Annotated in this window: 52 protein-coding genes, 6 tRNA genes and 1 riboswitch (2 of these 59 cut by a window edge); of the genes, 12 read left to right on the top strand and 46 right to left on the bottom strand. The window is 52.3% G+C overall.

All coding sequences use genetic code 11. The features are described from left to right. Nucleotides 1-486: the 5' portion of an aspartate/glutamate racemase family protein gene (locus O1Q74_RS14185; RefSeq protein ID WP_271873988.1), read on the bottom strand. 225 nt of this gene lie to the left of the window's left edge; the window shows 486 of its 711 coding nt (coding positions 1-486); it begins with the start codon at nt 484-486; the stop codon falls past the left edge of the window. A 218-nt stretch (nt 487-704) separates the two neighbouring features. Between O1Q74_RS14185 and cspE the strand changes: the two genes are divergently transcribed. Continuing rightward, nucleotides 705-914 (top strand): transcription antiterminator/RNA stability regulator CspE, encoded by a 210-nt coding sequence (gene cspE, locus O1Q74_RS14180; protein ID WP_271873985.1) that lies wholly within the window; start codon nt 705-707, stop codon nt 912-914. Nucleotides 915-1,012: 98 nt separating this feature from the next. Here cspE and crcB read toward each other — a convergent pair whose 3' ends face one another. Beyond that, the gene (gene crcB, locus O1Q74_RS14175; RefSeq protein WP_271873984.1) at nt 1,013-1,396 is read right to left on the bottom strand and encodes a fluoride efflux transporter CrcB; all 384 of its coding nucleotides are present in this window, start codon (nt 1,394-1,396) and stop codon (nt 1,013-1,015) included. A 100-nt stretch (nt 1,397-1,496) separates the two neighbouring features. Then, a riboswitch (Fluoride riboswitch) is annotated at nt 1,497-1,599 on the bottom strand. A gap of 258 nt (nt 1,600-1,857) precedes the next feature. Between crcB and tatA the strand changes: the two genes are divergently transcribed. Then, nucleotides 1,858-2,055: a Sec-independent protein translocase subunit TatA gene (tatA, locus tag O1Q74_RS14170; RefSeq protein WP_015839460.1), complete on the top strand. Its 198-nt coding sequence runs from the start codon at nt 1,858-1,860 to the stop codon at nt 2,053-2,055. Nucleotides 2,056-2,137: 82 nt separating this feature from the next. Here tatA and lipA read toward each other — a convergent pair whose 3' ends face one another. The 13 genes from lipA to leuS form a co-directional block, all read right to left on the bottom strand. Further along, nucleotides 2,138-3,103 carry a lipoyl synthase gene (lipA, locus tag O1Q74_RS14165; RefSeq protein ID WP_225087311.1) on the bottom strand — a complete coding sequence of 322 codons (966 nt, stop codon included), beginning with the start codon at nt 3,101-3,103 and terminating at the stop codon, nt 2,138-2,140. A gap of 227 nt (nt 3,104-3,330) precedes the next feature. Then, nucleotides 3,331-4,014: a lipoyl(octanoyl) transferase LipB gene (gene lipB, locus O1Q74_RS14160; protein ID WP_271873982.1), complete on the bottom strand. Its 684-nt coding sequence runs from the start codon at nt 4,012-4,014 to the stop codon at nt 3,331-3,333. Nucleotides 4,015-4,135: 121 nt separating this feature from the next. After that, nucleotides 4,136-4,399, bottom strand: a complete 264-nt coding sequence (ybeD, locus tag O1Q74_RS14155) for a DUF493 family protein YbeD (protein WP_005976281.1) — start codon at nt 4,397-4,399, stop codon at nt 4,136-4,138. A 150-nt stretch (nt 4,400-4,549) separates the two neighbouring features. Then, nucleotides 4,550-5,761 carry a D-alanyl-D-alanine carboxypeptidase DacA gene (dacA, locus tag O1Q74_RS14150; RefSeq protein ID WP_225087313.1) on the bottom strand — a complete coding sequence of 404 codons (1,212 nt, stop codon included), beginning with the start codon at nt 5,759-5,761 and terminating at the stop codon, nt 4,550-4,552. Between the two features lie 166 nt (nt 5,762-5,927). Then, nucleotides 5,928-7,046, bottom strand: a complete 1,119-nt coding sequence (rlpA, locus tag O1Q74_RS14145; protein ID WP_271873976.1) for an endolytic peptidoglycan transglycosylase RlpA — start codon at nt 7,044-7,046, stop codon at nt 5,928-5,930. Between the two features lie 13 nt (nt 7,047-7,059). After that, nucleotides 7,060-8,172: a peptidoglycan glycosyltransferase MrdB gene (gene mrdB, locus O1Q74_RS14140; protein ID WP_271873974.1), complete on the bottom strand. Its 1,113-nt coding sequence runs from the start codon at nt 8,170-8,172 to the stop codon at nt 7,060-7,062. Nucleotides 8,173-8,181: 9 nt separating this feature from the next. Continuing rightward, nucleotides 8,182-10,086 carry a peptidoglycan DD-transpeptidase MrdA gene (mrdA, locus tag O1Q74_RS14135; RefSeq protein WP_271873971.1) on the bottom strand — a complete coding sequence of 635 codons (1,905 nt, stop codon included), beginning with the start codon at nt 10,084-10,086 and terminating at the stop codon, nt 8,182-8,184. A gap of 33 nt (nt 10,087-10,119) precedes the next feature. Beyond that, nucleotides 10,120-10,590 (bottom strand): 23S rRNA (pseudouridine(1915)-N(3))-methyltransferase RlmH, encoded by a 471-nt coding sequence (rlmH, locus tag O1Q74_RS14130; RefSeq protein ID WP_015730925.1) that lies wholly within the window; start codon nt 10,588-10,590, stop codon nt 10,120-10,122. Nucleotide 10,591: 1 nt separating this feature from the next. Next, nucleotides 10,592-10,909: a ribosome silencing factor gene (gene rsfS / locus O1Q74_RS14125; protein WP_010284049.1), complete on the bottom strand. Its 318-nt coding sequence runs from the start codon at nt 10,907-10,909 to the stop codon at nt 10,592-10,594. A 194-nt stretch (nt 10,910-11,103) separates the two neighbouring features. Beyond that, on the bottom strand, nt 11,104-11,793 hold the full coding sequence (gene nadD, locus O1Q74_RS14120) for a nicotinate-nucleotide adenylyltransferase (RefSeq protein ID WP_271873963.1): 690 nt from the start codon (nt 11,791-11,793) through the stop codon (nt 11,104-11,106). Then, nucleotides 11,760-12,785: a DNA polymerase III subunit delta gene (gene holA / locus O1Q74_RS14115; protein ID WP_271873961.1), complete on the bottom strand. Its 1,026-nt coding sequence runs from the start codon at nt 12,783-12,785 to the stop codon at nt 11,760-11,762. The genes nadD and holA overlap by 34 nt, the downstream gene beginning before the upstream one ends. After that, nucleotides 12,782-13,336, bottom strand: coding sequence for an LPS assembly lipoprotein LptE (gene lptE, locus O1Q74_RS14110; RefSeq protein WP_271873959.1), 555 nt, complete (start codon nt 13,334-13,336; stop codon nt 12,782-12,784). Before lptE ends, holA begins: the two co-directional genes overlap by 4 nt. Nucleotides 13,337-13,350: 14 nt before the next feature. Further along, nucleotides 13,351-15,933: a leucine--tRNA ligase gene (gene leuS, locus O1Q74_RS14105; protein WP_271873958.1), complete on the bottom strand. Its 2,583-nt coding sequence runs from the start codon at nt 15,931-15,933 to the stop codon at nt 13,351-13,353. Nucleotides 15,934-16,245: 312 nt separating this feature from the next. Between leuS and O1Q74_RS14100 the strand changes: the two genes are divergently transcribed. Further along, nucleotides 16,246-16,728, top strand: a complete 483-nt coding sequence (locus tag O1Q74_RS14100) for a zinc ribbon-containing protein (RefSeq protein ID WP_014914629.1) — start codon at nt 16,246-16,248, stop codon at nt 16,726-16,728. Between the two features lie 48 nt (nt 16,729-16,776). Here O1Q74_RS14100 and O1Q74_RS14095 read toward each other — a convergent pair whose 3' ends face one another. The 9 genes from O1Q74_RS14095 to miaB form a co-directional block, all read right to left on the bottom strand. After that, complete coding sequence (locus O1Q74_RS14095; protein WP_225087321.1) at nt 16,777-17,502, bottom strand: amino acid ABC transporter ATP-binding protein; 726 nt, start codon at nt 17,500-17,502, stop codon at nt 16,777-16,779. Then, on the bottom strand, nt 17,502-18,176 hold the full coding sequence (gene gltK, locus O1Q74_RS14090) for a glutamate/aspartate ABC transporter permease GltK (RefSeq protein ID WP_180778357.1): 675 nt from the start codon (nt 18,174-18,176) through the stop codon (nt 17,502-17,504). Before gltK ends, O1Q74_RS14095 begins: the two co-directional genes overlap by 1 nt. Nucleotides 18,177-18,179: 3 nt before the next feature. After that, on the bottom strand, nt 18,180-18,920 hold the full coding sequence (locus O1Q74_RS14085) for an amino acid ABC transporter permease (protein WP_271873950.1): 741 nt from the start codon (nt 18,918-18,920) through the stop codon (nt 18,180-18,182). A 219-nt stretch (nt 18,921-19,139) separates the two neighbouring features. Next, the gene (locus O1Q74_RS14080) at nt 19,140-20,036 is read right to left on the bottom strand and encodes an amino acid ABC transporter substrate-binding protein (protein ID WP_271873948.1); all 897 of its coding nucleotides are present in this window, start codon (nt 20,034-20,036) and stop codon (nt 19,140-19,142) included. Between the two features lie 440 nt (nt 20,037-20,476). Further along, the gene (lnt, locus tag O1Q74_RS14075; protein ID WP_334311366.1) at nt 20,477-22,012 is read right to left on the bottom strand and encodes an apolipoprotein N-acyltransferase; all 1,536 of its coding nucleotides are present in this window, start codon (nt 22,010-22,012) and stop codon (nt 20,477-20,479) included. Nucleotide 22,013: 1 nt separating this feature from the next. Continuing rightward, a complete protein-coding gene (gene corC, locus O1Q74_RS14070; protein WP_015839475.1) occupies nt 22,014-22,892 on the bottom strand; it encodes a CNNM family magnesium/cobalt transport protein CorC in 879 nt (292 codons plus the stop codon). Between the two features lie 129 nt (nt 22,893-23,021). Beyond that, complete coding sequence (gene ybeY, locus O1Q74_RS14065; RefSeq protein WP_271873942.1) at nt 23,022-23,501, bottom strand: rRNA maturation RNase YbeY; 480 nt, start codon at nt 23,499-23,501, stop codon at nt 23,022-23,024. Then, a complete protein-coding gene (locus tag O1Q74_RS14060) occupies nt 23,498-24,556 on the bottom strand; it encodes a PhoH family protein (RefSeq protein ID WP_271873939.1) in 1,059 nt (352 codons plus the stop codon). Before O1Q74_RS14060 ends, ybeY begins: the two co-directional genes overlap by 4 nt. Nucleotides 24,557-24,879: 323 nt before the next feature. Beyond that, nucleotides 24,880-26,304, bottom strand: a complete 1,425-nt coding sequence (gene miaB, locus O1Q74_RS14055) for a tRNA (N6-isopentenyl adenosine(37)-C2)-methylthiotransferase MiaB (RefSeq protein WP_271873938.1) — start codon at nt 26,302-26,304, stop codon at nt 24,880-24,882. 349 nt (nt 26,305-26,653) lie between these two features. On the opposite strand from miaB, the gene ubiF reads away from it, so the two are divergent. Further along, nucleotides 26,654-27,820 carry a 3-demethoxyubiquinol 3-hydroxylase gene (gene ubiF, locus O1Q74_RS14050; protein ID WP_271873937.1) on the top strand — a complete coding sequence of 389 codons (1,167 nt, stop codon included), beginning with the start codon at nt 26,654-26,656 and terminating at the stop codon, nt 27,818-27,820. 22 nt (nt 27,821-27,842) lie between these two features. Here the strand turns inward: ubiF and O1Q74_RS14045 are convergent, their stop codons facing one another. The 11 genes from O1Q74_RS14045 to nagB form a co-directional block, all read right to left on the bottom strand. Next, nucleotides 27,843-28,475, bottom strand: coding sequence for a hypothetical protein (locus O1Q74_RS14045; protein WP_271873934.1), 633 nt, complete (start codon nt 28,473-28,475; stop codon nt 27,843-27,845). A 167-nt stretch (nt 28,476-28,642) separates the two neighbouring features. Next, a tRNA-Gln gene (locus tag O1Q74_RS14040) sits at nt 28,643-28,717 on the bottom strand. 6 nt (nt 28,718-28,723) lie between these two features. Beyond that, nucleotides 28,724-28,800, bottom strand: a tRNA-Met gene (locus O1Q74_RS14035). A gap of 53 nt (nt 28,801-28,853) precedes the next feature. Next, nucleotides 28,854-28,928 (bottom strand) — tRNA-Gln (locus tag O1Q74_RS14030). Between the two features lie 36 nt (nt 28,929-28,964). Next, nucleotides 28,965-29,039: transfer RNA gene (locus tag O1Q74_RS14025), tRNA-Gln, on the bottom strand. Between the two features lie 54 nt (nt 29,040-29,093). Further along, nucleotides 29,094-29,178: transfer RNA gene (locus O1Q74_RS14020), tRNA-Leu, on the bottom strand. Between the two features lie 7 nt (nt 29,179-29,185). Next, nucleotides 29,186-29,262 (bottom strand) — tRNA-Met (locus O1Q74_RS14015). A 219-nt stretch (nt 29,263-29,481) separates the two neighbouring features. Further along, nucleotides 29,482-31,146, bottom strand: a complete 1,665-nt coding sequence (gene asnB / locus O1Q74_RS14010) for an asparagine synthase B (RefSeq protein WP_271873932.1) — start codon at nt 31,144-31,146, stop codon at nt 29,482-29,484. Nucleotides 31,147-31,349: 203 nt separating this feature from the next. Further along, the gene (gene nagC / locus O1Q74_RS14005) at nt 31,350-32,573 is read right to left on the bottom strand and encodes a DNA-binding transcriptional regulator NagC (RefSeq protein WP_271873930.1); all 1,224 of its coding nucleotides are present in this window, start codon (nt 32,571-32,573) and stop codon (nt 31,350-31,352) included. Nucleotides 32,574-32,696: 123 nt separating this feature from the next. Beyond that, nucleotides 32,697-33,842, bottom strand: coding sequence for an N-acetylglucosamine-6-phosphate deacetylase (gene nagA / locus O1Q74_RS14000; protein WP_271873928.1), 1,146 nt, complete (start codon nt 33,840-33,842; stop codon nt 32,697-32,699). 19 nt (nt 33,843-33,861) lie between these two features. After that, entirely contained in the window at nt 33,862-34,662 is an 801-nt protein-coding gene (nagB, locus tag O1Q74_RS13995) for a glucosamine-6-phosphate deaminase (protein WP_271873927.1), read from the bottom strand. 375 nt (nt 34,663-35,037) lie between these two features. Between nagB and nagE the strand changes: the two genes are divergently transcribed. Together nagE and glnS are read left to right on the top strand one after the other, a co-directional pair. After that, on the top strand, nt 35,038-36,534 hold the full coding sequence (nagE, locus tag O1Q74_RS13990; protein WP_271873926.1) for an N-acetylglucosamine-specific PTS transporter subunit IIBC: 1,497 nt from the start codon (nt 35,038-35,040) through the stop codon (nt 36,532-36,534). Nucleotides 36,535-36,690: 156 nt separating this feature from the next. Beyond that, nucleotides 36,691-38,349, top strand: a complete 1,659-nt coding sequence (gene glnS, locus O1Q74_RS13985) for a glutamine--tRNA ligase (RefSeq protein ID WP_271873925.1) — start codon at nt 36,691-36,693, stop codon at nt 38,347-38,349. 63 nt (nt 38,350-38,412) lie between these two features. Here glnS and fur read toward each other — a convergent pair whose 3' ends face one another. Both fur and fldA read right to left on the bottom strand, forming a co-directional pair. Continuing rightward, nucleotides 38,413-38,862, bottom strand: a complete 450-nt coding sequence (gene fur / locus O1Q74_RS13980) for a ferric iron uptake transcriptional regulator (protein ID WP_225087336.1) — start codon at nt 38,860-38,862, stop codon at nt 38,413-38,415. Between the two features lie 329 nt (nt 38,863-39,191). Beyond that, nucleotides 39,192-39,719, bottom strand: a complete 528-nt coding sequence (gene fldA, locus O1Q74_RS13975; RefSeq protein WP_271873924.1) for a flavodoxin FldA — start codon at nt 39,717-39,719, stop codon at nt 39,192-39,194. Nucleotides 39,720-40,606: 887 nt separating this feature from the next. On the opposite strand from fldA, the gene O1Q74_RS13970 reads away from it, so the two are divergent. Beyond that, nucleotides 40,607-42,277, top strand: coding sequence for a methyl-accepting chemotaxis protein (locus O1Q74_RS13970; protein WP_271873923.1), 1,671 nt, complete (start codon nt 40,607-40,609; stop codon nt 42,275-42,277). A 99-nt stretch (nt 42,278-42,376) separates the two neighbouring features. On the opposite strand, the gene ybfE is transcribed toward O1Q74_RS13970, so the two are convergent. Next, nucleotides 42,377-42,658 (bottom strand): LexA regulated protein, encoded by a 282-nt coding sequence (gene ybfE / locus O1Q74_RS13965; RefSeq protein WP_225087339.1) that lies wholly within the window; start codon nt 42,656-42,658, stop codon nt 42,377-42,379. Nucleotides 42,659-42,949: 291 nt separating this feature from the next. Next, complete coding sequence (gene ybfF / locus O1Q74_RS13960; protein WP_271873921.1) at nt 42,950-43,717, bottom strand: esterase; 768 nt, start codon at nt 43,715-43,717, stop codon at nt 42,950-42,952. 290 nt (nt 43,718-44,007) lie between these two features. Here ybfF and seqA point away from each other — a divergent pair, with 290 nt between their 5' ends. Then, nucleotides 44,008-44,547, top strand: a complete 540-nt coding sequence (gene seqA, locus O1Q74_RS13955; protein WP_271873919.1) for a replication initiation negative regulator SeqA — start codon at nt 44,008-44,010, stop codon at nt 44,545-44,547. A gap of 58 nt (nt 44,548-44,605) precedes the next feature. Then, nucleotides 44,606-46,249 carry a phosphoglucomutase (alpha-D-glucose-1,6-bisphosphate-dependent) gene (pgm, locus tag O1Q74_RS13950; protein ID WP_181844524.1) on the top strand — a complete coding sequence of 548 codons (1,644 nt, stop codon included), beginning with the start codon at nt 44,606-44,608 and terminating at the stop codon, nt 46,247-46,249. 203 nt (nt 46,250-46,452) lie between these two features. Here the strand turns inward: pgm and O1Q74_RS13945 are convergent, their stop codons facing one another. From O1Q74_RS13945 to kdpF, 7 genes are all read right to left on the bottom strand, one after another. Continuing rightward, nucleotides 46,453-46,881, bottom strand: coding sequence for an EamA family transporter (locus O1Q74_RS13945; protein WP_271873910.1), 429 nt, complete (start codon nt 46,879-46,881; stop codon nt 46,453-46,455). 82 nt (nt 46,882-46,963) lie between these two features. After that, on the bottom strand, nt 46,964-47,644 hold the full coding sequence (gene kdpE / locus O1Q74_RS13940; RefSeq protein ID WP_271873907.1) for a two-component system response regulator KdpE: 681 nt from the start codon (nt 47,642-47,644) through the stop codon (nt 46,964-46,966). A gap of 5 nt (nt 47,645-47,649) precedes the next feature. Further along, nucleotides 47,650-50,412 carry a two-component system sensor histidine kinase KdpD gene (gene kdpD / locus O1Q74_RS13935; RefSeq protein WP_271873904.1) on the bottom strand — a complete coding sequence of 921 codons (2,763 nt, stop codon included), beginning with the start codon at nt 50,410-50,412 and terminating at the stop codon, nt 47,650-47,652. A gap of 102 nt (nt 50,413-50,514) precedes the next feature. Next, nucleotides 50,515-51,090 (bottom strand): potassium-transporting ATPase subunit KdpC, encoded by a 576-nt coding sequence (gene kdpC, locus O1Q74_RS13930; RefSeq protein WP_271873903.1) that lies wholly within the window; start codon nt 51,088-51,090, stop codon nt 50,515-50,517. A gap of 19 nt (nt 51,091-51,109) precedes the next feature. Then, nucleotides 51,110-53,254, bottom strand: a complete 2,145-nt coding sequence (gene kdpB / locus O1Q74_RS13925; RefSeq protein WP_271873902.1) for a potassium-transporting ATPase subunit KdpB — start codon at nt 53,252-53,254, stop codon at nt 51,110-51,112. Nucleotides 53,255-53,269: 15 nt separating this feature from the next. Further along, on the bottom strand, nt 53,270-54,958 hold the full coding sequence (gene kdpA, locus O1Q74_RS13920) for a potassium-transporting ATPase subunit KdpA (protein WP_271873900.1): 1,689 nt from the start codon (nt 54,956-54,958) through the stop codon (nt 53,270-53,272). Beyond that, nucleotides 54,958-55,047 (bottom strand): K(+)-transporting ATPase subunit F, encoded by a 90-nt coding sequence (kdpF, locus tag O1Q74_RS13915; RefSeq protein ID WP_039290783.1) that lies wholly within the window; start codon nt 55,045-55,047, stop codon nt 54,958-54,960. Before kdpF ends, kdpA begins: the two co-directional genes overlap by 1 nt. A 423-nt stretch (nt 55,048-55,470) precedes the next feature. On the opposite strand from kdpF, the gene O1Q74_RS13910 reads away from it, so the two are divergent. The 3 genes from O1Q74_RS13910 to phrB all read left to right on the top strand — a co-directional run. Then, the gene (locus O1Q74_RS13910; RefSeq protein ID WP_010299142.1) at nt 55,471-55,677 is read left to right on the top strand and encodes a YbfA family protein; all 207 of its coding nucleotides are present in this window, start codon (nt 55,471-55,473) and stop codon (nt 55,675-55,677) included. Between the two features lie 266 nt (nt 55,678-55,943). After that, the gene (locus tag O1Q74_RS13905; protein WP_271873891.1) at nt 55,944-56,903 is read left to right on the top strand and encodes a YbgA family protein; all 960 of its coding nucleotides are present in this window, start codon (nt 55,944-55,946) and stop codon (nt 56,901-56,903) included. Between the two features lie 21 nt (nt 56,904-56,924). Further along, a protein-coding gene (gene phrB / locus O1Q74_RS13900) for a deoxyribodipyrimidine photo-lyase (RefSeq protein ID WP_271873889.1) crosses the window boundary here: on the top strand, nt 56,925-57,671 show its start. 747 nt of this gene lie beyond the right edge of the window; the window shows 747 of its 1,494 coding nt (coding positions 1-747); it begins with the start codon at nt 56,925-56,927; its stop codon lies off the right edge, out of view.

Genomic DNA, 57,671 nt, shown 5'->3' with positions numbered 1-57,671 from the left:
AATGCGATTAACTTGCTCTCTTGCCGCTGAGTCAGGAACGATAATGTCTATGCCAAATCGATCTTGAATGCGCTGACGATAGAAATCCTGCTCCATGGTGTAGCGGGTTCCCAGTAAACCAACTTTCTTCAATCCGTGCTGTTTCAGGCTGGCACCGGTGGCATCGGCAATATGCAAAAGAGGAAGCTGGCAGGCACGTTCAACGTCATCGGCCACTTTATGCATGGTGTTGGTGCAGATGACGATAGCATCCGCTCCCGCCTGGCGTAATCCCACCGCGATATTGCCGAGCACGGCGGCTGACTGCTCCCAATCACCCTGTGCCTGCAATCGTTCGATCTCATGGAAATCGACGCTGTGCAGGATGATTTTGGCGGAGTGCAGGCCACCAAGTTGGCCTTTTATATACTCGTTGATCATGCGGTAATACGGGATGGTGGATTCCCAACTCATTCCCCCGATCAGACCCAGCGTTTTGCTTACCATGGTGCTTTCCTTCGATATCATAAAAAGTGATGAATCGGCCAGAACCGAGCGCTCTGCGTTCTGCATCGGGTTAAAATAGGGCAGCGAGGTCGTCCGGTATATCTTTTTAGCGATTTTTATCACTTTTTATCCAACTTCAACTGGACAAAAGGCCAATCTATTGTTGTACTGTACCTGACACAGATTTTGTGTCTTTCATTCATGTAAAGGTAAGTTTGATGTCTAAGATTAAAGGTAGTGTTAAGTGGTTTAATGAGTCCAAAGGCTTCGGTTTCATTACTCCTGAAGATGGTACCAAAGATGTGTTCGTACACTTCTCTGCCATCCAGAGCAATGGTTTCAAAACTCTGGCTGAAGGTCAGCGTGTAGAGTTCGAAATCACTGACGGTGCCAAAGGTCCTTCTGCTGCTAACGTTAACGCTATTTAATTATACCGATTTCGTGAAAAACCCGCCGTAGGCGGGTTTTTTTTGCCTCATTTTCCACATGCTATCAATTTTCACGTGCCATCAATTATCAAAAAATATCAGTGCGTTGTCACCCACGTGACCAGAGCAAACGCCAGCGCGGTCATCAGTAGCGATCCTGCCAGATTCAACAGCACATGTAACCCCGCCGCTGCCAGCTGTCCGCTTTGCAGAAACATGACAACCTCTGCGGAAAAGGTAGAAAACGTCGTTAAGCCGCCGCATAGCCCGGTGGTAATCAACATTTTCCAGTCCTGATCGAGATGAGGATGGCGCATGAAGAAAGCGAGTGCGCCGCCAATAACAAAGGCACCAATCAGGTTGGCAAGCAGGGTGCCCAACGGCAGCGTTGGATACAGATTATTAAACTTCACGCCGAGCTGCCAGCGCGCGACGCTACCCACTCCGCCGCCAATAAATACCGCGAGTAATGTACTAAACATAGAAACCTTTCCTGGCCTGTTTTATTTGGATGCTTTTTACATCGCTTGTTTTTCACGATCTCGGAGAGTATTGGGCAGGACGCTACGCCCTCTCTGCGAGGTGGACGTAGACATCATTAGCCGGGTGGCGGTTGTACCCTGTCTTGCGGCGGTCAGCGTTTTGGCTGCCCAGGGTAGGGAGGAATGTCATCTCCGCATAGTATGGAAGTTTACGCCTCTAGACGGTTTTTTTGTAGTGAGGCTGAGAGGGAAAGTTGTAAAGCAATCTGAATGCGTGCGAAAACGTTCGTATTGCGTCTTACTTTGTTACAGATGGTGATTGTGTCGTGCAGCGTAAGGTTTTACATAGAGGACATAGGATAAAAGAATTTTTCGACAACGATTCTTCGACAATCCTTGTTCGAAAAGTACGTGTTCTCGCTCGCTGGCGTCTCCAGCATCTGTAAATCAGGTAGGTCTGTATGGAAGGTATTAGTATTGCCAAGCTGTTGGTGATTGGCGCATTAATCATTCTGCTGTTCGGTACGAATAAACTTCGTAGCTTAGGCGGTGATTTAGGCGCGGCGATTAAAGGTTTCAAGAAGGCGATGAATGACGATCAGCCGGCAAAGACGGATGATACCGCAGCGCTGAATGATTCGTCGCGCAAAGAATCCTGAGCACGCCTCACACAGCAAAACGGACGGCAATAGCCGTCCGTTTTTTATTCCACACAAAAAATGTGTAAAAAACTATGAGCGCTTATTTTACTTCGATGCCTTTTGCCTGTAGGTCGGCATGGTAGGACGAGCGAACAAATGGACCGCAGGCTGCATGAGTAAAGCCCATCGCCATCGCTTCGGCTTTCATTTCATCGAACTCATCCGGACTGACGTAACGCTGTACCGGCAGGTGATGGCGGCTCGGCTGTAAATATTGTCCCAGCGTCAGCATTGTCACCCCGTGGCGGCGCAGGTCGCGCATGACTTCCACGATTTCCGCATTGGTTTCTCCCAATCCAACCATCAGGCCAGATTTGGTCGGGATATCCGGGTGCGCGTTTTTGAAGTTCTCCAGCAGCTTCAGTGACCACTCATAATTCGCGCCAGGGCGAACCTGACGATAAACGCGTGGTACGTTTTCCAGATTGTGGTTGAACACATCTGGCGGCGTGGCGGTCAGGATCTCTAACGCGCGATCCATACGACCACGGAAGTCTGGTACCAGCGTTTCGATGCGGATATTCGGGTTTTTACGGCGAATGGCGCTAATGCAGTCTGCAAAGTGCTGTGCTCCGCCATCGCGCAGGTCATCACGGTCAACCGAAGTGATCACCACATAGCGTAAGCCCATGTCATGGATGGTCTGTGCCAGTTTCTCAGGCTCATTGGCATCCGGCGTAAGCGGGCGGCCGTGGGCAACGTCACAGAATGGGCAGCGACGCGTACAGATGGCACCCAGAATCATGAAAGTCGCGGTGCCGTGGTTAAAACACTCTGCCAGATTAGGACAAGACGCTTCTTCACAAACTGAGTGCAACCCGTTTTTGCGCATGGCTGCTTTGATGCCCTGAATACGGCTCGAATCTGCCGGAAGTTTAATCTTCATCCATTCAGGTTTGCGCAGAATCTCTTGGCGTTCGGTAACGACGGTACGTACCGGGATTAGCGCCATCTTATCGGCATCGCGGTATTTGACGCCGCGTTCGATCTGAATCGGTTTACTCATGTTTGCGTAAGTTCCAGTTCTGAATCGTTTCTTTAAATTTGTTATCCAAATTCAAAGGATTATGTTTTTGGTTAAACTTTTTTTTAAAAAACTCTAAAAATTATATCATCTTGCCTAACCACAATCAGCCTTTGCGCGATCAAAATGAATAAATTATGTGAATAAAATGTAATTTATCAAGATGCGATCGCCTAACTGGTTAATTTTCATCGACAGGATGAAACCTGTTAACCAGGAAGCGGCTCACTCTGAGCCTCCATATTCCACGGAATAAACTCGGGTGCGGAATAGCCAACTAATTGCAAAAAGGTGTTCACCAGCACGGGGGCGGTGTCATCCAACGTGACGCCCGCCACCAGATCGCTGATTTGCGTCATCTCCATTCCGGCATAACCACACGGGTTGATGCGCAGGAAAGGGGAGAGATCCATGGCGATATTGAGCGCCAGCCCGTGGAACGAGCAGCCTTTGCGAATGCGCAGTCCTAACGAACAGATTTTACGCTCCCCCACGTAGACGCCGGGCGCATCAGGGCGCGCATGGGCTTCGATCTTGAAGTGTGCCAGTGTGCCAATTACGGTATCTTCTATCGCGGTGACGAGCTGGCGCACGCCGAGCTTGCGGCGCTTCAGGTCAATCAACACGTACATAACCTGCTGACCGGGGCCGTGGTAGGTCACCTGACCGCCTCTGTCGCTCTGAATCACGGGAATGTCGCCGGGCATGAGGACATGTTCGGCTTTGCCCGCCTGACCTTGCGTGAATACGCGAGGATGTTGAACCAGCCAGAGTTCGTCTGGGGTATTCTCATCACGTCGATCGGTGAAATTATGCATCGCCAGAGAGACGGGTTCATACGGTTGTACGTTAAATTGACGTACGATGATCTTATCCTGTAGCAAGTGTGTCATCTTCAGGTTAAGGAAAGGTGGGGGAATTATAACGGCGGGAAGCCTCAGCGAACAGCACGTTGCAAAATTATGTCACGCTCTACCGATTTTCCCGCTCGTTTTTCTTTCAGGACGCTATGCCTTACAGAACCATGCGTACGATATCGATGTTGCCCAGTTCTTCGTACAACGTTTCCACCTGCTCAATGTGTGTCGCTGTGATGGTGATGGAAACGGAGTGATAATTCCCTTTGCTGCTAGGTTTGATCTGCGGCGTGTAGTCGCCTGGCGCATGACGCTGTACCACTTCAACGACCAGATCGACTAACTCTGGTTTTGCCTCACCCATGACCTTGTAGGTAAAAACACAGGGGAATTCAAGCAGTTCGTTTAATTTGGTTTTCATTTGCGCTCCAGAAAAGGGAATACATCGGCGTAATGCCGACTGTATTAGCCACGATATAACGACATTATACTAAAAAATAACACTCCCGCGTTGTGCGGGAGTGATGGATGCTATCTATATGGGGACGTTTTAGCCCCAGACAAGGGGGGATTAGCCGAACCAGTGGTGGAACATCAATTTGATGTAGTCGATCATGCGGCCAAAGATCCCGCCTTCTTTCACTTCGTTCATGACTACCAGCGGGCGCTGGTCGATCGTTTTGCCATCCAGTTGGAAGTTGATGGAACCCACAACCTGATTTTTCGCTAACGGCGCGTGCAGTTCCGTGTTGTCCAGAACGTAGCTGGCTTTCAGATCTTTCATACGGCCACGCGGAATGGTCAGGTACGCATCTTTCTCAACGCCCAGCGCCACGCGGTCACTGTCGCCAAACCAGACCGGTTCGGATGCGAATTCTTTGCCTGCTTTCAGCGGCGCAACGGTTTCAAAGAAGCGGAAGCCCCAGGTCAGCAGCTTTTTACTTTCTGATTCGCGTCCTTTGGCATTACGACCACCGAGTACCGCTGAAATCAGGCGCATCTGACCTTCTGTTGCCGAGGCGACCAGATTAAAGCCAGCTGATGACGTATGACCCGTTTTGATGCCGTCAACATTCAGGCTGGAATCCCACAGCAAACCGTTACGGTTAGGCTGGCGAATGTTGTTGAACGTGAACTCTTTCTCTTTGTAGGTCGCGTACTCTTCTGGCACATCGCGGATCAGCGCCTGGCCGATCAAAGCCATATCGCGCGCTGAACTGAACTGGCCGGGAGCATCCAGACCGTGCACGGTTTCAAAGTTGGTATTTTGCAGACCCAGTGCCTTCACGTAACCGTTCATCAGATTGACGAAAGCGTCCTGGCTGCCGGCAACGTAGTCAGCCATCGCGACGCAGGCATCGTTACCGGATTGCAGGATAATACCGCGGTTTAATTGGGAGACGGGAACACGGTCGCCCGGCTTCAGGAACATCAGGGAAGAGCCCTGGAAGGTTGGGTTGCCGGTTGCCCAGGCATCTTTACCGACGGTAACGATGTCGTTTGGGGTGATTTTTCCTGATTTAATGGCCTGACCAATAACGTAGCTGGTCATCATTTTCGTTAAGCTGGCCGGATCGCGGCGCGTGTCGGCATTCATTTCCGCCAACACTTTCCCAGAGTTGTAATCAATCAGGATGTAGGATTCAGCATCGATTTGCGGAACGCCGGGGATCATCGTTTTGAGATTGATATCTTCGGCATAGGCAAAGGAAGTGGCACTAATGGCGAGCAGTGCGCCAAGCGCAGTACGCTTAGTAAAACGAGACGTGTTTACAGTATTCATGATTGGAACAACAACATCCGTGGGTATGAGTTAAAAAACGAGCCACACTATAGCAGATGGGAAATAGGCCGGCATCAGACATTACGTTACGTGATTTTGCGAAAGGGCGGTATGTTCAATGCCATAGCCGCCGTTTTCGCTGCGCAAGTCTGCCGGTTATTCGCTACTAGAGCGTGCTGGGTGCGGCGGTAATAAACGACTGCTGCTGAGCTTCGACTGACAAACGTTGTTGAAGTTCAGCGGCTTGCTGACGATTCTGGAATGGCCCCAGTTGGATACGATACAGCCCGCCGCTTGCCGTGACTTTACCGGCTACGCGGAAGCGTTCGCTCAGGCTGCGCTGCCAGGTTTGCGCACGCTGCTGATCGCTCAACGCACCGACCTGAACCACGTAGCGACCCGTCGCAGACGGTACCGTTGCGGCGGGCGCGGCAACGCTAGCCGCTGGCGCGACGTTTAGAGGCGCTGCGGATGAGGGCAGTGTTGCCGCTGGCGTCACGCTGGACTCAACCACGCCAGCACGCAGCGCGGAAGGCGCTCCCAAAAAACCACCGCTGTGCGATGGTGCGCTGCTTTGTGGCTGTGTGCTTTCTGCTGGCACACTCAGGTTGCTATTGCTGATTGAGCGAACGGCGTTGTTCGGCGTTGGCGATGTCGCTTCCATCATTGGCGTACCTAGCCCGCTGGCACCGAAGCTTGGGCGTTCCGGCAGGGCGAAGCTTTGCTTAGCGACGGTGGTGCCCACGGTTCCGGGGCCGGAGAGCGTGCCGTCTGGCGCGACGTTGATGAAATCCACTTTTACTTTGGTATTGTTCGAGATGTTCAGCCGATCGCCTGCGGCTTTCGACAGATCGATAATTCTGCCCGGCGTATACGGCCCGCGATCGTTCACACGCACAACCAGACGGCGGCCGTTGCTCAGGTTAGTGACGCGGACATAGCTAGGCAGCGGCAGCGTCGGGTGTGCGGCGGTGATCGCGTTAGGATCAAACGTTTCGCCGATTGACGTACGGTTACCGCTGGCTTCTTCGCCGTACCACGCCGCTAAGCCGGTCTCGCTAAAGTTTTGCGGCTCTTTGACAATTTTATAGGTCTTGCCTTTTATGCTGTAGTCTTGCAACGTCCCCTGATTGTAAGGTTCGTAACGCGGTTCCGCGCCGCCGATCTCTTCGACAGGGCCGCTATAAACCTGAGTCACAGGTGGTGCTGGTTGCCGTTTTTCCGTTGTGGTACAGGCAGTAAGCGCCAGAGTTGCTACGCCGATCCAAAGCCAATCCTTACGCATTGCTCACCTCATGTTATAAATTCTTGGATAGCAGTTTGCGGTGAGTATGTATCGACATGACGATACCGAACCCCGCCATTAAGACGACCAGCGCCGATCCACCGTAGCTGATGAGCGGCAGCGGCACGCCAACAACGGGAAGTATACCGCTTACCATCCCGATATTGACGAAAACATAGAAAAACAGAATCAGCATCAGTCCGCCGACCATCACTCGGCCGAACGAGGTTTGTGCATTCGCTGCAATGACCAGTCCGCGCATGATCATGAACAGATACATCGTGAGCAGAATCAAAACGCCGATTAAGCCAAGCTCTTCTGACAACACGGCAAAAATAAAGTCGGTGTGGCGCTCCGGCAGAAACTCTAACTGAGACTGTGTGCCGTGTAGCCAACCTTTTCCTGATAAACCACCAGAACCTATCGCAATTTTCGACTGAATAATATGGTATCCGGCACCAAGTGGATCGCTTTCTGGATCGAGCAACATCATGACCCTGGCCCGCTGATAATCATGCATCAGGAAAAACCAGAGTATAGGTATAAAAGCGGCGAGTAGCAGGACGGCAATACCAATCAAGCGCCAGCTCATACCAGCGAGGAAAAGCACAAACAGCCCTGATAATGCAATTAGTATCGAGGTGCCCAAATCCGGCTGAGCGGCAACCAGCAGTGTAGGGACAAAAATCAGCACCAGTGCAATTGCTGTATTTTTTAGCGATGGTGGACACATATCACGGTTGATAAAACGGGCAACCATCAGCGGTACGGCGATCTTGGCGATCTCCGATGGCTGAAAGCGGATAAAACCCAGATCCAACCAGCGCTGTGCTCCTTTACTGATTTGTCCAAAAATATCCACGATGAGCAGCAAAATCACGCAAAATACATAGAGGTAGGGAGCCCAGCCCTCATATACGCGGGGCGGGATCTGCGCCATCACGATCATCACCGTAAACCCCAGCATGATTTGAACGACTTTTCGCTCCATCATGCCGACGTCTTGACCGCTGGCGCTCCATAAGACAAATAGGCTATAGCCCAGCAGTGCCAGGATGCAGAGAAGAAACGGAAGATCGATGTGGATTTTCGCCCAGAACGATCCCTTTTGTTGGCTATCGGTCATGACTGTCTGTTACTCACTTTCGCTACCCGGTGGCGCAGGAGGCGCACTGGGTAAATCGGTATTGTTGTCGCCCAGCAGGATGTGATCGAGGATCTGGCGTGTGATGGTGCCAACCGTGGGTCCGACCCCACCGTTTTCCAGAATAATCGACATCGCTACTTTAGGGTCCTTATACGGAGCAAACGCAACCATTAATTTATGGTCACGCAGATGTTCTGCGATCTTATGTGCATTATAGGTTTCGTTTTCTTTCAGGCCGAAGACCTGCGCCGTACCGGATTTTGCCGCAATTTTATAGGGTGCATCTTCGAAGCTTTTGTGTGCCGTGCCGTTAGCACGGTTAGCCACGCCATACATGCCGTCTTTCGCCACTTCCCAATAGCCAGAGTGGATGTTGCCAATTTGCTGATTCTCAGTCTGCCGGAAAGGCACAAGCATGCCATTTTCCCGCGAGCTATAAAGCAGATGCGGCGTTTTGACCTGGCCGTCGTTGATCAGGGTAACCAGCGCCTTATTCATTTGGATAGGCGTTGCCGTCCAGTAGCCCTGGCCAATCCCGACCGGTATGGTATCCCCCTGATACCAGGGTTTTTTGAACCGTCCTAATTTCCACTCGCGTGTTGGCATATTGCCTTTGCTTTCTTCTGAAATATCGATGCCAGTTCTCTCGCCGTAACCAAATTTGGTCATCCATTCAGACAGGCGATCGATGCCCATGTCATAAGCGACCTGATAGAAGAAGGTATCCGCGGATTCTTCCAGCGACTTGGTGAGGTTAAGGCGACCATGTCCCCATTTTTTCCAGTCGCGGAAGCGTTTTTCGGAGCCGGGCAATTGCCACCAGCCAGGATCGAACAGGCTGGTATTGGTCGTGATAACGCCAGCAGTCAGGGCGGAAACCGCGATATAAGGTTTAACGGTGGAGGCCGGAGGATAAATCCCCTGTGTTGCACGGTTGATCAAGGGGCGATCAGGATCACTTTGTAGTTTGTTATAATTTTTGGTGGAAATACCGTCGACAAACAGATTGGGATCGTAACTGGGCGTGGATACCATTGCCAGAATACCGCCATCACGCGGGTCGGTGACGATCACGGCAGAACGACTGCCCTCTAGCAGTTTTTCGATGTAGATTTGCAGGCTCAGATCCAGCGTCAGATAAATATCACGCCCTGCCTGCGGCGGCTGTTCGTGGAGTTGGCGGATTACGCGGCCACGGTTGTTAACTTCAACTTCCTCATAGCCCGGCTTACCGTGGAGCAGATCTTCGTAATGGCGTTCAATACCCAGCTTACCTATGTCACGTGTGGCGGCATAATCGGCAATTTTTTCTTCTTTGGTCAGTCGTTCCACGTCTTTATCAGTGATTTTGGAAACATAGCCGATGACGTGTGTTAGAGCAGAACCATAAGGATAATAACGACGTTGATAGCCTTTAATTTCAACGCCGGGGAAGCGATATTGGTTGACGGCAAAACGGGCGACCTGAATCTCATCGAGCCCGGTTTTTACCGGAATAGAGGTAAAGCGGCGTGAGCGCTTGCGTTCTTTTTCAAAGTTTTCCAGATCGCTATCGGTCAGATCAACGACGGGGCGCAAGGCTTCCAGCGTATCTTTAAGGTTATCGACTTTGTCTGGTACCAGTTCTAACTGATAGATGGTGCGGTTCAGCGCCAGCGGGATGCCGTTACGATCGTAGATAATACCGCGACTGGGCGCGATCGGAACCAGCTTAATACGGTTTTCATTAGAACGCGTGCGGTAATCATCAACACGCACAATTTGCAGATGGTAAAGATTAGCGACTAATACACCGGAAAGCAGCAAGATGCCCAGAAAGGCGACCAAAGCGCGGCGCACGAACAAGGCAGACTCAGCCGTATAATCACGAAAGGGTTTACGTTCTACTTTCATCCAGCGTTATTTCACAGATTTCATCGTATCGCCTTACTCCCGATGGTAAGGGTGATTAGTCGTAATGCTCCATGCACGATACAGGCTCTCCGCCACCAGTACACGAACGAGCGGGTGCGGCAGTGTTAACGGCGAGAGTGACCAACTTTGCTCCGCTGCGGCTTTGCATTCTGGCGCAAGGCCTTCAGGCCCACCAATCAGCAGGCTGACGTCGCGTCCGTCCTGCTTCCAGCGCTCCAGTTGTTGTGCCAACTGCGGCGTTTCCCAGCGAGTACCGGGAATATCCAGCGTCACAATGCGGTTGCCTTTACCTACTGCAGCCAGCATTTGTTCGCCTTCGCGCTCCAGAATGCGTTTGATGTCTGCGTTTTTACCCCGTTTTCCGGCCGGAATTTCGAGTAGTTCGAAAGGCATATCTTTCGGGAAGCGCCGCAGATAATCGGTGAAACCAGTCTGCACCCAGTCGGGCATTTTGGTGCCAACGGCGACCAGTTGCAGTTTCATGCTAGCCCCACAGTTTTTCCAATTCGTACAGCTGGCGACTTTCTTCTTGCATGACGTGAACCATCACATCACCCAAATCGACAACAACCCAATCAGCGGCACTTTCGCCTTCGACACCGAGTGGGATCAAACCTGCGGCACGTGAGGATTGCACGACGTGATCGGCAATAGACGCGACGTGGCGCGTAGAGGTTCCCGTACAGATAACCATGTAATCAGTAATGCTAGATTTACCCTGCACATTGAGTGCAACGATATCCTGGGCTTTTAAGTCATCGACTTTATCAATAACGAAATCTTGGAGTGCTTGGCCTTGCAAAGGTTCCCCCTCAATGGCGTTCTGTCTGTAACTGACAGACGCGTGTGGCGCTGAATTGTTTAGGAAAAACGTGAATCACCGAGCAACTGCCGAGAATTTTCGCTTTTCCCGGTGATTGAAACCAGCCGCGGAGTATATCACGCACTTTTACCGAGTGGTATAAAGCCCGTGGTGGATGGGTAGGAAAAGCGATGTTATTGGTACAGGCCGTTTTCGTTGATATAACGGAGCACGGCGGACGGTAATAAATCGTGGCAGTCGAGACCTTGCAGCCTACGTTGGCGAATGTCCGTGGCGGAAATGGTAACCAGCGGCGTCTTTGCCAAAAAGATCCGCCCATACGGTTGCTGATGAAGGTCGTCTGGCGTGTGTGTCAGATGATCGCCCAGCCACTGTTGTAATTCGGGCGTTTCCAGCGTCGAGCGATAGCCGGGGCGCGCGCACACCAGCAAATGGCAGACGCCGAGTAGATCCTGCCAGCGGTGCCAATGGTGTAGCGTCAGCAGAGAATCCTGCCCGATGATAAAGCCCAGCGGCGCATCACGGCCTTTTTCAGCCCGCAGCGCTTCCAGCGTATCAATGGTATAGGAGGGGGTTTGCCGTTGCAGTTCACGATCGTCCACGGTAAATAGCGGGTTGCCTTCAACGGCCAACTCAGCCATATGAAAACGCTGTCGGGAAGTGGCTTCGGGCTGTTGCCGATGCGGCGGAACATTATTGGGCATCAGGACAACCTCAGTTAGCCCCACGAGATTCGCCAGTGCTGTCACCGGCTGAAGATGACCGTAATGAATCGGATCGAACGTGCCGCCAAAAAATGCGGTCAGCGATGGCGTAGCGGGGGACCTATTCAGATGAATGCCTCCGGTAATGCTTTGCCGCATAGCAGCATGGCAAGGGATTCAAGCTCAGACCAAACGGGCTGACCATAGTCTTGTTTTAGCGTTATCTCCACCTGTGCCAGCAATTGCACAGCCTGCTGTAGTTGTTGAAGAGAAAGCCGCTGTAATGCCTGCGTGAGCAGGTCACGTCGATTTTGCCACACCTTTTGCTGATCGAATAAGGTACGCAGCGGTGTGTCTGACATACGCCGCTTCAGCGTTAACAGCTGTAGCAGCTCACGCTGTAGCGTGCGCAGCAAAATGACCGGTTCGCAATCTTCCTGTTTTAGCTGCTGCAAAATGTGCCAGGCGCGTTTGCCTTTGCCCGCCAGCAGCGCATCAAGCCAATGGAACGGTGTGAAGTGGGCGGCGTCATTGACGGCGCTTTCCACGCGCGGCAGGGTCAGCTTACCATCGGGGTAAAGCAGCGCTAGCCGTTCTAATGCCTGAGACAGCGCGAGAAGGTTACCTTCATAGCAATAGCAAATGAGCTGCGTAGCCTGTTCATCCAGCGTCAATTTCATGGCTTTGGCACGCTGGGCCACCCAGCGGGGAAGCTGTGCCTGTTCCGGCGTGAGACAGTTGATATAGACGCTGTCTTGCGCAAGCGCTTTGAACCAGGCGCTGTTTTCCTGCGCTTTGGTCAGCTTATGGCCGCGCAGAATCAGCAAAATATCGGGGTGCAATAGCCCGGAAAGCTTGACCAGGTTTTCGCTTATTGCGGCATTTGGGCCGTTTTCCGGCATAACCAGTAAGAGCGATTGGCGCGAGGCAAACAGGCTGAGCGCCTGACAGGTGCTGAAAATCGCATCCCAATCGGTATGGGTATCCAGAATGAAGCTGAAATGCTCGCTGAATTCGTGCTGTTGGGCGACTCGCTTAATGCTGTCGAGGCTTTCCTGTAGCAGGAGCGGGTCTGCACCAAAGACCAAATAACAACCGCGCAGCCCCTCATGGAGCTGCGCGGTGAGTTGTTCGGGGTAAAGCCGAATCATGAACGCTTGGCGGCAGTAGTGGAATCGGTGGACTGCAACCGATTTTTGACTTCCTGGCTACCGTTAATGGTCAGCAATTTACGCACCAGTTGCTGGGCAGCCTGCTCACGCATTTCCTGACGAACGATGTCCTGTTCGGCATCTTTCGCCAGTGCAGCCAGCGGGTTATCAAAGAACGTGCGGAACACCGTCACGCTGAGCGGATAAATGTCTTCACCCGGCATCAGCACTTGTGCCTGCAATGTCAGCACCATCTGGTACTCCGCTGTTTTACCGTCCTGAAAAATAGAAACGGTATCGCGCGTTTCGCTTGAGCCCAGTACCCGCAGAGACGGGATATCCTGGCGCGTCGCATCATCAACGATTTTCACATCGCTGAGGCGGAGCTGCTCGCGTACTGCACGCGTGAGCGGGCCATAAGGGTCACTGCTGTCGAGCACCAGCGTTTGTAACTGCGCAGGCACTTGTGTTGTGCCACGCAGATGAAAACCGCAGCCAGCGGTGATTAACACCGCCAGCCCCAGCAACAACGTGAATAGACGATGTCGCACAGTTCCTCCTTGCCTTAACCCACAACCAGGTTAAGCAGTTTGCCAGGGACATAAATCACTTTACGAACCGTGACGCCGTCCAGATATTTCGCGACCAGGGGTTCCTGAGCAGCGCGTTCGCGAACCTGTTCTTCGCTCGCGTCAGCGGCAACGGTAATTTTACCACGAACTTTACCGTTAACCTGCACAACGACCAGCTTGGAATCTTCAACCATTGCGCTCTCATCTGCAACCGGCCACGGCGCGGTATCGATGTCGCCTTCGCCTTGCAGCGCCTGCCACAGTGTGAAGCAGACGTGCGGCGTGAACGGATAGAGCATACGAACAACGGCCAGCAGCGTTTCCTGCGTCAGCGCGCGATCCTGATCGCTGTCCTGCGGCGCTTTCGCCAGTTTGTTCATCAGTTCCATGATGGCGGCGATCGCGGTGTTGAAGGTCTGACGGCGGCCAATATCATCGGTCACTTTCGCGATCGTTTTATGCAGATCGCGGCGCAGTGATTTCTGATCTTCATTCAGTGTCGCGACATCCAGCGCCGTTACCGCACCTTTCTCGGTGTGCTCAAAGGCTTGTCTCCAGACGCGTTTCAGGAAGCGATTCGCACCTTCTACACCGGATTCCTGCCATTCCAGCGTCATTTCCGCCGGAGACGCAAACATCATGAACAGACGCACGGTATCTGCACCGTATTTCTCTACCATGACCTGTGGGTCGATGCCGTTATTTTTAGACTTCGACATTTTACTCATGCCCGCGTAGATCACGTCGCGGCCTTCGTTATCTACGGCTTTGACGATACGCCCTTTGTCATCACGCTCAACGGTGACGTCGATAGGTGAAACCCAGACGCGCTCGCCGTTATTGCCCAGATAATAGAAGGCATCGGCCAGCACCATGCCCTGACACAGCAGGCGCTTGGCGGGTTCGTCAGACGTTACCAGACCCGCGTCGCGCATCAGCTTGTGGAAGAAGCGGAAATACATCAGGTGCATGATGGCGTGTTCGATACCGCCAACATATTGGTCAACGGGCAGCCAGTAGTTGGCGGCGGCCGGATCCAGCATTCCCAGATCGTACTGCGGGCAGGTGTAGCGTGCGTAGTACCAGGACGATTCCATAAAGGTGTCGAACGTATCGGTTTCACGCAGCGCAGGCTGACCGTTAACGGTCGTCTTCGCCCATTCCGGGTTGGATTTCAGTGGGCTGGTGATACCATCCATCATGACATCTTCCGGCAGGATCACCGGCAGCTGATCTTCTGGCGTCGGGATGACGGTACCGTCTTCCAGCGTCACCATTGGAATTGGCGCGCCCCAGTAACGCTGACGGGAGACACCCCAGTCGCGTAGGCGATAGTTGACTTTGCGCTCGCCAATGCCTTTTGCTACCAGTTTGTCGGCAATGGCATTGAAAGCGGCGTCGAAATCCAGACCATCAAATTCACCAGAGTTGAACAGACGGCCTTTTTCCGTCATCGCTTCGGCGGACAGATCGGGCTCGCTGCCATCGGCGTTCAGAATCACCGGCTTGATGGACAGATCGTATTTGGTGGCAAATTCCCAGTCGCGTTGGTCGTGACCCGGAACGGCCATCACCGCACCTGTGCCGTATTCCATCAGGACGAAGTTGGCGACCCAGATAGCGACTTTCTCGCCGTTCAGCGGGTGAATAGCATACAGGCCGGTCGCCATGCCTTTTTTCTCCATCGTCGCCATATCGGCTTCGGCGACTTTGGTATTACGGCATTCTGCAATGAAATCGGTCAGCGCCGGGTTCGTAGCAGCTGCTTGTGCGGCAAGAGGGTGACCCGCGGCAACAGCGACGTAGGTCACGCCCATGAACGTATCCGGGCGCGTGGTGTAAACGGTCAACTTCTCGTTGCTGTCCGCCACGTCAAAGGTGATTTCCACCCCTTCAGAACGGCCAATCCAGTTACGCTGCATGGTTTTGACCTGCTCAGGCCAGCTTTCCAGCGTATCCAGATCGTTCAGCAATTGGTCTGCGTAAGCGGTGATTTTGATAAACCACTGTGGAATCTCTTTGCGCTCAACCTTGGTGTCGCAGCGCCAGCAGCAGCCATCGATAACCTGCTCGTTCGCCAGTACAGTCTGGTCGTTCGGGCACCAGTTAACGGCGGAGGTTTTTTTATAAACCAGACCTTTCTCGTACAGCTTGGTGAAGAACCATTGTTCCCAGCGGTAGTAGTCTGGTTTACAGGTCGCGACTTCGCGATCCCAGTCATAGCCAAAGCCCAGCAGTTTGAGCTGGTTTTTCATGTAGTCGATGTTGGCGTAAGTCCAGGGCGCTGGCGCGGTGTTGTTTTTGACCGCAGCCCCTTCTGCTGGCAGACCAAAGGCATCCCAACCGATCGGTTGCAGAACGTTTTTACCCAGCATGCGCTGATAACGGGAGATCACGTCGCCGATGGTGTAGTTACGGACGTGGCCCATATGTAGTCGGCCAGAAGGGTAAGGCAGCATGGAAAGGCAATAGTATTTTTCCTTGCCGGGCTGTTCGGTGACTTTAAATGTCTGCTTCTCTTGCCAGTGAAGCTGGACGTCCGCTTCTATCTCTTCTGGGCGGTATTGCTCTTGCATGGCTGCCAGGGGTCCTGTTTAGTGAAGAATCGCTACGTGTGAGTAGCCTGTTCTGATTCATAACAAAAGATCCGCATAGCATAGCCGTAAGCGGCGCGTGCAACAACACCCAGCGCCCGACTGAGGAATATTTATGATTTGTGAGCGACAGACTGCGAGGAATTGCGCAAATTGGTAACAATTTCCTCAGGTGAGCGGAAAAAATAATCTAAAATAGAGAGAGATAGGCAACGTATCGGTTTTTGGCCTAGTGTGCCAGACGGCGAATAGTCGTGCTTTATCGCCCTTCAACCCGCTTATTCAGGAGGAAGCATGAATAAACTAGCCCGCTACTACCGCGAGTTAATGGCTTCAGTGACAGCCCGGCTGAACAACGGTGAGCGCGATCTCGATAGTCTGGTGCAGAGCGCTCGCAAAACCTTGCAGGAAGGTTCGGAGCTGACGCAGAAAGAAATAGAACAGGTGATTCAGGCTGTTCAGCGCGATCTCGAAGAGTTTGCCCGCAGCTATAACGAAAGTCAGGATGAGTTTACCGACAGCGTTTTTATGCGAGTCATCAAGGAAAGCCTGTGGCAGGAACTCGCGGATATTACGGATAAAACCCAGTTGGAGTGGCGTGAGATTTTTAAAGATGTGAATCATCACGGGGTGTACCACAGCGGTGAAGTGGTGGGGTTAGGCAATTTGGTGTGTGAGAACTGCCATCACCATATTGCATTCTACACACCGGAGGTTTTGCCACTCTGTCCGAAATGCTCGCATGACTTGTTCCATCGCCAGCCGTTTCAACCGTAGGGCTTTCTAGAGAGACAAAGCGTGCCTTGCGGCACGCTTCGACTAGTATTAATGCAGGATTTTCGCCAGGAAGTCTTTAGCGCGTTCGGACTGTGGGTTATTGAAGAAATCATCCTTGCGGGTGTCTTCAACGATTTTTCCCTCATCCATAAAGATCACGCGGTGCGCCACTTTACGGGCAAAGCCCATTTCATGGGTGACGACCATCATGGTCATGCCTTCCTGCGCCAATTCAACCATAACGTCCAAGACTTCGTTGATCATCTCTGGGTCAAGCGCGGATGTCGGCTCATCAAATAGCATCGCGATAGGATCCATGCACAGCGCGCGGGCGATGGCGACACGCTGCTGCTGACCACCGGAAAGTTGCCCCGGATATTTGTTAGCGTGTGCCGCCAGCCCAACGCGTTCCAACAGCTTCTGCGCTTTGGCTTTAGCATCTTCACGCTTACGTTTCAGCACTTTTACCTGCGCGAGCGTTAGGTTCTCGATAATCGACAGATGCGGGAACAGTTCAAAGTGCTGGAACACCATCCCGACTTTGGAACGTAGCTGAGCCAGATTGGTTTTTTTATCGTTAACGGCAGTCCCGTTGACGGTAATTTCACCTTGTTGGATCGGTTCCAGGCCATTTACGGTTTTGATCAGGGTTGATTTGCCGGAGCCTGAAGGCCCACAGACGACCACGACTTCGCCTTTTTTTACTTCTGTGGAGCAGTCGGCTAGCACCTGAAATTGGCCGTACCATTTAGAAACATTTTTCAGGGAAATCATCAAACCGTCCTTTTTTTCAGGTAACTGACCAGCATTGAGGCTGAAATGCTGAAGATAAAATAAATGAACCCGGCAAACAGGATCATTTCAACTTGTGTTCCATCACGCTCACCGATCGTTGAGGCGGTACGGAAGAAATCTGCGAGGCTGAGCACGTACACCAACGACGTATCCTGAAACAGGACAATCCCTTGTGTCAGCAGCAATGGCACCATGGCGCGGAATGCCTGTGGCAGAATAACCAGCTTCATGGATTGCCACTGCGTCATGCCTAAGGCGAGCGCTGCGGAGGATTGGCCGCGCGATATGCTGAGGATGCCTGCTCGAATAATTTCAGAATAATAGGCTGCCTCGAACAGCGAGAAGGCTACCATAGCTGAAATCAGTCGAATATCGGTTTTCGGCGATAGCCCAAGCACATTTTGTAATAAGCTAGGAACCACCAGATAGAACCATAGCAGCACCATAACAAGTGGGACGGAGCGGAACAGGTTCACATACAGTTTGGCGAACCAACTGATGGGCTTGATCGGCGACAGACGCATGACCGCCAGAATCGTGCCCCACACAATCCCGAATACCACCGCCGTCAGCGTAATTTTGAGTGTAACGACCATTCCCTGGATCAGGTACGGCATGCTTGGCCCAATTGAGCTCCAGTCAAATTCATACATGATTTATTTGCTCCCCATATTGCCCGGCAAACGGGTTTTTCGCTCAACGACCTGCATAATCAACATAATGATGGCATTGATGCCAACGTACGCCAGCGTGATGGCTGTGAAGGATTCATACGCGTGGGCGGAATAGTCCAATAGTTTCCCCGCCTGTGCGGCCATATCCACCAGACCAATCGTAGAAGCGATGGCTGAGTTTTTGACCAGGTTCAGCATTTCCGACGTCAACGGTGGAACAATCACGCGGTATGCATTCGGCAGTAATACATAGCGATAAGTTTGTGGCAGCGTCAGGCCCATTGCCAGCCCAGCGGCTTTTTGCCCGCGCGGTAGCGATTGAATCCCCGCACGCACCTGCTCACAAACGCGCGCTGCGGTGAAGAGCCCCAGACAAATCATTGATGACAGGAAGAACTGAATATTTGGGTCTAGCTCGGCTTTAAACCACATGCCGATGCTGGCAGGAAGCAGTTCGGGAACGACCAGATACCAGGTAAAGAACTGGACAATCAGCGGAACGTTACGAAATAGCTCGACGTAGCAGGTACCAATGCCCGCAATAAAACGGTTCGGGACGGTACGTAAGATGCCAAATAAAGAGCCAACGATAAAGGCGATAATCCAGGCGCAGATAGACAATGTGACGGTGACTTGCAGACCGGACAAAATCCACCCGAGGTAGGTTGTGTTGCCGAAAGGGGCGGCTTGTAGAAATATGCCCCAGTTCCAATCTATAGACATAACGAACTCCGGTAAAAAAAGGGTAGCGAAGCTACCCTGAAGATTGATGAGCGGCCATATCCCCGTTCTGTTTCAAACTACAGGCGTATTGTTTGTTTTCCTGTTTATCGAAATTTCTTGGGGCAACATGTGATGGGGAACGACCATCACATGCCTGTCTGTCCTGCCACGAATCAGCAATCAGAGGGCAGGTGACTCTGCCCTTATTCTCATTATTAATTAGTTTAGCGCTTTGTCATTTGGCGCTTTGAACAAGGCCTTCATTTCATCTGACAGTTCAAAGTTCAGGTTAAGATCTTTTGGTGGAATAGGCTGTTTAAACCAGCGATCGAACCATTTTTCAGCTTCACCTGAGGTCTGAACTTCAGCGATGGTGTCATCAACCAGTTTCTTGAATTGCGGGTCGTCTTTACGCAGCATACAGCCGTAGGCTTCTTCCGACTGCGCTTTGCCGACGATGTCCCACTGATCGGCACTTTTCGCTTTCGCACGTTCGCCAGCCAGCAGAGCATCATCCATCATAAAGGCCACAGCACGGCCGCTTTCCAGCGTACGGAAGGAGTCACCGTGGTCTTTCGCGCTGATGATGCGCATTTTCATCTGTTTTTCTTCATTCAGCTTATTCAGCAGAACTTCAGAGGTGGTACCGGAGGTGACGACAACCGTTTTACCCGCCAGATCCGGGAAGTCTTTTATGCCGGAGTCTTTTTTGGTTAACAGGCGCGTACCGACCACGAAAATGGTGTTGGAGAATGCGGCTTGTTTCTGGCGTTCCAGGTTATTGGTCGTTGAACCACATTCAAAATCGAATGTACCGTTCTGCAACAGAGGGATACGGTTCTGAGAAGTGATAGGGAGTAGCTTGACCTGCAGGTTAGGCGCATCCAGTTTTTTCTTAACCGCTTCGACAATTTTGTCAGAGTAGGCCTGAGAGTAACCGACCACTTTTTGCGTGTTGTCATAGTAAGAAAAAGGCACGGACGACTCACGGTGTCCAATGACGATCACGCCATTATCTTTGACCTTCTTCAGGGTACCGGTCAGGTCTTCAGCCTGAGCTACGCTGGCGGCAGTGCCAAGCAGAAGCAGTGATAATGCCAGTTTACGCATTTGCATGTTCTAACTCCTTTGCTGTCGTTGCAGTGCAATAGTTATAGCGCTGTCATGAATAACCGTATGGTTAATGTGCAAGTTATCTTCGTCTTCACGTTAAACAGCGTATCGCTGCATCACTCATAACGCTTTGCGACTTCTCTGTGATAACGCTGCACCGTTAAAGCGCGAAGTTACTGTCTCTACAGTTAAAAAGTAGCTGATTGTAAATAGATTGAAATGGAAATGTTTGTTTTTTGCGATATCCGCCGCACCAAATAGCTGCAATGTCAGTGTGTGGCACCAATTTGGTGCGTCACTTGCTCCAATAGAGGGCCTGAAGCCGACGCAATATCCAAAAAAATACAGAAACAACCTTTTACAGGGTAATAGCAGGCAAATACCGTGCCATAAATAAAAAAGGCATGCAAAAGCATGCCCTTAGGGAAGCGAGAAGGGAGTGGTTATCGGCGACGCAAACCGGAGAAAACGATAACGAGGCCGCCAAGAAGCGTAATGATCCAGAGTGGCCAGGAACCGAAGCGTGCATAAGGCGTGAGTCCGGTTGCTGGCACAACCTGTGTATCCAGTACCGCACGGGTAAACTGTGGCAGACTGGCGCTGACATTGCCATCTGGCGCGATCACCGCGGTGACACCGTTGTTGGTACTACGAACCAGAGGACGCCCTAATTCCAGCGCACGCATGCGTGCCATCTGAAAATGCTGCCACGGCCCGATCGAATGACCAAACCAGGCATCGTTCGAGATAGTCAGCAACATATCGGTGTCTGGCAGGAAGTTATCCCGCAGCTGTTGGCCTAAAATTATCTCATAACAAATGGCGGCATTAAATTTAAAGCCATGAACTGAAAGCTGAGGCTGAACGTAGTCTCCCCGACTGAACGACGACATCGGGAGATCGAAGAACGGTGCCAGCGGGCGTAACAGCGTTTCCAGCGGGACAAACTCGCCAAAAGGCACCAGATGGTTTTTGTTGTAACGGTTCGTTGTCGGGTAGTGATACGGTTCTTTATCGCCCAAAACGATAACGGAGTTGTAAAAATCGGTTTTGTTACCCTCACGTCGGATATCGACAATACCCGTAATCAGGCTGCTATTGCGGCTGCGCAGAATATCGTCAATCTGCTTCAGATAAGCCCCCTGACGGCTTTCAATATCAGGAATAGCGGTTTCCGGCCAGATCACGATAGGCGCTTTTTCCATGTAGGGCAGGCTGTTATCCAGATAGAGCCGCAGCGTGTTCAGCAGCTCATCCTGTTCCCATTTCACGGCCTGAGGGATATTACCCTGTACCAGTGCGACATTGACGGCGCGTTCAGGTTGAGAGGTGTACCACTGCACGTTGCGCAGCGGCCAGGATAAAACGAAAACACCGATAGCAATGGCTGCCGGGGCGACGTTACGTTGATTGATGGCATAAACGAGCAGCCCGCTGAGGCTCATCAACAGGAAGGTAATGGTGTCGATGCCCAAAATGGGGGCAATACCTTTTAGCGGTCCGTCAATTTGGCTGTAGCCGAATTGCAGCCACGGAAAGCCCGTCAGCACCCAGCCGCGTAAAAATTCGGTTAATTGCCAAAGCACGGGGGCGGCCAGTGCCAGACGCCACAGCGTTGTCTTCGGACTGAGGCGTGAGAGCAGGGCAGCAAACAGTAGCGGATAGAGCGATAAATAGGCCGCGAGCAGGATGACCAGTGCAATGTTTACAGGGCCCGGCATCCCACCAAATTGCGCGATACTGACGTAAACCCAGTTAATACCGTTGCCAAATAGGCCGAACCCCCAGCAAAAGCCTATCCAGGCTGACTGGCGGCTAGTACGGTTTAGTGTCAGCGCCTGTAGGCCCATCAGCGAGATAATCGCCGCGGGCCAGAAATCAAAGGGAGAAAATGCCAGTGTGCCACAGGCACCAAATAAGAGCGCCAGCAGGGCTTTGACCTGCTGGCGTTGTAGAAAAGAAGCGACAACCGTTGCCAAATTATTCTTCCAATTTTGGTTGAGGGGCATCGTCAGGGATTCTGACATGAACCTGAATAATACGGCGGCTGTCCGCCATCGCAACCTTAAACAGGTAACCTTCTATGTCGATGGTTTCGCCTCGGGCAGGGAGGTGCCCAAAAGACTGCATAACCAAGCCGCCAATGGTGTCGACTTCGTCATCGCTGAACCGTGTACCGAAAGCCTCATTGAAATCTTCGATATCGGTTAACGCACGCACGGTGTAGGTCTGGCGATTAAGCTGACGAATATCTCTGTCTTCTTCATCATCGTATTCGTCTTCAATTTCACCGACAATCAGCTCAAGAATATCTTCAATCGTGACCAGGCCGGAGACGCCACCAAATTCATCGATGACAATCGCCATGTGATAGCGCAGCGAGCGGAATTCGTTCAGCATTCTATCAACGCGTTTACTTTCCGGCACCACAACAGCGGAACGCAGAACTTTATCCATACTGAAAGGCTCGGAATCACTGCGCATAAACGGCAGCAAATCCTTGGCCATCAGGATGCCTTCAATGTGGTCTTTATCTTCGCTAATAACGGGGAAACGGGAATGGGCGGATTCGATAATCACGTCCAGACACTCTTCCAGCGTTTGATCGCGCTTGAGCGTAATCATCTGCGAGCGAGGGATCATGATGTCGCGTACACGCTGGTCGGCGATATCCATGACGCCTTCGAGCATATCGCGTGTTTCAGGATCGATCAGATCATTCTGTTCGGAATCACGAATCAGAGTGAGTAAACCGTTACGATCTTTTGGCTCGCCGTGAAAAAGCTGATTAAGAATAAGAGAAAAGAAGCCCTTTTTGGGACTGGGTGCATCGCTGTTTTGAGAATGGTCGTCGCTCATGCGTTTTAATTAACATCACTCGTGTTAAAGGATTATTGCCAGCAACTGGAAGCGGCACAGTCGCTGATGTGTGAAGATATAAATGCCCGACATCTTCCCGATACCGGGCTGGATAAAATGTATTTCTATTTATTCGGTGAGACCATCTTTTTCTGCAAGGTAAGGATCGGCATAGCCCATACTTTGCATAATCTCGGTTTCCAGCGCTTCCATTTCTTCGGCTTCGCTGTCTTCGATATGGTCATACCCTAGCAGATGCAGGCTACCATGGACAACCATATGCGCCCAGTGCTCTTCTACGGTTTTTTCCTGCTCTACGGCTTCTTGCTCGACAACCTGACGGCAGATGATTAAATCGCCAAGCAGAGGAAGTTCGACCTCAGGCGGAGCCTCAAAAGGGAACGACAGCACGTTGGTCGGCTTGTCTTTCCCGCGATAGGTGTTATTCAGGTCGCGGCTTTCAGCCTCATCCACGATACGGATGGTGACTTCAGAGACTTCCTGAAACTGTGGCAGAACGCCTTCCAGCCAACGCTGAAAGTCTTTCTCTTCCGGTAGCCCCTGTGCTTGCTCGCTGGCGATTTGTAAATCGAGAATCACCTGACTCATTTTTGCTCCTGATCTGATGCCGCAGCCTGCGCTTCGCGCTTACGCTGCTCTGCTAAGGCGTCTTTACGTTTCTGCTCGGCATTTTCCCACGCTTCATAGGCATTCACAATCCGCGCGACCACAGGATGGCGCACCACGTCTTCGCTGTGGAAAAAGTTAAAGCTGATCTCTTCCACATCGGCCAGCACTTCAATGGCGTGGCGTAAGCCGGATTTCAAATTCTTCGGCAGATCGATCTGCGTGACGTCACCGGTGATGACGGCTTTTGAGTTGAACCCGATACGCGTCAGGAACATTTTCATCTGTTCGATGGTGGTGTTCTGGCTTTCATCGAGGATGATAAAAGCATCGTTCAGCGTTCGGCCACGCATGTAAGCCAGTGGCGCGACTTCAATGACGTTACGTTCGATGAGCTTCTCGACACGCTCAAAGCCCAGCATTTCAAACAGGGCATCATAAAGTGGACGCAGGTAGGGATCGACTTTCTGGCTTAGATCGCCAGGCAAGAAGCCCAGTTTCTCACCGGCTTCGACCGCGGGGCGCGTTAGCAGGATACGGCGAATATCCTGACGTTCCAATGCATCCACGGCGGCAGCGACGGCTAAGTAGGTTTTCCCCGTGCCTGCCGGACCAACGCCGAATGTGATGTCGTGATCGAGGATATTGGCGACATACTGCGCCTGATTTGGCGTACGAGGCTTGATTACGCCGCGCTTGGTGCGGATATTGACCACTTTGCCATGGTCAGGAACGTGTTCCGCAGACTGCTCCAGCACGCGGGATTCTTTAATCGCAAGGTGAATTTGCTCAGGATCGATATCACCAATGACGCCACGTACCGGGGCGGTATCGACATACAGACGTTGCAGAATATCAGAGGCAGCTTGCGTCAGCAGGTGTTTGCCGACCAGTTTAAACTGATTATCCCGTCGATTGATCTCGATGCCTAAACGACGCTCTAACTGCTTAATATTGTCATCAAATGGACCGCAAAGGCTGAGCAGGCGTTGGTTATCTACGGGTTCAAGGGCAATCTCTTTTGTCGTTACGTTCAAATTATTCCTCTTGAGCGTTGCTGTGCTGGCGCTATTCTTCCCGCACAAAATGAACAGTTGTTAGGTGGCCTGATGTGTCCGCCCTATGAATGAATTATTCATCGTGAATGCCTGATGGTGCAAGTCACAATAATGATATTGGGATGCCGCCTCGCAAAAGCAAATGTAAGCGCCATGAAATTGAAACAGATGATGAAGAGGATCTGTCGCAAGAAAACGCCGGCGCGTTTTTAACGCTGTAAAGCTTGTCCGCAAGGATGTCGGTCATAAAAAATGGGTGGCAAAGCCACCCATCATCATGCTAAGACGTTGATGACCGTCGATTACGGTTGGTAGAACCCGACGCCGATCTCATTCTCTTTGCGGGTACGTGCAATCACGGAAGACGGTGATTCATGTACGCGCAGATCCATTTGATCTTCGGTACGTACTACGATGCCGCGCAGCGAGTTGGTATAAACATCAATGATTTCCACATCGACGAATTTACCGATCATATCCGGCGTGCCTTCGAAGTTAACGACGCGGTTGTTTTCCGTACGGCCAGACAGTTCCATCACGTTCTTACGCGAGGTGCCTTCTACCAGAATACGCTGGACGGTGCCCAACATAAGGCGACTAAAGCGCATCGCCTGCTGGGTGATACGTTCTTGCAGAAGGTACAAACGCTGCTTTTTCTCTTCTTCCGGCACGTCATCAACCATATCCGCTGCTGGAGTTCCCGGACGGGCGGAATAGACAAAGCTGTAGCTCATATCGAAATTTACATCGGCAATCAGCTTCATCGTTTGTTCAAAGTCAGCCTGCGTTTCGCCTGGGAAACCGACGATAAAGTCAGAACTGATCAGAATACCCGGACGCGCGTTGTGTAGCTTGCGGATGATCGCTTTGTATTCCAGCGCGGTATGGCGGCGTTTCATCATCGTCAGCACGCGATCAGAGCCGCTTTGTACTGGCAAATGCAGGAAGCTGACCAGTTCCGGCGTGTCTTCATAGACGCTGATGATATCGTCTGTGAATTCAATGGGATGGCTGGTGGTAAAGCGGATGCGGTCGATACCGTCGATGGCGGCGACCAGACGCAGCAGTTCGGCAAAGGAGCAGATTTCACCGTCATAGGTTTCGCCGCGGTAGGCGTTAACGTTTTGTCCCAGAAGGTTGACTTCACGCACGCCTTGCGCGGCCAATTGAGCGATTTCAAACAACACATCATCGCATGGGCGGCTAACTTCTTCGCCTCGGGTATAAGGCACAACGCAGAATGTGCAATATTTATTGCAGCCTTCCATGATCGAGACGAATGCCGTTGGCCCTTCGGCGCGCGGTTCTGGCAGACGGTCAAATTTTTCGATTTCTGGGAAACTGATATCAACGATAGGGCTACGGGTGCCCTGAACGTGGTTAATCATTTCCGGCAGGCGGTGCAAGGTTTGCGGGCCAAAGATAACGTCAACATAGTGCGCACGTTCGCGAATATGCGCGCCTTCCTGTGATGCCACACAGCCGCCGACGCCAATGATCAAATTCGGATTGAGATCTTTCAGCGTTTTCCAGCGGCCAAGTTGATGGAAGACCTTCTCCTGCGCCTTTTCACGGATCGAGCAGGTATTGAGCAGCAGGACATCGGCTTCTTCAGCGATTTCAGTCAGCTCATAGCCGTGCGTACTTCCCAGTAAATCAGCCATCTTCGATGAATCGTACTCATTCATCTGACAGCCCCAGGTTTTAATAAGCAGTTTTTTTGTCATCGACTTGCCATTACTCAGTGCGGATAAGAAAGATTCCCCTCGCCCGTCATACTTCAAGTTACAGGTGTGTTGGCTTTCTTCACTCACCCCAGTCACTTACTTATGTAAGCTCTTGGGGATTCGTTGCGTCGCCGCCTTCCTGTAACCCGAATTATTTAGGGGGTATTCGGGGCGGTATTGTAATCGTTCGCTGACGTTGTGACCAGCACCGGAAACTGCGCTGATTTGATAACCCCTTACTTTCTATAAAAATGCGGCTTTTCTGAAAAATCACTCGCAAATCCAGTACACTACTTTTATGCACTTTTACCGGCGTGAGTACACCGGAACCAGAGAGGATAAAGCCAATATGCATTACGATGCGATTGTAGTTGGCGGTGGCATGGTCGGCGCGGCTGCGGCGCTTGGGCTGGCACAGCAAGGATTTCAGGTCGCGGTGATTGAGCAGGACATGCCGACGCCGTTTGATGCCGTCAGCCCGCCAGATTTACGGATCTCGGCGATTGGCTACGCGTCGGTTGCGCTGTTGAAAGCACTGGGCGCATGGCAGCGGGTGCAGCAGATGCGCAGCGCGCCTTATCGCCGACTGGAAACCTGGGAATGGGCGAATGCCAGAGTCGTTTTCGATGCTGCTGACATTCACCTGCCTGAGTTGGGTTTTATGGTGGAAAACCGCGTGCTGCAATTGGCACTCTGGGAAAGTTTGCAGGAAGAGGAACGTTGCCAATGTTACTGCCCGGCCACGCCGCAGAACCTGCAGCGCACCGATGAGGGCTGGTGTTTACAGCTTGCCGATGGGCAACAGCTGACGGCTTCGCTGGTGATTGGTGCCGATGGCGCGAACTCTCAGGTTCGCCAGTGGGCGGGGATTGGCATCAGCGGCTGGCAGTATCGTCAGTCTTGTATGTTGATTGGTGTTGAGACTTCGCAACCCCAGCAGGATGTGACCTGGCAGCAGTTCACACCGAGTGGCCCGCGTGCATTTTTGCCGCTGTTTGACCAATGGGGATCGCTGGTGTGGTATGACAGCCCGCTGCGTATTCGTCAGCTTCAGGCGATGCCGCTTACACAGTTGGATAAAGAAATTGCGGCCGCGTTTCCTGAGAGATTGGGCTCGGTCAAGGCATTCTCCGCCGGATCATTCCCGCTGGTCAGGCGTCATGCGCAAACCTATATCAAGCCCGGTTTGGTGCTGCTGGGGGATGCCGCGCATACCATCAATCCGCTGGCGGGGCAGGGGGTTAATCTGGGATATCGTGACGTCGAGGCACTGCTGGATGTGCTCATCAACGCACGTAATGCAGGAGAAGAATGGGCTTCTGAGCGTGTGTTACGCCGCTATCAGTGCCGCCGTATGCCGGATAACCTGATGATGCAAAGCGGGATGGACCTTTTCTATAACGCGTTCAGTAACTCGCTACCGCCGCTGAGCTTTGCCCGCAATATGGCGTTGATGGTGGCACAGCGCGCTGGCGTGTTAAAACAGCGCGCATTGAAGTATGCCATTGGCGTCTGATGAATAATGAGGACGCCGCTCGCTACAGCACTGGCTCTGCGGTGAAGATAATATCGGTGTCCTCATTGGTTGTTGCGGTAAAGCGAACCTTTCCTAGCTGACGCATGCCTTTCCCTGAGGTCTGGCTATCCTGAAGCAGGCCGAACATCATCTCGGTCACCTCAGGGCTTTCGAGATTATTTTCACCTGATGACGTGTTTTCACCCAATAGCGCAGAAAACGCAGCAGTGACGATTTGCAGATTCTGTCTTGTTGCTTCAGGGGATTCTGACGCGGCGTTGAGTATCACGAGTCCATTAAGCTGCTGGCTTTTACTCTCTACCGACCCAATTAGGCCGACGTGCTCATTAAAAATGTGCTGAAAGTCATCGACGGACGTTCCTTTTTCCATATTAATGGTCAATTTGAGAGGAATATTGAGTTTCGTCAGATTGGCATTCATCCGATCAGCGAACGTTTGCGATGACATCTTGAAAGAAGGAACGCTGGCAGCATAAGTTGGGGTGATGAAGCAGAAGAGTAATGCGACGCTGAGTAGCAGCTTGGTTAATTGTGCACGTATGACAGACCATTGTGATTGGCCGATGCCATTCGGCTGTTGCAGCATAACGTGGCTGAAACCATGAATAACAGAGGATGTCGATAAAACCTTCATGCCCGCCCTTTTAGGAAAATCGAATGATTGGTGTGGATATGTTAGCACCAGACTATGTTAATAACAGATCATGTTAATACCATGATCATCTGAATACCATGCATAACAAAACGGGGCGACGTCTTTCGACTGTCGCCCCGTTTCTTTGCTGTTTTACCAGCTTTATTTGGCTGGGGTACGAGGATTCGAACCTCGGAATGCCGGAATCAGAATCCGGTGCCTTACCGCTTGGCGATACCCCAAAAATATGGTGGCTACGACGGGAATCGAACCTGTGACCCCAGCATTATGAGTGCTGTGCTCTAACCAGCTGAGCTACGTAGCCAAATGTACTGCTAATGTTACTTTACTTCAACAACATCTTCTACATCAAGTAGATGGCTGGGGTACCTGGATTCGAACCAGGGAATGCTGGTATCAAAAACCAGTGCCTTACCGCTTGGCGATACCCCAACAGGACAACGAATTTTTTCAGCATAAGTCTTGAAATGGCTGGGGTACCTGGATTCGAACCAGGGAATGCCGGTATCAAAAACCGGTGCCTTACCGCTTGGCGATACCCCAATCACTACAAAACACTAACAAGCTTCGAAAAGCGATGTCAGACCGAGAAGATAATGGTGCGGGAGGCGAGACTTGAACTCGCACACCTTGCGGCGCCAGAACCTAAATCTGGTGCGTCTACCAATTTCGCCACTCCCGCAAAAAGATGGTGGCTACGACGGGAATCGAACCTGTGACCCCAGCATTATGAGTGCTGTGCTCTAACCAGCTGAGCTACGTAGCCATCCTTTCCGCGTCACCTTCATCGGCGTTGCGGGGCGCATTATGCGTAGTTGGCCTAATTGCGTCAACTAGTTTTTTCCCGAAAAGTGCCCTCAATGTATCGTTTGTTTGGGTTGTGAACAGTATGGTGAGAAAAACGCCAAAAAGCACGCATTCCCAGTCAATTAAGCGTACAAAAACGGGCCATGAAAGGCCCGTTGACTGAAAAAATTAAATCGAATTATTTGTAGGCTGACTGGTGTACGCCAACCGCGCGGCCTGATGGATCGTCCAGTTTTTTGAAAGATTCATCCCACTCAATTGCTTTAGCTGATGAACAGGCGACTGACGGACCACCTGGCACGCATTCTGCGGCGCTGGGAACCGGGAACAGCTCTTCAAAGATTTCACGGTACAGATACGCTTCTTTGGATCCTGGCGTGTTGTACGGAAAGCGGAAGCGTGCCGTTTCCAACTGCTGATCGGTAACCTGCTGAGCCGCGACTTCTTTCAACGTGTCGATCCAGCTGTAGCCTACGCCGTCAGAGAACTGCTCTTTCTGGCGCCATGCAACGCTGTGCGGCAGATAGGATTCAAAGCACTCACGCAGGATGTGTTTTTCCATTTTGCCGTTGCCGCACATTTTGTCGCGTGGGTTGATGCGCATGGCAACATCGAGGAAGTTCTTGTCCAGGAACGGCACGCGAGCTTCCACACCCCAGGCAGACATCGCTTTGTTGGCGCGGGCGCAGTCATACTGGTGCAGAGCCAGCAGCTTACGCACGGTTTCTTCATGCAGCTCTTTGGCGTTTGGCGCTTTGTGGAAATAGAGGTAACCGCCAAATACTTCGTCAGAACCTTCGCCAGACAGCACCATCTTGATGCCCATTGCCTTGATTTTACGCGACATCAAGTACATCGGTGTTGAGGCACGAATTGTGGTGACGTCATAAGTTTCGATGTGATAAATCACGTCGCGAATTGCATCCAGCCCTTCCTGCACGGTGAAATGAATTTCGTGGTGCACGGTGCCCAGATGGTCAGCCACTTCCTGCGCCGCTTTCAAATCTGGCGCGCCTTCTAAACCGACGGCGAAGGAGTGCAACTGAGGCCACCAGGCTTCGCTGCGCTCGTTGTCTTCTACGCGACGTGCGGCGTATTTCTTGGTGATTGCGGAGATAACGGAAGAATCCAGGCCGCCGGAGAGCAACACGCCGTAGGGCACGTCAGACATCAGGTGGCTTTTCACTGCTTCTTCCAGCGCATCACGCAACGCTTCTTTATCTGTTTCGTTGTCTTTTACGGCATCGTAGTCAAACCAGTCGCGCTGGTAATATTCGCGGATTTCGCCGTCTTTGCTCCACAGGTAGCTGCCCGCCGGGAATTCTTTGATGGTGCGGCACACCGGCACCAGCGCTTTCATTTCAGAAGCGACGTAGAAGTTACCGTGCTCATCGTAACCCATATACAGCGGGATGATGCCGAGGTGGTCACGGCCAATCAGGTAGGCGTCTTTTTCACTGTCGTACAGCGCAAAGGCGAACATGCCGCGCAGTTCATCCAGGAATTCAGGGCCTTTTTCCTGATACAACGCCAGAATGACTTCGCAGTCGGAACCAGTCTGGAATGCGTAACGGTCACCGTATTGCTGACGCAATGCCTGATGGTTATAAATTTCACCGTTAACGGCCAGAATGTGGGTGCGCTCAGCGTTGTAAAGCGGCTGTGCGCCCGTGTTGACGTCAACGATAGACAGACGTTCATGAGCCAGAATCGCTTTGTCGCTGGCATAAACGCCGGACCAGTCTGGCCCGCGGTGACGCATTAAACGAGACAACTCCAACGCTTTCTTACGCAGTTCAATAGGATCGCTTTTCAGATCAAGCACACCAAAAATAGAACACATACATGACTCCCAGTAATGACAGATTCGAACTCAGTGCCATTGATTTAGCATCAAAGCGCCATAGGAATTCAATATTATTTAATGAAAAAAGCCATTGATGTGGTGTTTCGTTAATTTATTCGGTCTTTTGGTGTGAATTATTCAAATTCATGAAGGGGAAAGGCCGGATTTTTAGTGATTACATAATCCGGCCAGAACGGGAATCAGGCATTTTCGAGCAATTGTTGTAGCAACACGCCATTTAGCATCGCCCGTTTGACCAAGGCAAACGCGCTGATAGCGGAAAGATGGTTGAGACTGGAGGTCTCAATCGGCAGGTTATGACGAAATTCTTTCAGCACCTGCGTGTTGATACAGCGTTGAATTGCAGGAAGCAGCGTTTTTTCTGCTTCGGTAATTTCACCAGCAATCACAACTTTCTGAGGATTGAACAGGTTGATTGCGATGGAAAGCGCTTTACCGAGGTTGATTCCTGCCTGTTCGATCACCTCGCGGGCGAGGGCATCTCCCCGATTTGCCGCTTTGCAAATGGCGGAAATCGTTACGTTATCTGTAGAAAGCTTGCTGGGGTAACCTTGACGCAGCAGGTGCTGCACCCGCTGTTCAATGGCGGCGTTGGCCACGACGGTTTCCAGACAGCCGAAATTGCCGCAGTGGCAGCGATCGCCGAGTGGATCGATCTGAATATGGCCGATCTCGCCCACGTTGCCGTTGCTGCCGAGAAAAATTTGCCCGTTGACGAGAATACCCGCACCCGTACCGCGATAGACACGTACCAGAATAGAATCCAGCGAGTCGTGGGTGGCACCGAAATAGTGTTCTGCCAACGCCAGGCTGCGAATGTCATGACCGACAAAGCTGGTAACGTTGAACTGGCGTTGCAGATTTTCGACCAGTTTCCAGTTATTCACGCTGATGTGTGGCATATAGCGAACAATGCCCGCGACGGGATCAACCAGCCCCGGCAGCACAACGGAGATTGCAATGAGTTCGCGAATGCGGCGCTGGTGGCTGGCGATAAAGCCGACAATCGCCTGAAAAAGCGCGGCTTCCAGCGCTTCCTGCGTTTTCTCTTGCAGGTCGTAATGCGTTTCTTCCAGCGCTTTTCCCTGTAAATCGTACAGTGCAATGGTCGCGTCGTAACGACCGAGGCGGACGGCGATAGAATGGAAAGGGCGGTTTTCGGTGATAATAGAAATGGCGCGTCTGCCGCCGGTAGAAGCCTGCTGATCGACTTCTTTGATGAGCCCGCGTTCCAGAAGCTGACGGGTGATTTTTGTGACGCTGGCAGGCGCAAGTTGGCTCTGTTCTGCTATCTGAATGCGTGAGATGGGGCCTTGCTGGTCAATCAGGCGGTAAACCACCGCGCTGTTTAATTGCTTAACCAGATCGACATTCCCTATCTGCGCCTGTCCGCCTGTGGTCATGAAAAAGTTACTCGCTTCTTTAGGTAGAAACGCAGAGATAAATGCGTCGTTTTCGTCAACGTGGAGTAACCCTAGCTCGGTTTACCCCACGTATGTCTGCTTTACCCCAAGACGTTTTTCACTTTATCCCCAAACCGGGTTACCGTTAACAAACGTCTTGAGAATGTGATAATCACGGTCAAAGGCGGTCAGGTTGGCCACTTTACCGCTTTCAATACTGCCTAACTGCTTATCGACGCCGATGGCGCGTGCGGGATAGAGCGTCGCCATTCGAATGGCTTCATCTAGTGCGATACCCGCATGCTCGACGCTATTACGCACGGCTTCGATCATGGTCAGTGCAGAACCGCTCAGCGTGCCGTGCTCATCGACACAAATGCCATCACGGTAGTATATGGTTTTACCAGCAAAAATGAATTGGTCAATATCTGCCCCCGCCGGTGCGGTAGCGTCGGTAACCAGCACCAGCTTATCGCCCTTGATACGTTTACTGTTGCGAATATTGGCCCAGTCAACGTGTCGCCCATCCGCGATAATACCGCAATAGACTTCCGGAGCATCGTAAATCGCGCCGACTAAACCGGGTTCGCGGCCGGTCAGATATGGCATGGCGTTGAACAGGTGAGTTGCGAAACGAATACCGGCGACAAAGCCCTGCTTCGCCTGTTCCCAGGTCGCGTTGGAGTGCCCGGCAGAGACGATAATACCCGCGGCCGTTAGCTGACGGATAACCGACGGTTCGACTTCTTCTGGCGCCAGCGTGACTTTTGTAATGGCGTCTGCGTTAGCGCACAGAAAGTCGACGAGCGCTTGCGTGGGCTGGCGAATAAAGGCGGGGTCATGTGTACCTTTCTTTATCACGTTCAGCCACGGGCCTTCGAGATGCAGCCCCAGCGCCTGATGTTTATTCTGTGCCAGCCACTCTCTCATCACATCGATGCTGTGCTTCATGAACGCATCGCTGGAGGTAATCAGCGTAGGTAAAAAGCTGGTGCAGCCTGAACGCTGGTTTGCTTGCTGCATGATCTCCAATGTTTTGACGGAGATCGTATCCAGCGAGTCGTTGAACTGCACGCCGCCGCAGCCGTTCAACTGGAGATCGATAAACCCCGGTGCGAGGAACGCACCGTGCAGGTCGTGTTGTTCAATGCCAGGAGGGAGCTCGGCAAGTGGGCAGACTCGCTCGATCAGCCCATCGGCAATCACGACAGCGTGATTGTCCAGAATCTGATGGCCGGTGAAAATCCGGCTGTGGGTTAACGCGTACATCATCGACTCCCGCGATCGGTTAGAGGTTCTTCATACTTTCCGTTTCTAACTCACGGAAATATTTAACAGTTTTTACCTTCAGCTCCATCGTGGAAGGTTCATCGCACACCATGATGGCTTTGGCATGAAGCTGCAAACAGCTGATGGTCCACATATGGTTGACGTTGCCTTCTACCGCAGCCTGTAGTGCCATCGCCTTGTTGCGCCCGGTCACCAGAATCATCACTTCTTCGGCATCCAGTAACGTACCAACGCCAACGGTCAGCGCAAATTTAGGTACCAGACTGACGTCCCCGCCGAAAAAACGGGAATTGGCGATACGGGTTTCTTCCGTCAACGTTTTAATGCGGGTGCGGGAAGCCAGAGAGGAGGCGGGCTCATTGAAAGCGATATGTCCATCATTGCCCACGCCACCCATGAAAAGATGAATTTTTCCGTAGGACTTTATTTTCTCTTCATAGCGGCGACATTCTGCTGTGGTGTCTTCTGCGTTGCCGTTCAACAGGTTAATGTTTTCACGCGGAATATCAACGTGATTGAAGAAATTCTGATGCATGAAGGTATGATAGCTTTCCGGATGATCGGTCGGCAGGCCGACATATTCATCCATATTGAAGGTCACAACGTGTTTGAAGCTCACCAGACCCGCCTGATGCATAGCGACCAGTGATTTGTAGGCCTCCAGCGGTGAGCTGCCAGTTGGTAGCCCAAGGATAAAAGGGCGCTCTGCGCTGGGCTTGAAAGCGTTAATTTTCTCAACAATGTGGCGGGCGGCCCATTTTCCGACGTCGGCGGCGGTGGTTAAAGGTATGAGTCTCATCGGCGCTCTCCTGATTTTTTAGTGGAATTAAATACGTTATTGTGCAAATCGCGCCAGCTACGCGTTTTGTCTATGCATTAAAATTAGTCTACTCCGTTTTTTTTAATCTTGAAATAAGTTGGGATTTTATTCAGGTATAAACTTTTAATATGCAGTTTTTTGGTGATTTTTATCACATAATTAAGGGGTTTAATTTGTGTGGCGAATTATTTTTCTTACACTTCCCCTAAGAACTACCGCTGGCTATGTTTTTTCGACATTGAAGCTTTACGACAATGAAGTTTTCGACAGCGACGTTCTTCGGCAGTGAAATTTATTGGCAGGTTTGTTTGCCCCACAACATTTCATTACCTCGCAAAGGTAAGAGAGGGAAAAGTGAGTACTCTGAGCTATTTACAAAAAGTCGGTCGGGCATTGATGGTGCCTGTCGCGACGCTGCCTGCTGCCGCCATCCTGATGGGGATAGGTTACTGGATTGATCCGGTTGGCTGGGGAAGCGAGAATGCGTTGGCGGCACTCCTCATCAAATCAGGTGAGGCGATTATCGGGCATATGGCGGTGTTGTTTGCTGTCGGTGTCGCTTATGGCATGTCGAAAGATAAAGATGGTGCGGCGGCATTGACTGGCTTTGTCGGCTATCTGGTGCTGACCACGTTGTGTTCACCGGCCGTTGTCGCTATGATCCAACGGATCCCTGTTGAACAGGTGCCCGCTGCGTTTGGCAAGATTGAAAACCAGTTCATCGGGATTCTGGTTGGTGTGATGTCGGCCGAACTGTATAACCGCTTTAGTCAGGTTGAACTGCCTAAGGCGCTGTCGTTCTTCAGCGGACGCCGCCTGGTCCCGATTCTGGTTTCTTTCCTGATGATTCTGGTGGCGTTCATTTTAATGTACGTCTGGCCGGTGATTTACAATGCGCTGGTATCGTTCGGCGAATACATTCAGCAGTTGGGTTCGGCTGGCGCTGGGGTTTATGCCTTCTTTAACCGCTTGCTGATTCCTGTTGGATTGCACCATGCGCTGAATTCTGTGTTCTGGTTTGATGTCGCGGGTATCAACGATATTCCTAACTTCCTGGCTGGCCAACAGTCTATCGACTCTGGTAAAGCCGTCGTGGGGATCACCGGACGTTATCAAGCGGGCTTCTTCCCGATTATGATGTTCGGCCTGCCGGGAGCGGCGCTGGCGATTTATCACTGTGCGCGTCCTGAAAACAAAAGCAAAGTGGCCGGGATTATGCTGGCGGCGGCATTTGCCTCCTTCTTTACCGGGATTACCGAGCCGCTGGAGTTCTCCTTCATGTTTGTGGCGCCGGTGCTGTATTTCCTGCATGCGCTGCTGACTGGTTTTTCCGTCTTTATCGCGGCCAGTATGCATTGGATTGCCGGATTTGGTTTCAGTGCCGGTCTGGTGGACATGGTGCTGTCCTCACGTAACCCGCTAGCCACCCAGTGGTACATGCTGCTTGCTCAGGGGCTGGCATTCTTCGTCATTTACTATGTGGTGTTCCGTTTTACCATTATGCGCTTCAATCTGTTAACGCCGGGCCGTGAACTGGCTGTAAGTGGTAGCGAAGCTGATGGATATGACGTGAGTACCGCAGCCGCGAGCGAGAAATCAGGCGATGCAGCGGCATTGGCGCGGGGTTACTTGCAGGCACTGGGCGGCAAAGCCAACCTGATCGGCATTGATGCCTGTATCACACGCCTGCGTTTGAATGTGGCTGATTCCTCTCTGGTTGATGATGCACAGGCGAAGCGTCTAGGTGCGGCGGGCGTGATTCGTCTGAATAAGCAAAGCGTACAGATTGTCGTGGGCACACAGGCTGAATCGATAGCGACCGCACTGAAAGCGGAGCATAGCAAGGCGTAACATAACGGCGCTATGCTGATGAAATTGATAGGGTGAGATAGCAATCTCGCCCTTTTTTTTCGTTATGAATAATTAAATGAAACTAACGGTTGTTTCCCAGCGTAGCTTGTTGGATCATTGTCGGTTATACGTCGTTTTAGCATTGAGGAAGGAAGAATGAGTGAGGCTGAAGCCCGCCCAACCAACTTTATCCGTCAGATTATCGATGAAGATCTGGCGTCCGGTAAGCATGACCATATTCAGACGCGTTTCCCGCCAGAGCCGAACGGCTATCTGCATATTGGGCATGCAAAATCTATTTGCCTGAATTTTGGTATCGCGCGTGACTATCAGGGGCAATGCAACCTACGTTTTGACGACACCAACCCGGTAAAAGAAGATATCGAATACGTTGAGTCGATTAAACGTGACGTCGAGTGGCTGGGCTTTTCATGGAGCGGCGACGTTCGCTATTCTTCTGATTATTTCGATCAACTGCATGCGTATGCGGTTGAGCTGATCGGTAAAGGGCTGGCTTACGTTGATGAACTGACGCCCGAGCAGATCCGTGAATACCGTGGTACGCTGACGGCACCGGGAAAAAACAGCCCTTACCGCGATCGTACCGTGCAGGAAAATCTGGCGCTGTTTGAGAAAATGCGTAACGGTGGATTTGCGGAAGGTACGGCCTGCCTGCGTGCAAAAATCGATATGGCATCGTCCTTTATCGTGATGCGCGATCCGGTGCTGTATCGTATTAAATTTGCCGATCACCACCAGACGGGCAACAAGTGGTGCATCTACCCGATGTATGACTTTACCCACTGCATTTCCGATGCGCTGGAAGGAATCACGCATTCACTGTGTACGCTGGAATTCCAGGATAACCGTCGCCTGTACGACTGGGTGTTGGATAACATCACTATTCCTTGCCATCCGCGTCAGTACGAGTTCTCTCGCCTCAATCTCGAATACGCGATTATGTCCAAGCGTAAGCTGAATCAGTTGGTTACGGAAAACGTCGTTGAAGGATGGGATGACCCACGCATGCCTACCATTTCTGGCCTGCGTCGTCGTGGTTACAGTGCGTCTTCTATCCGTGAGTTCTGTGTGCGCATCGGCGTGACGAAGCAGGATAACAACGTGGAAATGGCTGCGCTTGAATCCTGTATCCGCGACGATCTGAATGATAATGCCCCGCGTGCGATGGCGGTGCTGGATCCGGTCAAAGTGGTGATCGAGAATCTGCCAGCCGGGCACGAAGAATTTGTCGCGATGCCAAACCATCCGAACAAACCGGAAATGGGTTCACGTCAGGTCGCATTCAGCCGTGAGGTTTATATCGATCGCGCGGACTTCCGTGAAGAAGCCAACAAACAGTACAAGCGCTTGGTGCTGGGTAAAGAAGTGCGTCTGCGTAATGCCTATGTGATCAAAGCCGATCGCATTGAAAAAGATGAGCAGGGCACCATCACCACGATTTACTGTCGCTATGATGCGGAAACGCTGAGCAAAGATCCGGCTGATGGTCGTAAAGTGAAAGGCGTGATTCACTGGGTTTCTGCGGCACACGCGGTACCAGCTGAATTCCGCTTGTACGATCGCTTGTTCAGTGTGGCAAACCCTGGCGCGGCGGAAGACTTCCTGTCGACGATTAATCCAGACTCACTGAAAATTACGCAAGGTTTTGTGGAAGCAAGCCTGGCGCAGGCGGAAGCAGAGAAAGCGTATCAGTTTGAGCGTGAAGGTTATTTCTGTGCCGACCGTGTTTACTCCAGTGCGGAACATCTGGTGTTTAACCGTACGGTTGGACTGCGTGATACCTGGGTAGGCTAACGCCTCCGGTAAGAAGACAAAAATAAAACCGCCTCGGCGGTTTTATTTTTTTATGCGGTCGATTTATCGTGTTGATTCGTGCAGGGTTTCATCCTCGCGGCAATCCCCTTCACTGCAATGCCCGTAGAGATACAAACTGTGGTTGGTCAGTTTAATGCCGTGTCTTTCTGCGATCTCGCGTTGGCGTGCTTCGATAGATTCATCGCGGAATTCAATGACTTTGCCACAGTCGAGGCAAATTAAGTGATCGTGATGATGCTGTTGTGTCAGTTCGAAGACGGATTTACCCCCTTCGAAGTTATGACGAGTGACGATGCCCGCATCATCAAACTGGTTGAGTACGCGATAGACGGTAGCAAGACCAATCTCTTCGCCCATATCAATCAATCTCTTATATAAATCTTCCGCACTGACGTGGTGACAGACCGGATCCTGTAACACTTCCAGAATTTTCAGTCTTGGAAGCGTGACTTTCAGGCCGGCCTTCTTTAATGCGATATTGTTGTCAGTCATGCGGGTTTAGTCCTGTTGCTTGCTTATCAATGGAGGCTGCCTAGCCTATGACATCGGTCGGCGCAAAAAATGTAATAGCGTCCCAATTATAGAACCGCACATACAAAATGAAAACAAGGGAATGTTAACAATATTGTCCCCATTCATATTACTGGTATACAACGCAATCCGTTGTTGATGAATAAAGAAATGGTGAAGTACGTATAAAACCGATGGGATTATTGTACAGGTTTACGGATAGAAGTTAAAAAAATGTATCAATTATTATGAAAGGTTTTACCTATCAATGTTATTTTGGCTCTGATAGGAGCTATCAGAGCCAACGCGTCTTAGCCAACCAGCTCTTTCAGGTTCAGTTCATCGCTGATCTGTTTTACCCACGCGGTTACGCGCTCGCTGGTCAGTTCAGGCTGACGGTCTTCATCAATAGCCAGGCCGATGAAGTGATTGTCGTCGGCGAGTCCTTTAGAGGCTTCAAAGTAATAGCCTTCTGTTGGCCAGTGGCCGACAATCGTCGCACCGCGAGGCTCAATAATGTCACGAATAGTACCCATGGCATCGCAGAAGTATTCTGCATAGTCTTCCTGATCGCCACAGCCAAATAGAGCAACCAGTTTTCCTGTGAAATCAATCTCTTCCAGTGAAGGGAAAAAGTCATCCCAATCGCACTGAGCTTCACCGTAATACCAGGTTGGAATACCCAGCAGCAGAATATCGAAACCTTCGAGGTCTTCTTTGCTGCTTTTGGCGATGTCATGAACATCAGCAACGTTGGTGCCTAACTGTTGTTGGATCGTTTTGGCGATGTTTTCAGTATTACCAGTGTCACTGCCAAAGAATATTCCGATGAGTGCCATGAATTGAATAACCTCTTGATTCCTAATGGTATGGTGTAATGTTTCACCCACTTATCTGTTAATAATAACAGACACTCACATCAGGAGAAACTCGTATCGGTAAGGAGGCGTAAATCAAGAACGTATGAAATGCGGAGGGCAGTAAAAGAAATGAAGCGTATCTCTGCGGAGGCTAAATTCCACACAGTGAATAGGGATTATGTTGTCGTCTGGGACTAAATGCACATATCCTTAATGTATTTATGGATATTTATTATAACAACGTTTCATTTTTTATGAATGTGCTTTTTATTTTAAAAACTAATTTCGGTTGTAATTAAAAAATAGGCTTCTGTTTGTAAGAAATAAAAAAACTTTACAGTACGCTACGATGCATGAGTATTAAAATACATATAAAAGATAATGTTTTTATCGGATTGAATACTTATAACATTTATCGTGAATATTCCCAATAAATTAAAACAAGAATTATAACCATTTACAGATGAGGTGATGAAAATACAAGAATGGTTTTTATCATATTGATTTTAAATGGATAAATTAAGATTTCAGCGTAAGCGGCCTTGCCGACTGATAGCATGTCCATGCTGACGTACATGAGACACGGTCGGCAGCATTTTTGATGGTAACTCTATGATTAAAATACTTATATCTATAAAAATAGGTGGATTCATTCTCAATATAAAAAATTATATTAATAAATATAGCGAGAATGCTAAATATTCTCTGTATTTAGCCGATGATTTAGCGTGGTTTTTTAGTTTTCAACTCGGTGAAATGTGAACGCTAGGGAGAAGTGACTTGTTTCATGGTGTGAATTTTCTGATTCACATCGGTTGATTAGCGATAAAAATATTTTTAACCATTTTCCTGATTTGGAGTGAGCTATGAGACTTATAAAAAATATTGCCATCAGAACTGCTATGCTATGGGTGCTGGGTATTTTTTGTGTTCTTTGGGGCGGCGTATCAATATATACCATGTTCTCTTTTAAAGAGATGACGGCGAGCTCGAAAACTAGCACTTTGCTGGTTCAGAACATGAATTTTATCAACCAGGGCAACGATCAATACTTCCGCATGGTAACCCGTCTGGCGCGCGCTGTTGACGCCCGCCGCAGCGGTGATAATGCCACCGCAGATAAAGAGCAGGCTTCCGCCCTCGTCGCGCTGGATAAACTGAAGTCTGATTTGGTGGCGTTTAATGCTATCGATCATGCGGGTCTGGATGCCACGCTGGTACAGGCCGTCAGTCGTGACTGGAACAATCTGGTGACTCAGGGCGTTGAGCCGCTTTATCAAAAGGCCGTTGCCAACGCGCTGGATGATTACCAAAACCAGGCCAAGAACGTTGTACCGCCGCTGAGTCGTCAGTTTGGTGCGTCTTTATCCGCATTCAGTAAAGCCAGCGCAGAGAAATTCGATGCGGCGGGCGTGCGTTTTGAGCAAATTACTACGATTGGGCAGAACATTTTGCTGAGCGGATTGGTTATCGGTCTTATCATGCTGTTCCTGACCGATCGTTATCTGGTGGTGTGTTTGGTTCGTCCGCTAAATGACTTGCGCGATCACTTTAGCGTGATTGCTTCCGGTCATCTGGGCAAGCCGATTCTGGACTTCGGCAATAACTGTGTCGGTCGCCTGTTCCCACTGCTGCGTGAAATGCAGGGGAGTCTGGCCAGCACGGTTAGCACGATCAGAAACAGCACGGATTCCATCTATCAGGGCGCTTCTGAAATTGCTGCGGGCAACAACGATCTGTCTTCACGTACCGAAGAGCAGGCTTCCGCGCTGGAAGAAACTGCGGCAAGCATGGAGCAATTGACGGCGACGGTGAAACAGAATGCTGAAAACGCCAACCACGCCAGCCAACTGGCATTACAAGCCTCGACAACGGCGAAGAAGGGCGGCGAGATCGTTGAGAACGTGGTGAAAACCATGGCGGAAATCTCCGGCAGCTCAAGAAAAATCGCAGAAATCACCACCGTGATTAACGGCATCGCTTTCCAGACTAACATTCTGGCGTTGAACGCGGCGGTAGAAGCGGCGCGAGCGGGTGAGCAAGGGCGCGGGTTTGCCGTGGTCGCGGGTGAGGTTCGCAGCCTGGCACAGCGCAGTGCGCAGGCGGCGAAAGAGATTGAGGGGCTGATTTCCGAGTCTGTTCGCTGTGTCGATACGGGTTCCAATCTGGTTAACGATGCCGGCGATACCATGCAGGATATCGTCCGTGCAGTCACCAACGTGACGGACATTATGGGCGAAATTGCGTCAGCATCGGAAGAGCAGAGTAAAGGGATTGCGCAGGTTGGTCAGGCTGTGGCGGAAATGGACAGCGTAACGCAGCAAAACGCCGCGTTGGTTGAACAGGCCTCGTCGGCAGCCTTGTCGCTGGAAGAGCAGGCGGCGTTGTTGAATCAGACGGTGTCGCTGTTCCAGTTATCCGATACGCAGCCAGCGTTGAAAGTCGCGGCAAAACCAGTGCAAAAAACGCAGCAGGTAATTGCACCGCGAGCAGGTAAAGCTTTGCCTGCGAGTAATGATAACTGGGAAAAATTCTAAGCGTTGTTTTAATTCGAATGCGAGAGTTGGCTCTCAAATAGAAGTCGAGGCGGCGTCAGAAATGGCGCCGCACAAGATGTGAATATCGTATTACGTCAATCAGGACTGCTGTTCTGCTAACTGCGCCAACAGCATCTCTTCAATCAATTCACTGCGGCTAATATTCCGCTCTTCAGCAAGGCTGTTCAGGATATCAACGGCGTCGCTGTTAATCTTTAATTCAACACGGCGCAAGCCACGAACTTTATCGCGACGTAGCTGATTACGCTTGTTAATTCTTAGTTGTTCGTCACGCGAGAGCGGGTTGGTCTTGGGGCGGCCCGGACGACGCTCGTCTGCGAACAGATCCAGGGTGGTGCGATCCGTTTGTTCTTTTGCCATAAGTAATGATACTGCAAGGTATTCGGACCAAAATACACGGTGCTACCCGTCTTGTTCTACAGATAAAAGCGATACCGATTCTCACCCTGCAACAGAGGTTGCCAGAATGCGGTTTGCTATCGGTGAAACATGTCGGGAAATTATGCGTGCATTTTGATGAAGTGGTTACAATGCTTGTGGCTGAATCAGCCGTCCCTCTACTGCGGGCACAATCATACCCTAGCCGCACTGGCGGCGACAACGGTTAACTGACGCTGTTATCATGAATCCGCCAGTGGCAGTGTCGTCTGGTTAATTCGCGTCCAGAAAACGGTGGATAGCGCGTAAAACCGCATCGGGTTTTTCTGAGTGAACCCAGTGGCCCGCTCCGCTGATGACATGCGCGCGCGCCGCTGGGAACTGACGCAGCAGTGAATCTCGGTAGCAATCGTCCAGATAAGCAGAATCGCCGCCGCGGATGAACAGGATAGGACCTTGCCAGACGGGAACATCCTGCCAGCCAACGATGTTTTCGTACTCATCCCACAACACGGGTACGTTAAAACGCCACTCACCCTGTTGGAAGGATTTCAGCAAAAATTGAATGACACCTTCTTCTTCTATGTGCTGACGCATTAAGGTGGCGGCTTCTGAGCGCGAGGTCAGCCCGGCTTCCGTGACAGCGCGTAGCGCAGCGAAAATGGTGTCGTGCCGGCGTACCTGGTAATCCACCGGTGCGATATCAATCGCGACTAGCTTGTCCAGTCGTTCGGGAATGAGCGCACTGAGCGCCATGGCAACTTTTCCGCCCATTGAATGCCCAATAACGATAGCACGTTCGATGTTCAGTTCATCCAGCAGTGTCAGCACATCTTGCGCCATCGCGGGGTAATTCATTTGCGATGAACGTGGCGACAAACCGTGATTGCGTAAATCGATTTGCAGGATATCGTGCGTGTTTTGCAAATCTCTGCCTAATACGCCAAGGTTATCCAGCGTGCCAAACAGGCCATGAATCAGGACGACAGGGAGTTTATCTGTGGGCTGGTGCGCATTTTGCCAGCGATGATTCAATTTCATGGTGAAGTTCATTCAGAGAGACATGGGCTTAGGGTATCATGACTTTAGAACGTATCATGACTTTAGAATAATGTTGTCGCTGAAGGGACTCGTATAGCCATTTGAATGGATGTGAAAGACATTGGGGCATAGTCTGACTTTTGCTATTGTTCCATTATGCCGCTGTTCGATAATATTTGAACGCCTGTATAATCCTTTTGATTTGAGTCATCTACCCATCGTGCCGGGTTGCAGAAGGGAAACACCTCTGTAATTTGCATGATTTTGGGTAAAAACAGCACTGGATAAAGATGAAAACTATTGAAGTCGACGAAGAGCTTTATCGCTATATTGCCAGCCACACACAACATATTGGTGAAAGCGCATCGGATATTTTACGGCGCATGCTGAAATTTACTGCTGGGCAGACTGTTACTACGCCAGCGGTAGAGACTGTTGCGACAACGGCAACGTCTCAGCCTGCCGCTGCGCCGAGCCCGCGCGATCGGGTTCGCACCCTGCGTGAGCTGCTGCTGTCGGATGAATACGCTGAACAGAATAAGGCCATCAACCGCTTTATGCTGGTTCTGTCCACGTTGTATACCTTATCGCCGCAGGAGTTTGCTGCCGCGACAGAATCTCTTCATGGCCGCACGCGGGTCTATTTCGCGGGCGACCAGCAAACATTGCTTCAGCATGGCACACACACAAAGCCCAAACATATTCCGGGTACGCCATACTGGGTGATTACCAACACGAATACCGGTCGTAAACGTAGCATGGTTGAGCATATCATGCTGACGATGCAGTTCCCTGCGGAACTGACAGAGAAAGTGTGCGGAACCATCTAATTATTTATTAACCATTTATCTAACCACTATCTAACGACAGCGTTAGGGAGAAACGCCAATGGCTAATCACCCAAGGGCCGGACAGCCTGCCCGGCAGAGCGATTTGATTAATGTGGCACAGTTAACGTCACAATATTATGTGCTGCGGCCGGAAGTCGGCAACACAGCGCATGCGGTGAAATTTGGTACGTCTGGCCATCGCGGCAGCGCGGGGCGCCATAGCTTTAATGAACCGCATATTCTGGCGATTGCGCAGGCGATTGCTGAAGAGCGTAAAAAGCAAGGCATTAGCGGTCCGTGCTACGTCGGTAAAGATACTCACGCGCTCTCCGAACCTGCGTTTATCTCTGTGCTTGAGGTGCTGGCTGCCAATGGCGTAGATGTGATCGTACAGTTGGATAATGGTTTTACCCCAACGCCTGCGGTGTCTAACGCCATTCTGGTTCACAATCGTCAGGGCGGCGCGCTGGCGGACGGTATTGTGATCACGCCGTCCCACAACCCGCCTGAAGATGGCGGCATTAAATATAACCCACCGAACGGTGGCCCGGCAGATACCAACCTCACCAGCGTGATTGAGAAGCGTGCGAATGCCCTGCTGGCGGATGAACTGCGTGACGTGAAGCGTATTACGCTGGATCAGGCGTGGAAAAGCGGACATGTCCACGAGCAGGATCTGGTTCAGCCGTATGTAGAAGGGCTGGCTAGCGTGGTGGACATGGCGGCTATTCAACGCGCCGGTCTGAAACTGGGCGTCGATCCGCTGGGTGGTTCCGGCATTGCCTACTGGCAGCGTATTGCCGAGCACTACAAGCTGGATCTGACGCTGGTGAACGATGCGGTCGATCAGACGTTCCGCTTTATGTCGCTGGATCACGATGGCGTGATTCGTATGGACTGCTCGTCAGAATTCGCCATGGCTGGGCTGCTAGCGCTGCGTGATAAATTCGATTTGGCGTTTGCCAACGATCCTGATTATGACCGCCACGGTATCGTCACCCCTTCCGGGCTGATGAACCCGAACCACTATCTGGCGGTGGCGATCAACTATCTGTTCCAGCATCGTCCACAGTGGGGACAGTCTGTAGCTGTCGGCAAAACGCTGGTATCCAGTGCGATGATCGACCGTGTAGTGGCCGATTTAGGCCGTAAACTGGTGGAAGTACCGGTTGGCTTCAAATGGTTCGTTGACGGCCTGTATGACGGCAGCTTTGGCTTCGGCGGTGAAGAGAGTGCGGGGGCGTCCTTCCTGCGCTTTGATGGTACGCCGTGGTCGACGGACAAAGACGGGATCATTCTGTGTCTGCTGGCGGCAGAAATTACGGCCGTGACGGGTAAAAACCCACAGCAGCATTATGATGAGCTGGCACAGCGCTTTGGCGCACCGAGCTACAACCGTATTCAGGCTTCTGCGACGCATGCACAGAAAGCTGTGCTGTCCAAGCTGTCGCCTGAGCAGGTATCGGCCAGCACGTTGGCGGGCGATCCGATTACTGCACGCCTGACCGCTGCACCGGGTAACGGAGCATCAATTGGCGGCCTGAAAGTGATGACGGAAAACGGCTGGTTTGCCGCGCGTCCTTCCGGTACCGAAGAAGCTTACAAAATCTACTGTGAAAGTTTCCTCGGGGTGGAACATCGCGAGCGCATCGAGAAAGAAGCGGTAGAGATTGTCAGTGCGGTGCTCGCAACGGCGAAATAAATGAAAAGGCGCTGCATGCAGCGCCTAAGATTATTAATCAACCGATTTACAGAACCAGAACGGTGGTAACGGAATAGAAGAGTAAAGCGTTTGCGCCAGGGATGGCGCAAGCCGAGCGCACAGGGAGGTGTTTACAGCGTCTTTACGATCTATCCGTTACCACCGCTCAGCGGACGTTTGTCAGCAACTTCCGCAGAACGCCGTTATCCCAGTGCGACCAGCAATGCCCCTGCTGAAATCAGCGCAACGCCAGCTCCCGCCATCAGCGAAATTTTTTCTCCCAGCAGTATGACCGCCAGCACGACGGCGAAGACCACGCTGAGCTTATCGATCGGAGCGACCTGAGCGACGTTACCGTTCTTCAATGCGACAAAGTAAAATAGCCATGACAGCGCCCCCGCGACGCCGCTGAGCACGATAAACAACAGCGCTTTTTTATTGGCAATAACCTCACCGACCAGCGCCAGCTTGCCTTGCGCGACCACCACCCCGACTAAAAAAAGTGCCATGATGACGGCACGAATCGCGGTCGCCGTATTGGCGTCCAGATTTTGCAGACCAATCTTGCCAAATATCGCGACCAGCGCGGCGCATACGGCAGACAGCAAGGCGTAAATTAACCAACTACTCATGACGGTGTATTCCTGAAGAAAAGGCAAGCGCGTACCGTGGGAAACATTCTCTACGGACGTCGCCTGATACAGAAGGATGATTTTACGACATAAAACGATAGCCGATAGCGGTTTCAGTCAAGAGATGGCGTGGTCTTGCCGGATCGCTTTCCAGCTTCTGGCGCAGGTGCCCCATATAAATGCGCAGATAGTGGCTGTGCTCGACGGCGTTTGGCCCCCAAACCTGCGTCAGCAACTGACGTTGCGTCAGCACTTTGCCTGGGTTGGCGAGGAGTGTGGCTAACAGACGAAATTCGATGGGCGTCAGGTGTAGCTCCTGATCGTCGCGATTCACCTGCCGATTGAGTAAATCCACGGTGATATTACCGAAGCTCACCAGCGGGGTTTCCTGCTGTGTATTACTGTGGCGACGCAGCGCGACGCGCAATCGTGCCAGCAGCTCGCCGATGCCGAACGGCTTGGTCAGATAATCATCGGCACCGGCATCCAGCGCGTCTATTTTATCCTGCTCGTCGGTACGGGCAGACAGCACAATCACGGGCAGGCTGCTCCACTGGCGTAAATCGCGGATGTAGTCGATACCGTCGCCGTCCGGTAGGCCCAAATCAAGAATAATCAGGTCGGGTTTACGCGTGGCCGCTTCCAGCAGGCCGCGCTGCATTGTTTCGGCGTCAAACACGCGACAGCCTTCGCCTTCCAGCGCCTGACGAACAAAACGACGGATCTCTTTTTCATCTTCAACGATCAGAATGGTGGCCTGCAATGGATTCAGTGCTCCTCAATATCTTCCGGTTCGAGATCCGGCGGTGCTGACAGCGGTAGGGTGAAATGGAAGGCGGCACCGCCGTTTTCGGCGCTAGTTGCCCAGATACGGCCGCCGTGAATTTCTACTATCGCCCGACAGATTGCCAGCCCCAGCCCCACGCCGGGAATCGATGACTCTTTGTGACCACGGGAAAATTTATCAAAAATCATGCTTTCCTGACCGAGTTCAATCCCCGGACCATTGTCCTGCACGATGATTTCCAGCACGCTTTCCTGCGCATCGTGATGCGGGGCGGTGCTATCTGTAATAAGGTTTGCTGGAATAATGCTTGCTGAAATCGCGATGGTGGCCTGTTCTCCGGCGTACTTCAGCGCATTCTCCAACAGGTTAATGAACACGCGTTCCACCAACCCTGCATCACAATAAACCAGAACCATCTCATCAGGTAGAGTAACCTGAATAGTGTTTTTCGCCAGCGCGCTTTCCAACTGCTGTAGGGCGCTGCCGATGAGCTCCTCCGGCGTTTGCCACTCTTTGCGCAGGTTAAAGCCATCCGACTGAATACGCGCCATATCGAGCAGGTTATTCACCAGTCGCGTGGTGTTTAAAACGTGTTGGCGAATCTGGTTGGCCTGCTGAGCATAAGGCGACCCTTCGCTTGCCAGATTCAACGTCAGAATCTCGGCCTGACCAAAAAGTACGGTCAGCGGCGTGCGGAGATCGTGCGAAAGCGCGGCAAGCAGCGAGTTACGTAGCTGTTCGCGTTCGGCATCCAGCCGGGCATTTTCCGTACTTTGCATCAGGTGCAGACGCTCCAGCGCGTTGGCGATCAGCACGGTAAAGGTGTCCAGCAGGCGCTGCTGCTCGGGGATCATCAACTGACGGGCGTTGTTCGGCTCGATCGCCAGCACACCGAAGATTTGCTGCGTGGTGGCGAGTGGCAGAATCTGATACGACACGCCGGGTAGGGTGGACGTGCCCGCTCCGGCAGGTGCGCGGTGATCGAAGCTCCAGCGGGCGATAGCACGATCGACAATCAACTGCTGGCCGTCTCGCGCAGGTTGAGATAGCTCGGACGAGGTATGATGCAGGCTATCGGCGAGCAGAACCGCGATCCTGGCTTGAAACGTTGTGCTGAGAAAATGCTGGCTGGCTTCGACAATATCAGCGCTGGACAGACTACGGTTCAGCGCTTTGGACATCTCATACAGGTGGCGGACGCGCTGCTCACGATAGCGGGCAACCCTGGCCTGATAGCGCACGCCAGCGGTCAGATTACCGACCAGCAGGCCGACGCCGAGCATCACGGCAAAAGTGACCAGATATTGTGCGTCTGACACGGCAAACGTGCCGCGCGGCAGAATAAAGAAGAGATCGAAACTGGCGACGTTGATGACGGCGGCGAACACCGATGGCCAGCGGCCAAAGAACAGCGCGACGATCACCACGGCCAGCAGATAAATCATCACCAGATTGACGGGTTCCAGCATGGCAAACGGCGACCACGAGGCGAGCAGGGTGATCAACGCGCACAGCAGCGTCGCTAGTCCGCAACCAAACAACTGCATACGCCATTTCTCGACCAACCCGCGTGCATCCGGCGTTTTAATCGGTGCCGCTGATACGTCATCTCGCACGGCCACCACGACCAGATCGAGATCCGGCCCCAATCTGCCGAGCCGTTCGGCAAAGCGTGTGCGCCACCACCAGCCGAAGCGCTGCTCTATATGGCGACCAATGACGATCTTGCCGAGGTTATGCTCACGCGCGTAGCGCAGAACGGCAAGCTCCTCGTCGGGTTCGGACAGCGTCACCGTTTCTGCCCCTAAATCCTGCGCCAGCTTGAGTGCACGCAAAATGGCGCGCCGTTGCGGTTCAGGCAAGCGGTGCAGACGCGGGGTTTCGACGTAAACGGCGTGCCAGACGCTGCCTAACCGCGCTGCCAGTCGTGCCGCTGTTCGCACCAGTTTTTCATTACCCGTGCCGTGGCCGATGCATAACAAAATGGCATCACGCGTATGCCAGACCTGTTCGCGCCCTTGTCCGGCACGCATGGCGCGCATTTGATCGTCAACCCGATCCGCCATGCGCCGCAGCGCCAGCTCACGCAGAGCGATCAAATTGCCTTTGCGGAAAAAATTCTCGACGGCGCGCTCGGCCTGTAGCGGCAGATACACTTTGCCCTCATTCAGGCGCTGCCGCAGATCGTCCGGTGGCAAGTCCACCAGAATGACTTCGCTGGCCTGATCGAATATCGGATCCGGAACGGTTTCCCGTACCCGAATCCCCGTAACGCCGCCGACCACATCATTCAGGCTTTCCAGATGCTGAACGTTTACCGTCGTAAAGACGTCGATACCCGCATCAAGCAATTCCTGCACGTCTTGCCAACGCTTGGGGTGACGCGATCCACTCACGTTGCTGTGCGCTAGCTCGTCGATCAGAATCAGTGCCGGACAACGCGCCAGTGCTGCATCCAGATCGAATTCGACGGTGTGACGGCCGTGATGGCGAAAATGCTTGAGCGGCAGCAACGGCAGTCCATCCAGCAGCGCAGCGGTTTCGCTGCGGCCGTGGGTTTCGACCACGCCGACCAGAATATCCAATCCCTGCGCCCGCAGCCGCTGGGCTTCCTGCAACATGGCGTAGGTTTTCCCGACACCCGCACAGGCACCAAAAAAGATTTTCAGCTTGCCGCGCGGTGGCGCACCGACCTGCGCCAGCAGGCTATCGGGATCCGGGCGACGATCTTCACCGTCAATCATGTTCTATCCCTTATTGGAGCGGTCTGAACCTACCTCAGGCCGCAGCAAAGATGGCGGGGAGTCTGGCTCCCCGTATGATAATTAATAGTAACGCACTGTCGATTAAGGCAGGGCTTTTTCCTTATCCAGCGCCAGGTTCAACAGCAGGACATTGACTGTTGGCTGCCCAATGAAAGCGGGCTTACTGGTTTCGGTAAAGCGATCGATCAACTGCTGTACCTGCTGGAGCGACAGTCCTCTGGCTTGCGCGATGTACAGCGCCTGATAGCGTGCGGCTTCAGGGGATATTTGCGGATCCAGCCCGCTGCCGGAGGCCGTCAACAGTTCAGCAGGCACCGATTGCTGATTGCCAACCAACTGATGCCAATAAGCGGCACGTTCACCGATCAATTTATCCAGCGCGGGATTGCTGGCGGCCAGATTGCTGCCGCCGGACGCAAGCGCGTTATACGGCGTATCTGATGTGGCGGAAGGACGCCCCTGAAAATAGCCAGCACGACTGAATGACTGCCCGATCAGGGATGAACCGACGACGGCATTCTCACGATAAATCAGCGATCCGTTTGCCTGTGTCGGGAACAACCACTGTGCCAACACCGTTGTCAGCAGCGGGTAGGCCAGACCGGTAAACAGCAGCAATAATAAGAATAAAAACAAAGAGGAACGTAAATAGCGCATAGCGTATACCCGTCAGTCCCTAAGCCAGATTCAGCCCGGTCAGCAACATATCAATCAGCTTGATACCGAGGAACGGTACCAGCAGCCCGCCAAGACCATAAATCCACAAATTGCGACTTAACTGTGCCGCTGCACTCATGGGTCGATAGCTAATCCCTTTGAGCGCCAGCGGGATCAGAAACACGATAATCAGCGCATTGAAGATCACCGCTGACAACATGGCTGACGTGGGAGAATGCAGTTGCATCACGTTTAGCGCATTGAGCTGCGGATAGGTGGCAGCAAAGGCAGCCGGGATAATGGCGAAATATTTCGCCACGTCGTTGGCGATACTGAACGTGGTCAGCGAGCCGCGCGTCATCAGCATCTGTTTGCCGATATGCACCACTTCGATCAGCTTGGTCGGGTTGGAATCCAGATCGACCATGTTGCCTGCTTCTTTTGCTGCCTGCGTGCCGGAGTTCATCGCCACCGCGACATCGGCCTGCGCCAGCGCGGGAGCATCGTTCGTGCCGTCACCGGTCATCGCCACCAATCGCCCTTCGGCCTGATACTGGCGAATCAGCGCCAGCTTGGTTTCCGGTGTCGCTTCTGCCAGAAAATCATCGACGCCGGCTTCTGCGGCAATTGCTGCGGCGGTGAGCGGGTTGTCGCCGGTAATCATCACGGTTTTGATCCCCATACTGCGCAGTTCGGCAAAGCGCGCCTTGATGCCGCTTTTCACGATATCTTTCAGCTCCACCACGCCAAGAACGCGTTTACCTTCTGCAACCACCAGCGGTGTGCCCCCGCTGCGTGCAACGTTGGACACCGCTTCTTCGACCTGATGTGGGAAATCGCCATTGTTTGCTTCAATGTAGCGACGCAGGGCATCGACGGCACCTTTACGGATGGTGCTCTGCCCAAAATTGACGCCACTCATGCGCGTCTGAGCGGTAAAGGGAACAAAGGTGGCGTCCAGCGACGTTAAGTCCTGCTCATGCAGGTTAAAACGTTGCTTTGCCAGCACCACGATGCTGCGGCCTTCTGGCGTTTCATCGGCTAAAGAGGCGAGACGCGCGGCGTTAGCCAGCGCCTGTTCGGTCACGCCCGGCGCGGGCAGGAAAGCGGATGCCTGACGGTTGCCTAGCGTAATGGTGCCCGTTTTATCCAGCAGCAGAACGTCAATATCGCCCGCTGCTTCGACGGCACGCCCGCTGGTAGCGATCACGTTAGCTCCCAACATCCGGCTCATCCCCGCTACGCCGATCGCTGACAGCAGGCCGCCGATGGTGGTCGGGATCAGGCAGACCAGCAGGGCGACAAGCACGGTCACACCGACGACATCACCGCTGTTATTCGCCTGTACGCCGAACCAGGAAAATGGATAGAGCGTGGCGGTCACCAGCAGGAAGATGAGTGTAAGCTCGATAAGCAGAATGGTGAGTGCAATTTCGTTCGGGGTTTTCCGGCGCTGCGCCCCTTCAACCATGGCAATCATCCGGTCGAGGAAGGTTTCGCCGGGATTGACGCTGCACTGAATCACCAGCCAGTCGGACAGCACGCGCGTGCCGCCGGTGACGGAGGCGAAATCACCACCGGACTCGCGGATTACCGGTGCGGATTCCCCGGTGATGGCACTTTCATCGACGGACGCGCCGCCTTCCAGCACCTCGCCGTCGCACGGAATGGTCTCGCCCGCGCTCACCAGCACGATATCGCCTTTACGCAGGCTATCGGCCGACACCGATTCCGAACTGGCATCGTGATGCGGTGCGGAGAGCTTGTTAGCCCAACTGGTTTTCTTGACGCCTTTCAGCGCGTTTGCCTGCGCTTTGCTGCGACCTTCCGCCAGCGCTTCGGCCATATTGGCGAACAAAACGGTAAACCACAGCCAGAGTGATACCAGCCCGGTAAACATGGCGTTCCCTTCCGTTTTACCGGCCAGAATAGCCAGCCAGACGAGGGTGGTCAGCATACTGCCGAGATACACCACAAACATGACCGGATTGCGCCACTGCACGCGCGGATCGAGTTTCTTCAACGCATCTTTCAGCGCCGAGCGGATTAACGCTCTGTCAAACAGCGTTTGCGGTTTACGTTTGCCAATGTGGCGGGATGCCTCGCCCTGCTGGGCAGAGGCCGGTTCCTGTGTTGCCTGATGATTCATCGTGTGACGAGTCATAAAAAGTCTCCAGCCTTAGTGAGTCAGGCCGAACTGTAAATGTTCAGCGACTGGCCCTAACGCCAGTGCAGGGATAAACGTCAGTGCGCCAATCAGCAGAACGATGGCGATGAGCATGCCGATAAACAGCGGACTGCGAGTGGACAATGAGCCTTTGCTTTCCGGCTGGCGCTTTTTCACGACCAACGAACCTGCGATAGCCAGCACGGGCACCATGACGGCAAAGCGGCCCAGCAGCATCGCGACAGCGAGCAGAACGTTATAGAACGGCGTGTTGACGCTCAGGCCAGCAAACGCACTGCCGTTGTTGTTTGCGGCGGAAGACACTGCATAGAGCACTTCGCTAAAGCCGTGTGCGCCGGGGTTCAGAATGCCGCTGCGTCCCGCTTCCGTACTCAGCGCCAGCGCGGTGCCGAGCAGCACCAGTGCGGGCGGAATCAGAATCGCCAGTGCTGTCATCTTCATCTCATAGACTTCGATCTTTTTGCCCAGATATTCCGGCGAGCGGCCAATCATCAGGCCGGCAATAAAGACGGTCAGAAGCACGAACAGCAGCATGCCATACAGGCCAGAACCGACGCCGCCGAACACCACTTCACCAATCTGCATCAACCACATGGGAACCATGCCGCCGAGAGCCGTGAAGGAGTCATGCATTGCATTCACCGCGCCTGTCGAGGTGGCGGTGGTGACAACGGCATACAGGCTAGACGTCAGCACGCCAAAACGTGTCTCTTTACCTTCCAGATTCGTGGCGCTGTCCGCGCCTAAGGCCAGCAGATGGGGGTTACCGATGACCTCCATTTTCATCACCACGGCAGCGGCGACGATAAAGATCAGCGCCATGGCCCACAGCAGTGCATGGCCTTGACGGTTGTCACTGACGGCTTTACCAAAGGCGAAGCACAGTGCAGTAGGAATCAACAGGATCGCCAGCATTTGCACGATGTTGCTCAGCGCGGTCGGGTTTTCAAACGGGTGCGCCGAGTTGGCACCAAAGAAACCGCCGCCGTTGGTGCCCAACAGTTTAATCGCTTCCTGTGAGGCAACCGGCCCCATCGGCAGCGTTTGGGCTGCGCCGTCCAGCGTGGTCAAATGCTGATAAGGCAGCAGGTTCTGTAGCATGCCCTGACTGACAAAAAACAGCGCCAGCAGCAGAGATAGCGGCAGCAACACATACAGCGTGATACGAAACAGATCGAGCCACGCGTTGCCCAGCGTGTCGACGCAGCGACGGGAAAATGCGCGGATTAACGCGAAAGCGACGGCGATGCCGCTGGCGGCGGACAAGAAGTTTTGTACCGTTAGCCCGATCATCTGGCTCAGGTAGCTCAGCGTGTTTTCACCGCTGTAAGCCTGCCAGTTGGTGTTGGTGACAAAACTGATTGCCGTGTTTAACGCCAAATGCCACGATAGCCTTGGCATATTTTCTGGGTTAAGCGGTAGCGCCCCCTGCGCCATTAACAGGATAAACAAGACGACAATACCGATCAGGTTAAGCGTCAGAATAGCCGCCGCATACTGCTGCCAGCGCATCTCCGTCGTATCTAAAGCGAAAAGGCGCGCCGTTCCCGCTTCAAACTTTTGCAGAAGCGTACCCGTTTCGCCCTCAATCAGACGGGCCAGTCCGCTGCCCAGCGGCTGAGCGACGATCAGCACAGTAAGCAGCAGGCCAAAGATCAGTAGAAAAGCGTCAGCGGCCATCAGAATTCCTCCGCCTTCAACAAGGCATAAACCAGATAGGCCAGTAACAGCAGCACGAGTAGGCCGCCTAAGACGATGCTAAGCGTCACAACACACCTCCAGAACAAAATAGACAGCGTCAGAGTAGGAAAACGCAGGAAAAGAAGGTGCAAATTTCCCGTCTGCGGGCGTAAAAAAAGTATAAAAATGGGCTGAAACGTAGACGGTGGAAGTGGTAATGGCGCTGCGGTGCCAACAGCATCGTCTGCGGTGAACTGGTGGTATTAAGAGGAGGGGATAAATTGATCCAATCTAAAAACCATAAATTAACTAATGGTAAGTTTATTTTTAACGTTGTTGTAACTTAATGACGCGATGACGAAAAAAACTGGCGATTATTTCATCTTTTACTGGTCAGATGAGTAGTAAACTTTCAGAAAAGGCGGTAAAATTTTAACCAATGTCACAGTTCTTATTTTATCGTTATGAAAAGCGCCACTGAACAAGGGCGCTTATCCCAGAGGAGGATCGTTATGTCGCTTTATACTACTTATCCCTTGCACCGTATTCTCCTGCGTCGCGCTGCCGTGGTTGCCATCGGCGTGCTGGCGTTACCGGTGATGCTGTTCCGCCGCGACCGGGCGCGTTTTTACAGCTATTTACACCGCGTCTGGCTGAAAACCAGCGATAAACCAGTATGGATGGCGCAGTCCGAAGCGGCCGCCTGCGATTTCTATTAAGTCCAGCGTCGAAGATCTCCCGTGTTTATCTGCCATCTCCGGTAGATAAACACGAAAAATGAACCGGTGAAGTATCGGCTTCAGTCTATTTTGACGCTGTTTCATTTTTTCCTGCCTGCCCCCCATTATCTCTCCCCAATCTCATGATTTATTACTTTATTCTTCGCTGCGACTGCACAGAATCGTGGTGAAATCCGCTATGCTGGTCAGAGGGTTTGCTGAATGCCATCACGGCAAACCACATATGATGGGTATAAGGATAAATCATGACGCTCGAACTCATCCCTGTTGGTATCAGCGCCTGTCTGCTCGGTAATCCCGTGCGGTTTGATGGCGGGCACAAGCGTCTGACGTTTGCTGTTGAACAACTGGTGCCTTATTTTCGCTTTGAACCGGTCTGCCCGGAAATGGCGATTGGTTTACCCGTGCCGCGTCCGGCGCTCAGGCTGGTGAGAGAAGGGGAAAGCCATATCACGCTGCGTGCCAGCAATGGTTCGCCGCTGGATGTCACTCAGCAAATAGCGGCGTTTTCCGCTGACAAAGTCAGCCAGCTTCAGCACTTATGCGGTTATATCGTCTGCGCCAAATCGCCAAGCTGCGGGATGGAACGCGTGAAGGTTTACAATGAAGCGCAAAATGATGCGCGTAAAAGTGGTATCGGCCTGTTTACGCAGGAGCTGATGCGGCAAATGCCCTGGCTACCGGTTGAAGAAGACGGACGCCTACAGGATCCCAGCTTGCGGGAAAATTTCATTGAGCGCGTTTATGCGTTACACGAACTGAATCAGCTATGGCAAGACGGGCTGAGCCGTGGCGCGCTCATTGCCTTTCATAGTCGCTATAAATTACTGCTGCTGGCGCATTCCCAGCCGGAATACCGCGAACTGGGGCCATTTGTTGCGGGAATCGATAAATGGGAATCGTTGGAAGATTACATTGTTGAATACCGGAAACGTCTCATGAAGCTGTTGTCGACGCCCGCGACGCGGCGCAATCACACCAATGTGCTGATGCATGTGCAGGGCTATTTCCGGCGTCAGCTTAATTCTCAACAACGGCAGGAACTGGCGCAGCTCATCGATCGCTATCGGCAAGGTTTGCAGCCACTATTGGCACCTATCACGCTGTTGAAACATTACATGGCGGAATACCCTGATGCGTATCTGGCTCAGCAGCGTTACTTTGAGCCCTACCCAGAGGCATTGCGCCTGCGTTACGGACACTAGTTTGACCGCCCGAGGAGTTTCATGACCACGCATGTCGTTACACATCATGCCGTTACCCATGTCGTCTGGCTGCGCAACGACCTGCGCATTACCGATAACCTGGCGCTGTACGCGGCCTGTCAGGATCCGAATGCTACCGTGCTGGCTGTCTTTATCGCGACGCCTGCACAGTGGGAAAAACACAGTATGGCACCGCGACAGGCGGCTTTTCTGCTGGAAAACCTGACGTCGGTGCAGCATGCGCTGGCCGAGAAAGGAATCCCGCTGCATTACCATGAATGTGCCGACTTTACGGCATCGGTTGACTGGCTGGTGCAATTTTGTGCGCAGCAGCAGGCCACCGACCTTTTCTACAATTATCAGTATGAAATTAACGAGCGGCTGCGTGATAAGCAGGTAAAGGAGCGGCTGGCAGATAGCGTGGTTTGTCACGGCTATCATGACAGCCTGTTGCTGCCACCGGGCAGCGTGCTGACGGGCAACGGCGAGATGTATAAAGTATTTACACCATTTCGTCAGGCCTTTATCAAACGGCTGTTGGAGGCGGAGACGACGTGCGTACCGGCTCCGGACGTGCGCGGTGAGCCGCTCAATAACATGGCGGCACTGGCACCGTTCAGCTATCCGCAGCGCGACGTGGATAGCGACGATTTCCCCTGCGGTGAACGTGCGGCGTTGCAGCAACTGCGCCGTTTTTGCCGCGAACAGGTACAGGATTACGACCAGCAGCGGGATTTCCCGGCGCTGCCCGGCACCAGCAAACTTTCT

This window comes from Pectobacterium sp. A5351 (genome assembly GCF_028335745.1).
Classification (GTDB): Bacteria; Pseudomonadota; Gammaproteobacteria; order Enterobacterales; family Enterobacteriaceae; genus Pectobacterium.
The sequence above is the reverse complement of the archived record's forward strand: the minus strand, read 5'-3'. Positions and strand labels throughout refer to the sequence as shown.

Coding starts and splice junctions, on each gene's coding strand:
- fur (WP_225087336.1), bottom strand. CDS start 38,862: ATGACTGACAACAATATCGCATTAAAGAAGGCCGGCCTGAAAGTCACG.
- kdpD (WP_271873904.1), bottom strand. CDS start 50,412: ATGATTGACGGTGAAGATCGTCGCCCGGATCCCGATAGCCTGCTGGCG.
- mrdA (WP_271873971.1), bottom strand. CDS start 10,086: ATGAAAGTAGAACGTAAACCCTTTCGTGATTATACGGCTGAGTCTGCC.
- ybfF (WP_271873921.1), bottom strand. CDS start 43,717: ATGAAATTGAATCATCGCTGGCAAAATGCGCACCAGCCCACAGATAAA.
- lipA (WP_225087311.1), bottom strand. CDS start 3,103: ATGAGTAAACCGATTCAGATCGAACGCGGCGTCAAATACCGCGATGCC.
- nagB (WP_271873927.1), bottom strand. CDS start 34,662: ATGAGACTCATACCTTTAACCACCGCCGCCGACGTCGGAAAATGGGCC.
- O1Q74_RS13970 (WP_271873923.1), top strand. CDS start 40,607: ATGAGACTTATAAAAAATATTGCCATCAGAACTGCTATGCTATGGGTG.
- kdpA (WP_271873900.1), bottom strand. CDS start 54,958: ATGGCCGCTGACGCTTTTCTACTGATCTTTGGCCTGCTGCTTACTGTG.
- asnB (WP_271873932.1), bottom strand. CDS start 31,146: ATGTGTTCTATTTTTGGTGTGCTTGATCTGAAAAGCGATCCTATTGAA.
- miaB (WP_271873938.1), bottom strand. CDS start 26,304: ATGACAAAAAAACTGCTTATTAAAACCTGGGGCTGTCAGATGAATGAG.
- O1Q74_RS14080 (WP_271873948.1), bottom strand. CDS start 20,036: ATGCAAATGCGTAAACTGGCATTATCACTGCTTCTGCTTGGCACTGCC.
- crcB (WP_271873984.1), bottom strand. CDS start 1,396: ATGTTTAGTACATTACTCGCGGTATTTATTGGCGGCGGAGTGGGTAGC.
- cspE (WP_271873985.1), top strand. CDS start 705: ATGTCTAAGATTAAAGGTAGTGTTAAGTGGTTTAATGAGTCCAAAGGC.
- O1Q74_RS14085 (WP_271873950.1), bottom strand. CDS start 18,920: ATGTCTATAGATTGGAACTGGGGCATATTTCTACAAGCCGCCCCTTTC.
- O1Q74_RS13945 (WP_271873910.1), bottom strand. CDS start 46,881: ATGAGTAGTTGGTTAATTTACGCCTTGCTGTCTGCCGTATGCGCCGCG.
- ybeD (WP_005976281.1), bottom strand. CDS start 4,399: ATGAAAACCAAATTAAACGAACTGCTTGAATTCCCCTGTGTTTTTACC.
- glnS (WP_271873925.1), top strand. CDS start 36,691: ATGAGTGAGGCTGAAGCCCGCCCAACCAACTTTATCCGTCAGATTATC.
- corC (WP_015839475.1), bottom strand. CDS start 22,892: ATGAGCGACGACCATTCTCAAAACAGCGATGCACCCAGTCCCAAAAAG.
- gltK (WP_180778357.1), bottom strand. CDS start 18,176: ATGTATGAATTTGACTGGAGCTCAATTGGGCCAAGCATGCCGTACCTG.
- kdpB (WP_271873902.1), bottom strand. CDS start 53,254: ATGACTCGTCACACGATGAATCATCAGGCAACACAGGAACCGGCCTCT.
- O1Q74_RS14095 (WP_225087321.1), bottom strand. CDS start 17,502: ATGATTTCCCTGAAAAATGTTTCTAAATGGTACGGCCAATTTCAGGTG.
- dacA (WP_225087313.1), bottom strand. CDS start 5,761: ATGAATACTGTAAACACGTCTCGTTTTACTAAGCGTACTGCGCTTGGC.
- mrdB (WP_271873974.1), bottom strand. CDS start 8,172: ATGACCGATAGCCAACAAAAGGGATCGTTCTGGGCGAAAATCCACATC.
- nagC (WP_271873930.1), bottom strand. CDS start 32,573: ATGACCACAGGCGGACAGGCGCAGATAGGGAATGTCGATCTGGTTAAG.
- lipB (WP_271873982.1), bottom strand. CDS start 4,014: ATGACACACTTGCTACAGGATAAGATCATCGTACGTCAATTTAACGTA.
- O1Q74_RS14045 (WP_271873934.1), bottom strand. CDS start 28,475: ATGAAGGTTTTATCGACATCCTCTGTTATTCATGGTTTCAGCCACGTT.
- kdpC (WP_271873903.1), bottom strand. CDS start 51,090: ATGCGCTATTTACGTTCCTCTTTGTTTTTATTCTTATTATTGCTGCTG.
- nagA (WP_271873928.1), bottom strand. CDS start 33,842: ATGTACGCGTTAACCCACAGCCGGATTTTCACCGGCCATCAGATTCTG.
- leuS (WP_271873958.1), bottom strand. CDS start 15,933: ATGCAAGAGCAATACCGCCCAGAAGAGATAGAAGCGGACGTCCAGCTT.
- ubiF (WP_271873937.1), top strand. CDS start 26,654: ATGCATTACGATGCGATTGTAGTTGGCGGTGGCATGGTCGGCGCGGCT.
- O1Q74_RS13905 (WP_271873891.1), top strand. CDS start 55,944: ATGACGCTCGAACTCATCCCTGTTGGTATCAGCGCCTGTCTGCTCGGT.
- rlmH (WP_015730925.1), bottom strand. CDS start 10,590: ATGAAACTGCAACTGGTCGCCGTTGGCACCAAAATGCCCGACTGGGTG.
- O1Q74_RS13910 (WP_010299142.1), top strand. CDS start 55,471: ATGTCGCTTTATACTACTTATCCCTTGCACCGTATTCTCCTGCGTCGC.
- tatA (WP_015839460.1), top strand. CDS start 1,858: ATGGAAGGTATTAGTATTGCCAAGCTGTTGGTGATTGGCGCATTAATC.
- O1Q74_RS14100 (WP_014914629.1), top strand. CDS start 16,246: ATGAATAAACTAGCCCGCTACTACCGCGAGTTAATGGCTTCAGTGACA.
- seqA (WP_271873919.1), top strand. CDS start 44,008: ATGAAAACTATTGAAGTCGACGAAGAGCTTTATCGCTATATTGCCAGC.
- ybfE (WP_225087339.1), bottom strand. CDS start 42,658: ATGGCAAAAGAACAAACGGATCGCACCACCCTGGATCTGTTCGCAGAC.
- holA (WP_271873961.1), bottom strand. CDS start 12,785: ATGATTCGGCTTTACCCCGAACAACTCACCGCGCAGCTCCATGAGGGG.
- ybeY (WP_271873942.1), bottom strand. CDS start 23,501: ATGAGTCAGGTGATTCTCGATTTACAAATCGCCAGCGAGCAAGCACAG.
- fldA (WP_271873924.1), bottom strand. CDS start 39,719: ATGGCACTCATCGGAATATTCTTTGGCAGTGACACTGGTAATACTGAA.
- pgm (WP_181844524.1), top strand. CDS start 44,606: ATGGCTAATCACCCAAGGGCCGGACAGCCTGCCCGGCAGAGCGATTTG.
- rlpA (WP_271873976.1), bottom strand. CDS start 7,046: ATGCGTAAGGATTGGCTTTGGATCGGCGTAGCAACTCTGGCGCTTACT.
- nadD (WP_271873963.1), bottom strand. CDS start 11,793: ATGCGGCAAAGCATTACCGGAGGCATTCATCTGAATAGGTCCCCCGCT.